Annotated in this window: 55 protein-coding genes, 1 tRNA gene and 1 pseudogene (2 of these 57 running past the window's edge); 39 read left to right on the forward strand and 18 right to left on the reverse strand. The window is 70.2% G+C overall.

Annotated features, from left to right (window positions below):
- Positions 1-207, forward strand: partial view of a GlxA family transcriptional regulator gene (locus tag ACZ592_RS26435; protein WP_471584124.1) — the 3' end only. It extends 801 nt beyond the left edge of the window; the window shows 207 of its 1,008 coding nt (coding positions 802-1,008); the start codon falls outside the window, past its left edge; its stop codon occupies positions 205-207.
- Between the two features lie 88 nt (positions 208-295).
- A complete protein-coding gene (locus ACZ592_RS26440; protein ID WP_471584125.1) occupies positions 296-721 on the forward strand; it encodes a hypothetical protein in 426 nt (141 codons plus the stop codon).
- Between the two features lie 54 nt (positions 722-775).
- On the opposite strand, the gene ACZ592_RS26445 is transcribed toward ACZ592_RS26440, so the two are convergent.
- From ACZ592_RS26445 to ACZ592_RS26455, 3 genes are all read right to left on the reverse strand, one after another.
- Positions 776-1,078, reverse strand: a complete 303-nt coding sequence (locus ACZ592_RS26445; RefSeq protein ID WP_471584126.1) for a hypothetical protein — start codon at positions 1,076-1,078, stop codon at positions 776-778.
- A 136-nt stretch (positions 1,079-1,214) separates the two neighbouring features.
- Complete coding sequence (locus tag ACZ592_RS26450) at positions 1,215-1,427, reverse strand: DUF397 domain-containing protein (protein WP_471584127.1); 213 nt, start codon at positions 1,425-1,427, stop codon at positions 1,215-1,217.
- Complete coding sequence (locus tag ACZ592_RS26455) at positions 1,427-2,272, reverse strand: helix-turn-helix domain-containing protein (protein ID WP_471584128.1); 846 nt, start codon at positions 2,270-2,272, stop codon at positions 1,427-1,429. Before ACZ592_RS26455 ends, ACZ592_RS26450 begins: the two co-directional genes overlap by 1 nt.
- Positions 2,273-2,485: 213 nt before the next feature.
- Between ACZ592_RS26455 and ACZ592_RS26460 the strand changes: the two genes are divergently transcribed.
- On the forward strand, positions 2,486-3,118 hold the full coding sequence (locus tag ACZ592_RS26460) for an ATP-binding protein (RefSeq protein WP_471584129.1): 633 nt from the start codon (positions 2,486-2,488) through the stop codon (positions 3,116-3,118).
- A gap of 28 nt (positions 3,119-3,146) precedes the next feature.
- Here the strand turns inward: ACZ592_RS26460 and ACZ592_RS26465 are convergent, their stop codons facing one another.
- Positions 3,147-3,845 carry a helix-turn-helix domain-containing protein gene (locus ACZ592_RS26465; protein ID WP_471584130.1) on the reverse strand — a complete coding sequence of 233 codons (699 nt, stop codon included), beginning with the start codon at positions 3,843-3,845 and terminating at the stop codon, positions 3,147-3,149.
- Between the two features lie 348 nt (positions 3,846-4,193).
- Here ACZ592_RS26465 and ACZ592_RS26470 point away from each other — a divergent pair, with 348 nt between their 5' ends.
- From ACZ592_RS26470 to ACZ592_RS26480, 3 genes are all read left to right on the forward strand, one after another.
- The gene (locus ACZ592_RS26470; protein WP_471584395.1) at positions 4,194-4,877 is read left to right on the forward strand and encodes a hypothetical protein; all 684 of its coding nucleotides are present in this window, start codon (positions 4,194-4,196) and stop codon (positions 4,875-4,877) included.
- 105 nt (positions 4,878-4,982) lie between these two features.
- The gene (locus tag ACZ592_RS26475) at positions 4,983-6,398 is read left to right on the forward strand and encodes a transcriptional regulator (protein WP_471584131.1); all 1,416 of its coding nucleotides are present in this window, start codon (positions 4,983-4,985) and stop codon (positions 6,396-6,398) included.
- Complete coding sequence (locus tag ACZ592_RS26480) at positions 6,395-8,221, forward strand: DEAD/DEAH box helicase (protein ID WP_471584132.1); 1,827 nt, start codon at positions 6,395-6,397, stop codon at positions 8,219-8,221. The genes ACZ592_RS26475 and ACZ592_RS26480 overlap by 4 nt, the downstream gene beginning before the upstream one ends.
- Before the next feature lie 11 nt (positions 8,222-8,232).
- Here ACZ592_RS26480 and ACZ592_RS26485 read toward each other — a convergent pair whose 3' ends face one another.
- Positions 8,233-9,255, reverse strand: a complete 1,023-nt coding sequence (locus tag ACZ592_RS26485) for a DNA cytosine methyltransferase (RefSeq protein ID WP_471584133.1) — start codon at positions 9,253-9,255, stop codon at positions 8,233-8,235.
- A gap of 139 nt (positions 9,256-9,394) precedes the next feature.
- On the opposite strand from ACZ592_RS26485, the gene ACZ592_RS26490 reads away from it, so the two are divergent.
- On the forward strand, positions 9,395-10,099 hold the full coding sequence (locus ACZ592_RS26490) for an HNH endonuclease (protein WP_471584134.1): 705 nt from the start codon (positions 9,395-9,397) through the stop codon (positions 10,097-10,099).
- A gap of 91 nt (positions 10,100-10,190) precedes the next feature.
- A complete protein-coding gene (locus tag ACZ592_RS26495; RefSeq protein ID WP_471584135.1) occupies positions 10,191-11,330 on the forward strand; it encodes a DNA cytosine methyltransferase in 1,140 nt (379 codons plus the stop codon).
- Here ACZ592_RS26495 and ACZ592_RS26500 read toward each other — a convergent pair.
- From ACZ592_RS26500 to ACZ592_RS26510, 3 genes are all read right to left on the reverse strand, one after another.
- A complete protein-coding gene (locus ACZ592_RS26500; RefSeq protein WP_471584396.1) occupies positions 11,307-11,753 on the reverse strand; it encodes a very short patch repair endonuclease in 447 nt (148 codons plus the stop codon). The two genes, ACZ592_RS26495 and ACZ592_RS26500, sit on opposite strands and share 24 nt — an antisense overlap.
- A 31-nt stretch (positions 11,754-11,784) precedes the next feature.
- Positions 11,785-12,537: an HNH endonuclease gene (locus tag ACZ592_RS26505; protein WP_471584136.1), complete on the reverse strand. Its 753-nt coding sequence runs from the start codon at positions 12,535-12,537 to the stop codon at positions 11,785-11,787.
- Between the two features lie 241 nt (positions 12,538-12,778).
- Positions 12,779-13,813: an SEC-C metal-binding domain-containing protein gene (locus tag ACZ592_RS26510; RefSeq protein WP_471584137.1), complete on the reverse strand. Its 1,035-nt coding sequence runs from the start codon at positions 13,811-13,813 to the stop codon at positions 12,779-12,781.
- Positions 13,814-13,958: 145 nt separating this feature from the next.
- Here ACZ592_RS26510 and ACZ592_RS26515 point away from each other — a divergent pair, with 145 nt between their 5' ends.
- The 3 genes from ACZ592_RS26515 to ACZ592_RS26525 all read left to right on the forward strand — a co-directional run bounded on the left by ACZ592_RS26515 (position 13,959) and on the right by ACZ592_RS26525 (position 16,693).
- A complete protein-coding gene (locus tag ACZ592_RS26515) occupies positions 13,959-14,777 on the forward strand; it encodes a class E sortase (RefSeq protein ID WP_471584397.1) in 819 nt (272 codons plus the stop codon).
- An 84-nt stretch (positions 14,778-14,861) separates the two neighbouring features.
- Positions 14,862-15,134: a DUF3311 domain-containing protein gene (locus ACZ592_RS26520; protein WP_471584138.1), complete on the forward strand. Its 273-nt coding sequence runs from the start codon at positions 14,862-14,864 to the stop codon at positions 15,132-15,134.
- A complete protein-coding gene (locus tag ACZ592_RS26525) occupies positions 15,131-16,693 on the forward strand; it encodes a sodium:solute symporter family protein (RefSeq protein ID WP_471584139.1) in 1,563 nt (520 codons plus the stop codon). The genes ACZ592_RS26520 and ACZ592_RS26525 overlap by 4 nt, the downstream gene beginning before the upstream one ends.
- Here the strand turns inward: ACZ592_RS26525 and ACZ592_RS26530 are convergent.
- A pseudogene (locus tag ACZ592_RS26530) lies at positions 16,656-17,360 on the reverse strand (MFS transporter); the annotation flags it as partial. The gene ACZ592_RS26525 and the pseudogene ACZ592_RS26530 sit on opposite strands and share 38 nt — an antisense overlap.
- 300 nt (positions 17,361-17,660) lie before the next feature.
- Here ACZ592_RS26530 and ACZ592_RS26535 point away from each other — a divergent pair.
- From ACZ592_RS26535 to ACZ592_RS26560, 6 genes are all read left to right on the forward strand, one after another.
- The gene (locus ACZ592_RS26535; protein ID WP_471584140.1) at positions 17,661-17,981 is read left to right on the forward strand and encodes a DUF6412 domain-containing protein; all 321 of its coding nucleotides are present in this window, start codon (positions 17,661-17,663) and stop codon (positions 17,979-17,981) included.
- Between the two features lie 163 nt (positions 17,982-18,144).
- Positions 18,145-18,906 carry a YidC/Oxa1 family membrane protein insertase gene (locus ACZ592_RS26540; protein ID WP_471584141.1) on the forward strand — a complete coding sequence of 254 codons (762 nt, stop codon included), beginning with the start codon at positions 18,145-18,147 and terminating at the stop codon, positions 18,904-18,906.
- 170 nt (positions 18,907-19,076) lie between these two features.
- Positions 19,077-19,934 (forward strand): fumarylacetoacetate hydrolase family protein, encoded by an 858-nt coding sequence (locus tag ACZ592_RS26545; protein WP_471584142.1) that lies wholly within the window; start codon positions 19,077-19,079, stop codon positions 19,932-19,934.
- Positions 19,935-20,002: 68 nt separating this feature from the next.
- Positions 20,003-20,587, forward strand: coding sequence for a hypothetical protein (locus ACZ592_RS26550; RefSeq protein ID WP_471584143.1), 585 nt, complete (start codon positions 20,003-20,005; stop codon positions 20,585-20,587).
- A gap of 178 nt (positions 20,588-20,765) precedes the next feature.
- Entirely contained in the window at positions 20,766-21,599 is an 834-nt protein-coding gene (locus tag ACZ592_RS26555) for a serine protease family protein (RefSeq protein WP_471584144.1), read from the forward strand.
- A 45-nt stretch (positions 21,600-21,644) separates the two neighbouring features.
- On the forward strand, positions 21,645-23,393 hold the full coding sequence (locus tag ACZ592_RS26560; RefSeq protein WP_471584145.1) for a hypothetical protein: 1,749 nt from the start codon (positions 21,645-21,647) through the stop codon (positions 23,391-23,393).
- On the opposite strand, the gene ACZ592_RS26565 is transcribed toward ACZ592_RS26560, so the two are convergent.
- From ACZ592_RS26565 to ACZ592_RS26580, 4 genes are all read right to left on the reverse strand, one after another.
- On the reverse strand, positions 23,365-23,775 hold the full coding sequence (locus ACZ592_RS26565) for a nucleotide triphosphate diphosphatase NUDT15 (protein ID WP_471584146.1): 411 nt from the start codon (positions 23,773-23,775) through the stop codon (positions 23,365-23,367). The genes ACZ592_RS26560 and ACZ592_RS26565 overlap by 29 nt on opposite strands.
- 10 nt (positions 23,776-23,785) lie before the next feature.
- A complete protein-coding gene (locus ACZ592_RS26570; protein WP_471584147.1) occupies positions 23,786-24,679 on the reverse strand; it encodes a radical SAM protein in 894 nt (297 codons plus the stop codon).
- 148 nt (positions 24,680-24,827) lie between these two features.
- Positions 24,828-25,295, reverse strand: a complete 468-nt coding sequence (locus ACZ592_RS26575; protein ID WP_471584148.1) for a heme-degrading domain-containing protein — start codon at positions 25,293-25,295, stop codon at positions 24,828-24,830.
- Complete coding sequence (locus tag ACZ592_RS26580) at positions 25,292-26,389, reverse strand: Gfo/Idh/MocA family protein (RefSeq protein ID WP_471584149.1); 1,098 nt, start codon at positions 26,387-26,389, stop codon at positions 25,292-25,294. Before ACZ592_RS26580 ends, ACZ592_RS26575 begins: the two co-directional genes overlap by 4 nt.
- 56 nt (positions 26,390-26,445) lie before the next feature.
- On the opposite strand from ACZ592_RS26580, the gene ACZ592_RS26585 reads away from it, so the two are divergent.
- From ACZ592_RS26585 to ACZ592_RS26645, 13 genes are all read left to right on the forward strand, one after another.
- Positions 26,446-27,579 carry an ROK family transcriptional regulator gene (locus ACZ592_RS26585; protein WP_471584150.1) on the forward strand — a complete coding sequence of 378 codons (1,134 nt, stop codon included), beginning with the start codon at positions 26,446-26,448 and terminating at the stop codon, positions 27,577-27,579.
- A gap of 138 nt (positions 27,580-27,717) precedes the next feature.
- Positions 27,718-28,626 (forward strand): hypothetical protein, encoded by a 909-nt coding sequence (locus tag ACZ592_RS26590; protein WP_471584151.1) that lies wholly within the window; start codon positions 27,718-27,720, stop codon positions 28,624-28,626.
- Positions 28,627-28,715: 89 nt separating this feature from the next.
- A complete protein-coding gene (locus tag ACZ592_RS26595; RefSeq protein WP_471584152.1) occupies positions 28,716-29,540 on the forward strand; it encodes a GntR family transcriptional regulator in 825 nt (274 codons plus the stop codon).
- 146 nt (positions 29,541-29,686) lie between these two features.
- Positions 29,687-30,811, forward strand: a complete 1,125-nt coding sequence (locus tag ACZ592_RS26600) for a TIGR03364 family FAD-dependent oxidoreductase (protein ID WP_471584153.1) — start codon at positions 29,687-29,689, stop codon at positions 30,809-30,811.
- The gene (locus ACZ592_RS26605; RefSeq protein ID WP_471584154.1) at positions 30,805-31,542 is read left to right on the forward strand and encodes an HAD family hydrolase; all 738 of its coding nucleotides are present in this window, start codon (positions 30,805-30,807) and stop codon (positions 31,540-31,542) included. Before ACZ592_RS26600 ends, ACZ592_RS26605 begins: the two co-directional genes overlap by 7 nt.
- The gene (locus ACZ592_RS26610; protein WP_471584155.1) at positions 31,542-32,594 is read left to right on the forward strand and encodes an ABC transporter ATP-binding protein; all 1,053 of its coding nucleotides are present in this window, start codon (positions 31,542-31,544) and stop codon (positions 32,592-32,594) included. Before ACZ592_RS26605 ends, ACZ592_RS26610 begins: the two co-directional genes overlap by 1 nt.
- Positions 32,587-33,483 carry a 2-aminoethylphosphonate ABC transporter permease subunit gene (locus ACZ592_RS26615; protein WP_471584156.1) on the forward strand — a complete coding sequence of 299 codons (897 nt, stop codon included), beginning with the start codon at positions 32,587-32,589 and terminating at the stop codon, positions 33,481-33,483. Before ACZ592_RS26610 ends, ACZ592_RS26615 begins: the two co-directional genes overlap by 8 nt.
- Entirely contained in the window at positions 33,470-34,267 is a 798-nt protein-coding gene (locus tag ACZ592_RS26620) for an ABC transporter permease (RefSeq protein WP_471584157.1), read from the forward strand. The genes ACZ592_RS26615 and ACZ592_RS26620 overlap by 14 nt, the downstream gene beginning before the upstream one ends.
- Positions 34,268-34,318: 51 nt before the next feature.
- Positions 34,319-35,404, forward strand: a complete 1,086-nt coding sequence (locus ACZ592_RS26625) for a 2-aminoethylphosphonate ABC transporter substrate-binding protein (protein ID WP_471584158.1) — start codon at positions 34,319-34,321, stop codon at positions 35,402-35,404.
- Between the two features lie 153 nt (positions 35,405-35,557).
- Entirely contained in the window at positions 35,558-37,051 is a 1,494-nt protein-coding gene (locus tag ACZ592_RS26630; protein WP_471584159.1) for an alkaline phosphatase family protein, read from the forward strand.
- A 108-nt stretch (positions 37,052-37,159) separates the two neighbouring features.
- Positions 37,160-37,939, forward strand: a complete 780-nt coding sequence (locus ACZ592_RS26635; RefSeq protein WP_471584160.1) for an HAD-IIA family hydrolase — start codon at positions 37,160-37,162, stop codon at positions 37,937-37,939.
- Positions 37,940-38,068: 129 nt separating this feature from the next.
- Positions 38,069-38,578 (forward strand): hypothetical protein, encoded by a 510-nt coding sequence (locus tag ACZ592_RS26640; protein ID WP_471584161.1) that lies wholly within the window; start codon positions 38,069-38,071, stop codon positions 38,576-38,578.
- 16 nt (positions 38,579-38,594) lie between these two features.
- On the forward strand, positions 38,595-39,260 hold the full coding sequence (locus ACZ592_RS26645) for a class F sortase (protein WP_471584398.1): 666 nt from the start codon (positions 38,595-38,597) through the stop codon (positions 39,258-39,260).
- Between the two features lie 310 nt (positions 39,261-39,570).
- On the opposite strand, the gene ACZ592_RS26650 is transcribed toward ACZ592_RS26645, so the two are convergent.
- A complete protein-coding gene (locus ACZ592_RS26650; RefSeq protein ID WP_471584162.1) occupies positions 39,571-40,338 on the reverse strand; it encodes an ANTAR domain-containing protein in 768 nt (255 codons plus the stop codon).
- 157 nt (positions 40,339-40,495) lie between these two features.
- On the opposite strand from ACZ592_RS26650, the gene ACZ592_RS26655 reads away from it, so the two are divergent.
- Positions 40,496-41,527 carry a glycoside hydrolase family 6 protein gene (locus ACZ592_RS26655; RefSeq protein ID WP_471584163.1) on the forward strand — a complete coding sequence of 344 codons (1,032 nt, stop codon included), beginning with the start codon at positions 40,496-40,498 and terminating at the stop codon, positions 41,525-41,527.
- Positions 41,528-41,655: 128 nt separating this feature from the next.
- Here the strand turns inward: ACZ592_RS26655 and glxA are convergent, their stop codons facing one another.
- The 4 genes from glxA to ACZ592_RS26675 form a co-directional block, all read right to left on the reverse strand.
- A complete protein-coding gene (gene glxA / locus ACZ592_RS26660) occupies positions 41,656-43,593 on the reverse strand; it encodes a radical copper oxidase GlxA (protein ID WP_471584164.1) in 1,938 nt (645 codons plus the stop codon).
- Entirely contained in the window at positions 43,590-45,599 is a 2,010-nt protein-coding gene (locus ACZ592_RS26665; protein ID WP_471584165.1) for a glycosyltransferase family 2 protein, read from the reverse strand. Before ACZ592_RS26665 ends, glxA begins: the two co-directional genes overlap by 4 nt.
- 302 nt (positions 45,600-45,901) lie before the next feature.
- The gene (locus tag ACZ592_RS26670; protein ID WP_471584166.1) at positions 45,902-46,615 is read right to left on the reverse strand and encodes a FadR/GntR family transcriptional regulator; all 714 of its coding nucleotides are present in this window, start codon (positions 46,613-46,615) and stop codon (positions 45,902-45,904) included.
- A 65-nt stretch (positions 46,616-46,680) separates the two neighbouring features.
- Positions 46,681-46,754: transfer RNA gene (locus tag ACZ592_RS26675), tRNA-Lys, on the reverse strand.
- Positions 46,755-46,962: 208 nt separating this feature from the next.
- Between ACZ592_RS26675 and ACZ592_RS26680 the strand changes: the two genes are divergently transcribed.
- From ACZ592_RS26680 to ACZ592_RS26715, 8 genes are all read left to right on the forward strand, one after another.
- The gene (locus ACZ592_RS26680; protein WP_471584167.1) at positions 46,963-48,300 is read left to right on the forward strand and encodes a peptidoglycan-binding protein; all 1,338 of its coding nucleotides are present in this window, start codon (positions 46,963-46,965) and stop codon (positions 48,298-48,300) included.
- 475 nt (positions 48,301-48,775) lie between these two features.
- Complete coding sequence (locus ACZ592_RS26685; protein WP_471584168.1) at positions 48,776-50,017, forward strand: SPFH domain-containing protein; 1,242 nt, start codon at positions 48,776-48,778, stop codon at positions 50,015-50,017.
- Positions 50,001-50,783, forward strand: a complete 783-nt coding sequence (locus ACZ592_RS26690) for an AAA family ATPase (protein WP_471584169.1) — start codon at positions 50,001-50,003, stop codon at positions 50,781-50,783. The genes ACZ592_RS26685 and ACZ592_RS26690 overlap by 17 nt, the downstream gene beginning before the upstream one ends.
- Before the next feature lie 78 nt (positions 50,784-50,861).
- Positions 50,862-51,464: a lytic polysaccharide monooxygenase auxiliary activity family 9 protein gene (locus ACZ592_RS26695; protein WP_471584170.1), complete on the forward strand. Its 603-nt coding sequence runs from the start codon at positions 50,862-50,864 to the stop codon at positions 51,462-51,464.
- A 123-nt stretch (positions 51,465-51,587) separates the two neighbouring features.
- The gene (locus tag ACZ592_RS26700; protein ID WP_471584171.1) at positions 51,588-52,055 is read left to right on the forward strand and encodes a DUF3592 domain-containing protein; all 468 of its coding nucleotides are present in this window, start codon (positions 51,588-51,590) and stop codon (positions 52,053-52,055) included.
- Between the two features lie 61 nt (positions 52,056-52,116).
- Positions 52,117-53,781 (forward strand): AMP-binding protein, encoded by a 1,665-nt coding sequence (locus ACZ592_RS26705; RefSeq protein ID WP_471584172.1) that lies wholly within the window; start codon positions 52,117-52,119, stop codon positions 53,779-53,781.
- A 659-nt stretch (positions 53,782-54,440) separates the two neighbouring features.
- Positions 54,441-55,898: a sensor histidine kinase gene (locus ACZ592_RS26710; RefSeq protein WP_471584173.1), complete on the forward strand. Its 1,458-nt coding sequence runs from the start codon at positions 54,441-54,443 to the stop codon at positions 55,896-55,898.
- Positions 55,895-56,075 carry the 5' portion of a response regulator gene (locus ACZ592_RS26715; protein ID WP_471584399.1) on the forward strand. It continues 461 nt past the right edge of the window, so only the first 181 of its 642 coding nucleotides appear in the window; its start codon is at positions 55,895-55,897; its stop codon lies beyond the right edge, outside the window. Before ACZ592_RS26710 ends, ACZ592_RS26715 begins: the two co-directional genes overlap by 4 nt.

A 56,075-nucleotide genomic window follows, 5' to 3' on the forward strand; every position in this document is an offset into this window, starting at 1 on the left:
GGCCTGACGCCGATCCAGTGGCTCACGCAGCGCAGGGTGGACCGCGCCCGCGAACTCCTCGAATCCACCGACCACACGGTGGACCGCATCGCGACGGAGGCGGGCTTCGGCACGGGCGCGTCGCTGCGGCAGCACTTCGTGGCGGGGGTGGGGGTGTCGCCGGGGGCGTACCGGTCGACGTTCAGGGGCGGCGTGCGGGCGCGCTGAGACCCGGGAACCCATCTGCCGGCAACTCATCCCGGCATGAGTACGCGTACTCTGTCGCGCCCCGGACAGGGACGCCATCGTCGTACACATGAACGCGTTGCTGATTCCCCTGAGGAAAACCGCCCCGCTGCCCCGCTGCGCGACCCGCCTGCTGGGCGCGGGGCTCGCCGCCACGGCGTACGCGGTGTGCCTTCCCTGGGACCTGCGCAACCGCGCCGAGACGGCGGGCGCGATCAACGAGACGTCACCGGTGACGGCGACGGGGGTGACGGTCCTGGCCCTCACCCTCGCGGCCCTGGCGGCCTACTTCGGCATCAGGGACCGCGCGGGCTGGGCCCTGCTGGTGACGGCAGCCCCACCCGCGACCCTGCTCTACCTCTCCTTCGACTCGCACCCCACGCAGGACGCGAACGTCTGGCCACTGGCGTGGGCGTTCTGCACGCTGGTGATGGGAGTCGGGGCACTCGTGTCGGGGGCGGTGGCGCGACGAGTGGCCCCCGGCCGCACGGACTGACCCCGCGTCTCCGCGGTGCACCCTCTCGCCCCGCCGTGCCCCCGCCTGCCCGCTTCAGCTCCGACGGTCGGCAAGCACCCAGGAGGCGAGCGCGACCCCACCGGCCACGCCGAACACGGCGGGCCAGGCGCCCACCTTCTTGGCGAGGGGATGCGACCCGGCGAACCCGCCGACGTAAGCGACGGTGAGCGCGCCCGCGGTCTTCGCGCCGGCCACCTCCCGCCACTGCCGAGCGGCCACGGCCCCGGCAGCGGCCAGCACGACCCCGCCGAGGGGGCGCTTCTTGGTGAGACGGGCGGTGGTGTACCCGCCGATCAGGCCCGCGGCGGCTATGGGAGCGGTGGGAATGCGGGGCACGTGGCCTCCCGGCGTAGACAGTGGGTGTCCTGCAAGGTCTCCGCCGAGGTTACGCCGTGCCTCTCAAGAGCGGTCAGAGTGGTACCGGAAGGGCATACCGGAAACAGGGCGCTCATCGTGCCGCACTCGCCCGGGATCAGCGGAACCGGCGTCCCGTTGCGCCGGAAGCGATGAATTGGGTCCAGGCGGCAGAGGAGACCCAGAGGCGTGGTCCGTCGGCTCGCTTGGAGTCGCGTATGAGGACGCCATGGGGAATGAACGCTGTCTCCACGCACTCAGTGGTGTTGCCCCCGCTGTAGGACGATTTGAACCATGAGAGTGCTGAGGGCGAGAGAGGCTTAACGGGCATTACAGCTCCTTGCGGACGCGTTGAATCATGGAGGAGGAAGCTTCCACGTCCAACGCTTGTGCGCGGAGGTAGTCGAACGCAAGCCGATAGCGCTGCAGTTCCTCTTCCTTCTCCAGGAAGAGCGAGCCGGTGTGAAGGTCGACGTACACGACGTCCAGCGCTGGTTCGGTGCCGCCAATGATCACAAAGCTCCCGAGGGCGGCGGAGTGAGCTCCCTTGGCGAACGGCAGGACTTGAAGCGTGATGTCCGGTGACTCGTTCGCTTCGAGGAGGCGGCTGAGCTGCTCCTTCATGATGGACGGGGAACCGACCACGCGACGGATGACGGACTCGTCGAGGATCGCCCACAGGTGAGGGGGATTCGCCCTGCCAAGGATCATCTGCCGCTTCATGCGGATGTCTACCAGGCGCTCGATCTCCACTGGGGCGAGCCGTACTTCATTGGCTTGCTGGACCGCGGTGCTGTAAGCGCGAGTCTGCAGGAGGCCAGGAACATAGACACATGCGAAGTGGTCTTCACGTACTGCCTCATCCTCCAGCGTGAGCAGGAGGTTCATGCTCTCGGGGATCGAGTCGGTGAAGGAACTCCACCACCCCTGTTGCCGGGCGTCCTTGGCGAGAGCGACGACAGCCCTGCGTTCGGCCTCGGTTGCTGAGTACTCGCGGCAAAGAGCGTCCACCACGAGCCACTTGACCGGACCCGCCTGGGTTTCGTAGCGGCTGACCGTCGCCTTGGATAAGCCGACGAGTGTGCCGGCCTCCTCCAGGGTCAGGCCCTTGCGGGCGCGCAACTTCCGCATCATGGCGCCTAGCTGGCGCCGACGTGTGGTGGTCCGTACCGACATGTAGCTCCTCCCTGAAGATCGGGCGCGCGGCACGCGGCCGCAGCCAAGCTAAGCGGACGGCGAGTTGGCGCTCCAGCGGATTCACTCGATGGATTCTCGTGAGAAGTTACACAGTGAGACTTCTCTGTGCCATGCTCGCGGCAGCTCGCTACACGGCGTAGCCGTACGGATACGGCAGGCGCGGCGCTGTGCGGCCGAGGAAGGAGCCTCTCCATGCCCATGTACGAAGAGGACGAACGGCGGCTGTGCTGCGTCCTGCCGTTTGACGCGACGCCGGCGGAACTTCACCTGCTCCGCAAGGAGGTGAAACGCAATTTGGAGCGATGGGGAGCGCAAAGCATCGCCGGGGAGGCCAGGCTGGTCGCGACTGAACTGGCGACGAACGTCATCAAGCATGTGGGGGAGGGGGTGGCCGCGACGCTGGTCCTCGAACCGAGGGGTGACCGTCTCCGCGTGGAGGTGCACGACGGCAGTCGCACTGTGCCGACTCTGCGCGCGGTGTGCACGGAGGCGGAGTGTGGGCGTGGCCTCCACCTGCTGGCCTCGATGTGTGAGGAATGGGGAACCCGTCTTACGGCGAGCGGCAAGGCCGTGTGGTGCGAGCTCTCCCTTGAGCCGGCGCGCCACTGCATGCGGGTACGGCGCGCCGAATTGGTCCTTGAGGAGTATCGACGCGTTGCCGGCGTGAGTTCTGCCGCCGTGCCGTCTTCCGCAGCCCTTGAGGAGTCAGTTACGGACGTGATCGCCGACCTGCTCCACTGGCTGGCGGCGCAAGGGGGCGATCCGGACGAGACGCTCGGCCGGGCACAGATGCACTTCGAGGCGGAAGACGAGGCAGCGGCGTAGACGGCTCGCCGGCGAGGGCGAGTACGGGCTACTCATCCGTGCGGATGGCCGCCAATATGACGCGCGCATCCGCCACTTGGCCCTCATCGATCAGGGCTGCCGTGATGTTGACGGAAGCCTGGATGTCGTCACGGTTCGCGGCGGCGTTCAGCATGGCTTCCGCCCCGTCTTCCGCTCCGGCGTCTCGGTAGGAGGCTACGGCGCGAGGGAACTCTCGTGAGGCGAGGCTGTTTCCCTTCGCCCAGACATTGAATTGCGCATCCTGATACCGGCCTGCCGCCAGGTGGCCGAGGTAGTCCGCGATGTCGGCTGCATGCGTGTTGTCGGCACGGTGCCGGTCCCCCTCTTGAAGGGGGACCGGCACCTCTGTCTGTGCCGACGTGGCCACGAGTTTGCGGCGAGCGAGCCGAATCCGCTTCATGCGGCGCTGCTCGCGGAACGTCGAGTAGGCCGGCTGCCGCGGGGGCTGCGTGGTGGTGGCCGCCATAGCGGCGTTCGCCGCCGAGGGGGCGATGCGCTGAGCGCGGGCGGCGTCGCGGAGCTGGAGCAGGTAGGTGAGCGTGTGCGGCAATGGCCTCGCCCGAGTCCACTGCGCCTCGTCTTCCAGGACCTTGTAGATCCTCTCCAACTGCCCGGCCTCCGGAACCCGCCTGCCGGTCTTGTAGCAGGACAAGCTGGACTGGCTGATGCCTGCCCGCTTGGCAATCGTGTTCTGGATGAGGTCCACGGCGGTCAGTACATCGTGCAGAGCCGCCCGGAACACCTCTCTGGGTAAGGGCAGAACATCATCACCATCCTGCTGGGGAGGGATCCCCGCAGATCTCGTCGCCATGTATGGGCCAACCTCTCCGTATGGTGCGGGCGCCTGAGTGGACCTTCCATACTGCTGGAGCAACTGGCTTCTTGAGTAGGCACTTCGGCCATTGCGGACGTGCAATTTATGGCGTCAGTGCAATTCCCTGTTGGCACTGGATTTCTCACCCCTGCCTGAGCAAGGCTTCTGGTGTCGCAGACCGGCGGATCTGTTTGCCGATCGCGGCCCAAGCAGACCCAGCACAAGGAGGAGGGGTACGAGGTGGACATGCCGTCATGGACTGACCCGAAGCTCGGCACCATGAAGCGCGCTGCCCTGTGGTTGGTGGACGTGGTGGGCGAGGGGAACATCTTCACCAAGGAAGCAGTGAAGGAGGCCTTCCCGGGAGTCAGCCAGGCTGATCGCCGAGTACGTGACCTGAGGGACCACGGCTGGCAGATCAACACCAACCGTGAGGACGCCTCCCTCGGCCAGCACGAGCAGCGCTTCGTGAAGCAGGGTGAGCCGGTGTGGCAGCCGGGCAAGGGCACGCGCCCCGGCACTTCGGTCACTCAGACCCAGCGGCGCGAAGTGCTCAGGCGGGACGGGCACTTCTGTCGGTCGTGCGGTATCACGCCGGGCGAGATCTATGCCGGCACTTACGAGTCCGCCCAGATCGACATCGCTCGCCGAGTGGTGCGACAGCCGAATGGCGCCGAGAAGACGGAGCTCGTATCCGAGTGCAATCGCTGCAGGGTGGGAGGGCGCGGAGCTGTGGCGGATCTGGGTGAGATGCTGAGGCGCGCCGAGGGCCTGAGCGGTTTGGAACGCAGGGTGCTCTCGGGCTGGATGGACCGGGACCAGCGTGAGTTCAGCGCGGCGGAGGCGTTCTGGGCCGACTACCGGACGCTTCCCGAGGAGTCGAGGGTGAAGATCCGCGATGCCCTGAAGCCGGCGGGTGAGTAGGCGCCACACACTCTTGATGGCCCGGTGGTCATGCCTCCTTCCTCCGGGTGGGAGGCGGCCCCGCCGGTAGCAGTACTAAATCTGATGCTCTTGAGGGGATTACTAGTGGACAAGGAATTCGGTCGACCGCCGCTAGCGGAAGAAAACAGGGCGCTGGTCGAAGAGCGGCTGAAGGACATCACGGGTGGAGATGCCGTCAGGGAGACGCTCACCGTGGAATGGCGTACGAAACCGCTCACCGTCGAGGTCATCGACATGCCGGTGGAGGCGCTCTACTACAACCCGGGAACACACCGTATCCGCGCCCAGCGGGATCACAAGCCTGAGCGCGACGAACTGCTCAAGCGGGAGCCCTGGGCGCCGGACAGCCAGGACTACCTGCACTATCTGCTGCAGATGCTGCCGGCGGACCCTTCGAAGAAGGACCCCGACTTCGACGAGCTGATGGAGAGTCTCCACTCCTTCCGTCAGAACGAGCCCGGCCTCATCACGCGGGACGGCATTCTGGTCAACGGCAACACCCGTCGTGCGGCCCTCAAGGAACTGGGCGTCACGAACATCCGGGTGGGTGTGCTGCCGGAGTCGTGCACTTGGGATGACATCAACGCGGTAGAGCTGTCGCTCCAGCTCAGGCCGGACCAGCGCCGTGACTACTCCTATATCAACCGACTGCTGGCCATGGAGGAGCAACAGCTTCTGGGGCGGCCACTGGCCGATGTGGCCAGGGAGTTCCGTATCCGTGCCAGCACGTGCGAGCAAGACCTGTGGATTCTCTCCTGCCTTCGTGACCTGATCGAGCGGTCAGGAGACGGAGGTGCTCAGCTTCGGCTGCTGGACTTCGAGCAGCACCAGGAGAAGCTCCGCGAGCTGTACCGCCGGTACGCCAAGGAGTCGACGGCAAGCAAGGACAACGCGGAGGTCCTGAAGGAGACGCGGCTCACGGCCATTGTCCTGGGGTTCTCCAAGACGGACGTGCGACTGATCGAGCCTGACTTCAGGGACCGGTACCTGGACAAGCAGTTGCCGGACGTGCTGAAGACGGAGCCCGATGCTCCGGCCGCGGTGGCCATTCCAGGGCTCAACCGGACCATGAAGCCCTCCGCGCCGAAGGTCGCTCAGTCCAGGGCTCTGACGGACACCATTCTGAAAGCGAAGGCAGTGGTGACCGCGGAGGACGGTCTCCTCACCGAGCGCAGTAAGTCCGCAACAGCAACGTTCGCCGCTGCGCACAAGGCAGTTGGGGACGCTTTGGAACCGGCAGGCAAGGATGCCCGGGTGCGCAAGCGCAAGCAGGCAGCACAGGACCGCATCACCGATGCCTGCCAGGACATCGAGCAGTGCATTACCGACCTCACGCTGGCCAAGGCTTCCGGAAGTCTCGACGAGGAGGCATTCGACGAGGCGGTGATGACTCTCCGCGAGACCTTGACGAAGCTTGCTGTGGCGACCCAGCGCAGCATCAAGGCGCCCGGTGACGGCGTCTCTTGGCTCCGTGAATCGGTCAGGCAGGAGGGCATGTGACCGCCCCCGTCGAACCGTCTCTGCGTATTTCTTCCGATGTCACCCGGACGCGTGCCGTCCTGCGAGCGGCCCCGGGTCGTGAAGGAGACTTCGCCAAGCTGGCGGCGCGATTTCCCGCTGCCGGGCAGCGCACGCTGCTGTCCATAGAGGTCGACCTCGATGACTTCCTCACGGGGCTTGAGGCGCTGGCCACTTGGCCGTCCCCGGACGTCGAATGGGAAGGGGAGCTGGCAACGCTCGTCGGCGGCGTACTCGATGACGCCGAGCGTGCCGAGCAGTGGCTAGAGGACTCCGCGGCGGCCACCGCCGTATCGCCGGACGCGGTCCTGGACCAGCTCGGTCCGGAATGGCGCGCGGACCTGACTGACTTCCAGCGGCGGGACATCGCTCGTCTTCTCTCTCTGCAGCACGGGGCGAATTTCTCCGTGCCGGGAGCGGGCAAGACGCGTGTCGGCTTGGCGGTGTTCGCCGCGATGAGGGAGCAGGGGAGCGTGCGCAGGCTGCTCGTCGTGAGCCCTAAGTCCGCGTACGAGTCATGGAGTTACGAGAGTGAGGTGTGCTTCAAGGAGCCGCTCACCGCCCGGGTCATGGAACGTACCCCCGACCCGGGAACGGACGTCTTGGTCGTGAACTACGAGCGACTCGACCGGTCTCTCGCCACACTCGCGGCCTGGCTGCGCGGCGCACCTTCGATGCTCATCCTCGATGAGGCCCACCGCATGAAGCTCGGGGCGCGCGGCATCTACGGGAGTGCCTGCATGGCGCTGGGGCCACTGGCTCGTCGGCGCCTCATCCTCACCGGAACGCCGGCCCCCAACGGTGCCCGCGACCTGGAGAACCTGCTGTCCTTCGTCTGGCCCGGCCACGGCCGCCGCGTCGTGACCAACGCCGTAGCCGGTGGCGACCTCGCGTACGCGAGTACCGTGCTGCGGCCGCTCTTCACCCGCACCACCAAGAACGAACTCGGGCTGCCCCCGTTCGAGACACGTATTCGCTACGTCGAGCTGCCGTCGCTGCACCGGGAGGTGTATGACGCGCTCGTTGGCCAGTACACCGCTAGGGCGGAAGCGGGGCGGGAAGATTTCGATGCGCTGGGCAAGGCCATGCTTCGACTGCTCATGGCGGCTACAAGTCCCGCCCTGCTCCTTGAGGGAGAGAGCCGGTACGCCCCACTCGACTATCGGGTGCCACCCCTGGAGGTGCCGAAGACGGACTCCCTCTACGCGCTCCTCAAGCAGTTGCCGGACTATGAGTTCTCTCCGAAGTACAAGGAGGCACTGAGCATCGTCGCGGAGAACGCTGCTCAGGGGCGGAAGACGCTGGTGTGGACGACGTTCGTGCGGAGCCTCACCACGATGGAGCGGCTCTTCTCCGCCTATCAGCCGGCCGTGGTGCACGGCGGGACTCCTGACCGTGAGGAGCAGATCAAGCGGTTCAGGGAAGACCCTGACTGCAACGTGCTGCTTTCCAATCCCGCGACCCTCGGTGAGGGCATCAGCCTTCACCAGGTCTGTCATGACGCCGTGTATGTCGACCGTGACTTCATGGCAGGCAGGTTCCTGCAGAGCCTTGACCGCATTCACCGGCTCGGGCTTGAACCTGGCACTGATACGCGGGTCACGGTCCTCGCCGCGGAGGGGACCATCGACGAAGTCGTAGCTCTGCGGCTGGAGGACAAGCTCGAATTCATGGGACGGATCCTCGATGATCCGTCCGTACAGCAGCTCGCGGATTTGCAGGAGGAGCCTTCGATCGCTGCGGGCATGGACATGGCCGACGTTCGTGCCCTGCTTCGACACCTTGATACGCATGCCGTTGGGTGAGTGGGGCGCGTTCACAGCGTGCCGCTGTGGGCCATGACGCCGCTCTCGGCCGCACGGTCCGCGTGATCCAGGGCGTTCATGATTCCGTGGCCGACTGCCTGAGCCACTGGTGGCGGAAAGGCATTGCCCACCTGCCGGTACATCGATGTCTTACCGCCCTCAAATTTCCATGTCGGGGGGAAGCCCTGCAAAAGGGCCATCTGCCCAATGGTTAGCTTCACCGGAAGCACGTCACCCGGGGAGGGCGGAGCGTCAGCGACGCCGGATCCATTGACCCCGATCTCCGCCCACGCCTGCCGCGCGCGTGTGGGACCGAGATCTGGGCCGCCATGCTTCTTTGAGCCACCGCACAGGGTAGGGGCGATCCGCTGGGCCTGCTGAGCCCAGAGATCGGCCAGTTCCCACCCCTGAGACGCCATTGATTCGCGCAAAACGCTCCCCACGAGCGCGGTGCCGGCCGGATGAGAGGCAGCCTCCGGCCACTGGAAGCGACCGAACGTGTGGGGTGCCAGGGCTACGAGGACGGCGCGTGGCCGGAGCTGGGGAACTCCGAAATCCCGGGCGTACAACAGTCGCCACTCCGCGGCGTACCCAAGGTCCGAGAGGGCCTGGATGATCCTGAGCCGGTATGCGGAGAACTTCCTCTGAAGGAGTCCCTTTACGTTCTCGACGAGGACGGCTCGCGGTCTGATCGTCGAGACCAGTGACAGCACGGACGGGAAGAGGTCGCGCTCGTCGTCGGCGCCAAGCTGGCGCCCGGCAAGGGAGAAGGGCGGGCAGGGTACTCCCGCCGCGAGAAGGGCGGGGCGCTGTAAGCCGGTGAAGGAAGCCGTGTCCAACGTCCGGATGTCTGCCTCCACGACGTTCCAGCCTGGCCGGTTGGCGCGCAAGGTGCGGCATGCGTCCGTGTCCAGCTCCACCAGGGCTTCGTGCTGGAATCCTGCCTGCTCCAGGCCGAGAGCCTGGCCTCCTGCGCCGGCGCAGAGTTCGAGGCAGGAATAGCGGTTGCTGACCTTGTTCGGCTGGTGCGCCACGGAAGAAGCCCTTTCGGCGGGAATGATCAGGGAGTGACCAGATCACCTTGCCGCCACTTGCCGCGGCAAGTGGCGGCAAGCTAATGTTTCGCCGCGAACGAAGGATGACGTGGACAGAGGTTCGACTAGGGGAGTTCTCGTGCACACCGGACCTGACTGGCGTGATGAGGAGCTCGGCACCCGTGTGAGGGTGGCTTTGTGGCTTCGGGATGAAGTCGGTGAAGGGCAGACCTTCAAGAAGCAGGCTCTGCGGGCCGCTGTTCCTGGATCCGAACAGGTGGACCGCCGTATGAGAGATCTGCGGCCGGCGGGCTGGGACATCAAGACCTACCGTGACAAGCCCAGCCTGCAGGCCGATGAGCTCTATCTGGAGAGGATCGGGCTCCCTGTCTGGGAGAAGGAGCACCGTGCGGCGGGGCTGAGGCAGATCAGTGCGAGGACTCGACGGTTCGTCTTCGAGCGAGACGGTCATATGTGCCGTCGTTGTGGCGTGGCCGCGGCTGAGGAGTACCCCGGCGAGCCCGGATCCCATGCGCGCTTGACGTTGGGGCACGTGAACCCGCACAAGTCAGGTGCCGGGGCAAGCTCCGAGGAATTGATCACCGAGTGCGCTCGCTGCAACGAGACAGTGAGGCACTTGACCGGTACCCAGATGACGCGTGAGCAGGTGTGGGACAGGGTCACGGAGCTGCCGGTGCGGTTCAAGAAGGACTTGCTGGTGTGGATGGCGGCTGATGCGCGACCGCTGAGCGGAGCTGAACGCGCTTGGGGTATGTACCGGCAGCTGCCAGCGGAGTTGCGGGATGAAGTCAGGCGGGACCTGGAGGCCCTGCTCAAGAGCTGACGCATCCCGTGAAGGCTGCGACGCGGGCCAGTTCTGGTGTCTGTGGATGCGACACTTGCGTGTCTGTAGCTACACCACCGGGAGGCGTTCGATGAGTTCCAGCGACCAGCCGCTGACCTCGATTGAGATCTGCGCGGGAGCTGGAGGCCAGGCAGTTGGCCTCCATGGGGCGGGGTTCCGTCACCGTGCACTCGTCGAGATCGACAAGTACGCGGCCGAGACGCTAAAGCTCAATGTGGTGGAGCGGAAGGTCTGGGGGGAGGAGGAGGCGGCTGATTGCCAAATCTTCACCATGGACGTTAAGGATTTCAAACCGGCGGTAGAGAAGATTGACCTTCTGGCCGGTGGAGTTCCGTGCCCTCCTTTCTCTGTCGCGGGGAAGCAGCTCGGGCAGGATGACGAGCGTGATCTCTTTCCTGAGATGCTGAGGCTGGTGGATGAACTGAATCCCCGAGCGGTGATGATTGAAAATGTCGCCGGCCTTGTGAAGCCTTTTGATAAATTCGTGAGTTATCGAGAGGATATCAAGCGCAGACTCCGGAGTATGGGGTACGTGGTGTGCGGATGGCGTCTCCTGGAAGCGGCTGACTTCGGTGTCCCTCAGCTCCGCCCCCGTGCGATTTTGGTGGCGATCCGGAAAGACTGCTATCGAGGATTTGACTGGCCTCAGCCGAAGGCTGAGATGACGACGGTGGCGCAGGCGCTGAAGGAGACGATGAAGCGTCGTTTCGCTAAGGCGGGCAGGCCTGACGGGTATGAGAAGTGGCTGAAGAAGGCCACTGAAGCCGGAACGGTAGCCCCCACCCTCGTGGGGGGCTCCAAGAAGCACGGCGGGGCTGACCTGGGGCCGACCCGAGCGAAGAAGGCCTGGGGGAATCTCGGGGTAAACGGGATGGGTGTCGCTAACGACGAGCATGAACCCAACCTCGAAAGGGACCTGGGGAACATGGACTTGGCGATCAGTGGTCCGGATGTCAAGCTCGTTGGCCCCATGCTCACCGTCGAGCAGGCGGCGATCATTCAGGGATTCCCTGTGGACTGGCGCTTTTCAGGTCGCAAAACAGCACGTTACCGGCAGGTGGGCAATGCGTTCCCTCCGCCTGTTGCCGAGGCTGTTGGACTGGCTATCAAGGACGCGCTTGAGCGGACTGGAGATCTTCAGGAAGCACCCACAGGGGATCTCGAACTCGACGGAACTACCTACGATTCAAGTAGCGACACCCTCATCTGACGCTGAGTTCCGCCGGTCTGAGACCAGCTGAATGATCTCAGCCGCTGACTCTTCGGCAGGGGTGTGTTCCCAGAAGCGCAGGACAAGCCAGCCAGCTTCCTTTAGCCGCAGGTCGGTGTCCCGGTCCCGTTCCATATTCCGTCTGACCTTGTCGGACCAGTAGCCCGGATTGGTCTTTGGTGACACGTAGTGTTCGGGGCATCCGTGCCAGTAGCATCCGTCGATGAACACGGCGACCTTCGTCGGCCGGAAGACCATATCTGCGGTCCGGCGAAGGTCGGGCAGTGGGCGCGTCGAGACTCGATAACGTAGGCCGTTGGCATGGACGAGCTGCCTGATCAGTCGTTCGGGTTTGGTGTCCCGACTCCGGATCGCCTGCATGTTGCGTCGCCTCGCGGCAGACGATGCCCATGAGCCTTCCAGCGGAGACCATGGCTGCGGATCACTCACTGTCCTACTCCTGCGAGCTGTTCCCGGCTGAATTTGCTTCCGAACGCTTCGCTCTCTGACGTGTCCGCTCAAGCTTGGCAACCGCGGCTTGCGGACCTCCCGGGGGCCAGGGCTCCCAGTGTTCCAGTCGGTAGAACGAGAGGACGCGACGCCCCTTCCTGCGCTGGGTGTTCTCGATGATCCAGCCGAGAGACCTGAGCTCACGCATCCGCTTGGTCGGATCGCCGTGATTCTCCTCCCGGGCAACGAGAACAATGAGCTCCTTTGGGACATTCTCGCCTGCCATGGCCTTCAGCAGCTCGCCGATCCGCAAATGGACCTCGGGGAGCGTCAGCGACTTCCGCAGGGCGGCGGCGTTCTCTTGATGGTCGGCGAAGAGGGACTGCTTGTCGTGGTTGTCGTCCTCGCAGAGCAGCTGGAGGTTTTCCTGATCGTTGGTTCCGCCCAGGTCAAGCGGGACCATGTGATCGATGACCAGCTTCACCTGGTCATCTTTTGGTGTGCGGCCACAAGCGGCGCAGCGGTTGCCGTATGTGTGGTGGACCATGGCGCGTACTGATCCACGGATGTTCTTCCGTGCCGTGCGCTTGCCGAAGTGGGGATTCCAGCCGAGCAGCGGGTAGACGAAAAGGTTCTTCTCTCCCGGTATGCGCTGTGCGGGCACGTCGAAGTGCGTGCGCAGTGAGCGCAGCCGGCGGTCCATCTGCAAGTTGGCCTTGCCAGTGACGAGGCTGACACGCTCCCTGATGGCAGGCATGGCCAGTGGCTCTTCCTGTGACTGGTAGAGCACTTGGTACACGGCCCGCGTCTCAGAGTCAGGGACCAGTTCCTGCAACTCCTTGCTATTCGGAGCAGGGAGAGGGCGTGGCTCGTTCGTCTCTGGCATGTGGTCCTGGAGTCTCGCTTGTTTCCGGTCATCGGACGGTGGTTCGGAAGCGGCCGGTTATCGGGCCGGGCTTCGGAGGCTCAGGGAGAGGGACCAGTCGAGAGCCCAGCTGTCAATCGCTGCCGTGGCACGTCCCATAACCCCGACCTGACCCACACCAACACTCCCCACCCCGCTCCGGCGGCCACCCCGTCGCCCGCCCCCGGGCCGCCAGCGTCGTGGCGTACTGGGGGAGGAGGGACGGGTCCTCCGGGGAGGAACCCTCTGAGGCGGCGAAGGCCTCGTAGGACGGGACCGTGCCCGTGACGATGCCGAGGTTCGGCGTGCCGGACGCCGCGAGTTCGCGGAGCGAGGACTCTATGGTCGACAGGTGCGCCTCGTGCGAGGGGTATTCCGAGGTCAGTGCCGGGTACGCCGTCAGGAGTTCCGTCAGTTCCGTCGACGGCCAGTGCAGGATCGCCACCGGGAACGGGCGCGACAGCGCCTCGCGGTACGAGCCCAACTCGGCCTGGATGCGAGCGATTTCCGCGCGCAGTTCCGCGGGGTTCTCCGAGCCGAGGGACCACACCCGCTTCGGGTCGTGCAGCTCGTCCAGCGCGACCGGCGCCGTCGACACCTGGTCCGCCAGGGCGTCCCACTCGTCGTGGTCCGAGCCCAGCAGGCGGCGCACGCGGTGGCGGCCGAAGAGGAGAGGGTGCGTCGCGTACGGGACGTCCGTCGTACCCGGCGGAAGCAGCAGCGTCGCCGCCTCCGTGAACGTGTCGTGCGCCTGTTCCAGCTCGTCGTGCGACTCCAGCGACTCCGCCACGATCACCCACGGCGCCGGGTCCCTGGGGGCCGCCGCGCGGACTCCGTCGATGATCGCGCGGGCCTCCGCCTCGTGGCCGTACTCCCACAGGTTCGAGGCCTTCAGCGCGCGGATGAGCAGCGGGGCCGCCGCCGGGTGCGCGGCGTCCGCCGAGATCAGGCGGTCGTAGACCGTCGTCGCCCGGTCGCGGGCGCCGGCCAGTTCCAGGTGGGCCGCGGCCTGGAGGAGGAGCTGTTCGGAGTCCTCGGGGTACAGGCCGGCCGTGCGTTCCAGGCGCGCGGCTTCGGCGATGTGGTCGACGTCGACGTGGTCGGCGGCAGCAGGCTTGTCGGGGCGCATACGGGACACCGTACTGCCGAGCGGGCCTCCAGCAGGAGGGGCGGTTCGACTGCCGGTACGGCCCGGCCATGGATTGTTGCGGGAGCAGCGCCTATCCTCCGGGCGGCCGTCGGCCGAAGGAGGCGTCGTGCGGGTACGGGTACGGATGCGGGTACCGGTCGTGCAGCAGGGGCGCGGGGGCTCGCGGCGAGGGCCCGGCGTGCGCGCTCTGTGGGGCGTCGCCGAGGTCGCCGTCACCCTCGGACTCGTCCTCCTCCTGCTCGTCGCCCACCAGCTGTGGTGGACCAACCGGCAGGCCCGCGCCGCCGCCGAGCGGAAGGTCGAGGCTCTGGAGGAGGAGTGGGGGAGGGGGAGCGGCGACGGAAGCGATGGCGGATCGGACGGTGGGGGCGGGGAAGCGGGCCCGGCGTCGTCCTCCCGTTCGGGCGGCGACCCTGCGAAGGAAGCGCGGCCCGGCAGCCGCGCCCCCGCCACGTCCGGCCGCGCCAACTCCCCGACCCCCAGCCCCCATGGGGACCAGGCCTACGCCGTCCTCCGCATTCCCCGCATCGGGATCCGCGTGCCCGTCGCCGAGGGCGTGAGCAAAGGGGCCGTGCTCAATCAGGGATACGCCGGGCATTACCCCCGTACCGCCCAACCCGGGCAGGCCGGGAACTTCGCGCTCGCCGGGCACCGCAACACCCACGGCGAGCCCTTCCGGTACATCAACCGGCTGCGGCGCGGGGACGAGATCGAGGTCGAGACCGCACGCGCCGGCTACACGTACGTCGTCGACAAGACACTGGCCCGGACCGCCGCCCGCGACGGAGGCGTCATCCGGGAGGTGCCGCGCAGCGAGGTCCGCAAGGGGTACGGGTACCGGCAGCCCGGGTACTACCTCACGCTCACCACCTGCACCCCCGAGTACACCTCGAAGTACCGGCTCGTCGTGTGGGCGAAGTTGCGGGCCATGCGGCCCCGCTAGCGCGGAGCCCCGAGCCGGGGCCGGAGCCCCGAGCCGGGGCCGGAGCCCCGAGCCGGGGCCGGCTCCCCGATAGGCTCACCCCTCGTGATCGCTAGACGCCCCCACCTCCTCTGGCTGCTCGTTCCCTTCGTGCTGTACCTCGGGGCCCTGCCCCTGGCCAATCGCGTGCGGCCCGTCGTCCTCGGGCTGCCCTTCCTCTTCTTCTGGCTCCTCTGCGCGACCCTCCTCACGCCCCTCTGCGTATGGCTCACCCACCGGGGCGACCGCAAGCAGCAGAAGCAGAAGCAGACGCAGAAGCAGAAGCAGACGCAGAAGCGGTCGGGGACGTCCACGACGTCCACGGAGGGCCGGACATGAGCAACGGAGCCGTCGCCACCACCGTCTTCGGCGTCTTCATGGTGGGGACCGTCGCCCTCGGTCTCGCCGCCGTCCGAGGGCGCGGGAAGCAGGGCGGGATCGCCGAGTGGTCCGTGGGCGGGCGCAGTCTGGGGGCCGTCTTCATCTGGGTGCTGATGGCGGGGGAGGGCTACACCAGCTTCAGCTACCTGGGAGCCGCGGGCTGGGGGTACAACTACGGGGCGCCCGTGCTGTACGTCGTCGCCTACATGTCCTGCGGGTACGCCGTCGGGTACGTCGTCGGGCCCATGCTCTGGGCCTACGCGCGCCGGCACGGACTCGTCAGCATCTCCGACATGGTCGCCCACCGGTTCGGGCGGCCGTGGCTGGGCGCGGGCGTCGCGCTGCTCGTCACCGTCTTCCTGCTGCCGTACATCCAGCTGCAGATCACCGGCATGGGCGTGGTCGTCTCCACCATCTCCTACGGCGCGATCAGCCTGAACTGGGCCTACTTCATCGGCTTCGCCGTCACGACCGGGTTCGTGGTGGTGAGCGGGCTGCGCGGCAGCGCCTGGGTCTCCGTGCTCAAGGACGTGCTCGTCGTCGGCACGCTCGCCTTTCTCGCGATCTACGTGCCGCAGCACTACTTCGACGGGTACGGGCCCTTCCTCGACCGGATCGTGAGCGAGAAGAGCGACTGGCTCACGCTGCCGGGGAGTGGGGGAAGCCCTTACGGGGAGGCCTGGTTCGCGACCACCTCGCTCCTCAACGCGCTGACCGTCGTCATCTTCCCGACCACCGTCGCCGGCTACCTGGGCGCCCGCAGCGCGGACGGGCTGCGGCGCAACGCCGTCTGGCTGCCCGCCTACAACGTGCTGCTCTTCGTGCCCATGCTGCTCGGCATGGCCGCGCTCTTCGTCGTGCCGGGGCTCGTCGGCGCCGAGTCCAACCTCGCGCTCTTCAAGCTGGTCGTGGACTCCCTGCCCGCGGGGGCCGTCGGCGTCATCGGTGTCGCCGCCGCGCTCTCCTCCATCGTGCCGATGGCCGTATTCATGCTGGTCATCGGGACCATGTGGGGCAGCAGCGTGCTGTCGCTGCTGCCCAGGTGGCGCTCCCCGCAGCGGCAGAAGCTCGCCTCGCAGGGCGTGGTCGTCGTCGCGGGCGCGCTCGCCCTCGCCCTGACCTACGGGGCGCCGAACACCCTCGTACGGCTCTCCCTCATCTCGTACGAAGGGATGGCCCAGCTCGTACCGATCCTGCTGCTCGGCCTGGTGTGGCGGAAGTTGACGCTGGCCGGGGCGCTGAGCGGGCTCGTGGTGGGGGTCGCGACCGTGTGCGCGCTCGTCTTCGGCGAGCACGATCCGGTCCTCGGGGTGAACGCGGGCATCGTCGCGCTCGCCGTCAACCTGTGCGTGGCGCTCGTCGTGACGTACGCGGGGCCCGCCGACCGGGCGGACGACCGGCCCGACGAGGACGTCCTCGCGCGCGATCCCTTCGACGAGGAGGCCGACGGGGCGGCCGAGGGGGAGGCCGACGAGGAGGTCAGCCCCGCCGACGCTCGCGCGGCAGGAGCACGCTGAGGGCCGCGAGCAGGGCGAGGCCCGCCGACACGGTCATCGCCAGGTCCGCGCCGCGCGCGAGGTCCCCCGCCGATGTCGACACCGCGATCCTCAGGGCGACGCCGGCCGCCGAACCGATGTAGCGCGCCGTGTTGTTGGCTCCCGAGCCCATCGCCGCCCGGTCGGCGGGCACGGACTCGACCGCGAGGAGCGGGAGCGCGGCGTTCAGCAGGCCGCTGCCCACGCCGGAGACGAGCAGGCCGGGCAGCAGGCGCGGCCAGGAACCGCTCGCCGCCGCACCCAGCATCGTCAGGACGGCGACGGCGTGCAGGGCGAAGCCGACGGTCAGTTGGTGGCGGGCCGGGACGCGCCCCGCGAGCCGCCTGGCCTGCAGCGCCGCCACGAACGACGTGCCCGACCAGATCGCGAGCAGCCAGGCCGAGCCCATCGCCGAGAGGCCCAGCGTGTGCTGGAGCAGGGTCGGCAGGTAGCTGAAGCGGGCGATCACGGAGAAGCCCGTGAACAGGGCGCCCGCCGTCGAGGCCAGGAACAGCGGGCGGCGCAGCAGGCCCAGGTCGAGCATCGGGGTCCCGCCGCGGCGCTCCACCACCGCGAACGCGGCGAGCAGCGCCGCCGCCACGACGAGCAGCGCGGCCACCGGCGCGCGCAGCCAGCCGTCCCTGCCGAACCGCTGCGGTACTTCCGCCACGCGGAATGCGGCACGGAACTGGGCATCGCCGGGGACTGCCCGGCCTGCGGCCGGCCCGTCCCCGTCCGGGACGTCGAGATGGTGCCGGGCCCGGGACTCGACCCGGAACCCTCGAATCCGGTCGGTCGCGCGCTCTCGCGGCCCCGCAGGCTCCTTCAGCCCGTCGAGGTGGATCCTGTATAACGGCAGTACGACCGATTGTGATGGTCGTACGAGTGCATGTACGTGGACGAGTGTGCGAACGTGCAGGCGTACGGGAGCGTGGAGAGGAGGGCAGACATGCGCGACGTGATCCGTGACGGACGAGCGGCCGCACGCCCGGCCCTGCTGCTCCTGTTCCTCCTCGTCGAGGTCGTCCTCGTCGACACCGGCAGCCTCACCGCCGCCGTCGCGCTCGCCGCGACCGCCGCCGCGAGCTCCGCCCTCGCCGTCTGCTCCGTGATCGCCGCGCGCTGCGCGCCCGTCGTGCCCCGCACCCGCGTGCGCACGGCCATCCGCGACCGAGAGCGGCGCACCGCCTTCCTGCCCCAGCGCGACCCCGATGCCCGGGGCCGCACGCGCCCCCGAGCACCCGGCCGTCCCCTCCTGACGGCCGCGTAGGGAAGCAGCAGGGGAGCGGTAAGGGAGCAGCGGGGAAGTCGGAGGCAGTGCCTCCGCCGCGTCACCCCCGCCCCACCACCTGACCTTCGCGGGTCGTCACGCCGACGCGACGTGTTCCGTCGCTTCCTCTTCCGGCACGACGAGACCCTCGGAGGGCTTCTCCATGTCCGCTTTCATGTCCCTGTTCGCCGAGCTGGTCGAGCACCTCGCCACCTTGCTCGACCCGTTCTTCCACGCCTCGGCGACCGCCGCCGCGATCGTGCTGTTCACCGCCTGCGTACGGCTCCTCGTCCACCCCCTCTCGCGCGCGTCGGCCCGCGGCCAGCGGGCCCGCGCCAAGCTCTCCCCGCAGATCGCGGAGCTGCGCAAGAAGCACGCGAAGAACCCGGAGAAGCTGCAGAAGGCCGTCCTGGAGCTGCACCGCGAGGAGAAGGTCTCGCCGCTCTCCGGCTGCCTGCCGAGCCTCTTCCAGCTGCCGGCGTTCTTCCTGCTCTACCACCTGTTCTCCAGCACCAGCATCGGCGGCGAGGCGAACGCCCTGCTCGGGCACACCCTCTTCGCCGCGCCGCTCGGCGGCCGGTGGACGGACGCGCTGGCCGACGGCGGGGTCTTCGGGGCGCAGGGCCTGGTCTACGTGGCGCTGTTCGTGATCGTCGCCGCGGTCGCGACCTTCAACTTCCGGCGCACCAAGCGGCAGATGGCGGCCACCCCGCTGCCGCAGGCCGGCGACCAGCAGGTGCCGGGCATGGGCGCGATCACGAAGGTGATGCCGCTGATGTCGTTCATGACTCTGTTCACCGTGGCCGTGGTGCCGCTGGCCGCAGCGCTGTACGTGGTGACCAGTACGACGTGGAGCGCGGTCGAGCGCGCGGTCCTGTACCGGGACATGCCGGGCAGTGCGGGGGCGCTCGCCGCCGCCGTCTGAGGGCGCGCGGGCCGCGGTGGAGACCGCCGTACGAGGACGTGGGCTACCGCCCGGTAAAGGTCCAGTACGTGAACGGGGTATTGCGGAGCGGACGGCGACCTTGGACGATCGACCAAACCTCCGATGGCCGCAACCCATCGGCCGGGCTACCGAAGGAATGGAGTCTGACCATGAAGCTGCTGCGAGTCGGTACGGCCGGGTCCGAGCGCCCCGCGCTCCTCGACGCCGATGGGACCCTGCGCGACCTGTCGGGGATCGTCGCCGACATCGACGGCGCGGTCCTCGCCGACCCCGCCGCGATATCCCGGATCAGGGCTGCCGCCGACGCCGGTGACCTGCCCGTACTCGCGGCCGACGGGCTGCGCGTGGGTCCGCCGGTCGGCCGGGTGGGCAAGGTCGTCTGCATCGGGCTCAACTACCACGACCACGCCCGCGAGACGGGCGCCGAGCCGCCCGCCGAGCCCGTCGTCTTCTTCAAGGCGGCGGACACGGTGGTCGGCCCGGACGACACCGTCCTGGTGCCCCGCCGCTCGGAGAAGACGGACTGGGAGGTCGAGCTCGCCGTGGTCATCGGACGTACGGCGCGCTACCTGGAGTCGCACGAGGAGGCGCTGGCGCACGTCGCGGGGTACGCGGTGGCGCACGACGTGTCCGAGCGGGAGTTCCAGATCGAGCGGGGCGGCACCTGGGACAAGGGCAAGAACTGCGAGACGTTCAACCCGCTGGGACCGTGGCTGGTCACCGCCGACGAGGTCGCGGACCCGCAGGCCCTGTCCCTGAAGCTGTGGGTCAACGGCGAGCTGAAGCAGGACGGCACGACCGCCGACCAGATCTTCCCGGTCGCCGAAGTGGTGCGCTACGTCAGCCAGTTCATGACGCTCCACCCCGGTGACGTCATCAACACGGGCACCCCGGCGGGCGTCGCGATGGGCCGGCCGGAGCCGAAGCCGTACCTGCGGGCGGGCGACGTGGTGGAGCTGGAGATCGAGGGGCTCGGACGGCAGCGGCAGGAGCTGAAGGACGCGTAAGGCACTACCGCGATGCGGTGCGCGGCGTTCCCGGTCCGCCGGGGGCGCCGGCGCGGCATGATGGCGAGGTGGGACTGACCGCGGTCGAAGCCGCGCTCACCGGCACGACGTTGGGGGCGCTCGCCACCTTCTCCAGCGCCTGGCTCATCCAGCGGGCCACCACCAGACGCGAACGCGAGAACCGCGTCTGGGACAGACGGATGGCCGTCTACGACGAGGTGATGATCGTCGTCAGACGGATGGCCGACCTCAGGGAGGCCGTCCGCAGGACCGGCACCTTCCCCGAGCGGAGCGCCGGTGAGGCGGGCCCGGCCGACGACATGTCCCCGCTCCTGGCCCGCCTGGAGATCTACGGCAGCGACGCGCTGCTCGCCGCCTGCAAGCGTGCCTTCACCGCGCGGCGGCGCTGGAACCTCGCCTGGGGGAAATGGCACACCCAGTGGGAGAACAACGCCCGGATCAGCGACAACGACGAATTCTGGGTCGAGTTCAAGAACGCCGTGAAAAGATCGAGGAAGGCTGATCGGCGTGTTCTCGCCCTGCTCAGGGCGGAGGTGCATCCCGAACGGGTCTCCGTGTGGCGCAGGATGCTGACGCGCGTGAGGAGAATCCGCCCGTCGAATCCGCTGGGCAGGAATTCGATCACTCCTTGAGGGGCGGGAGTTGCCCTTGGGGGAAGTGGGAATGCTGCGACAGTAAAATCCGGACTTACTCCCGGCATATTCCCGATAATGGTGCGCGGGCCCGTTCTGCCGCAACCATTCCTGGCTACCATGGCGTCCTCCGGGCGAAAGCGGGGGTTCGCTCAGGGTCCGGACGGGGGGCTGGCCCGTGGTGTACGACGAGCACTTCATCGAGATCTTCCGGAACGGCTGCCGCCAGGGCGGCGAGTGCCGACGGGGGGACGACTGCCGGCGGGACGAGAGTCTCGGTCCCGGTGACCGCTGTCGGCGGGGCGCGGGCGTGCGGCTCAGCAGGCACTTCGCCCTCACCGCCGCGCACTGTCTGCCGGCCCGTGAACGCAAGGGCCTTGATCCGGTCATGCTCCTCCTCTCCGACGGCAAGCAGGCCATGGGCAAGGTCCTGGACCACGACATGCGGTCCGACCTCGCGCTGCTGTTCCTCACCTTCCCCGAGGGCGAGGACGTCCAGCTGCCGGGGGTGTGCTTCGACGACGCCCGGCAGGACGAGGTGTGGAAGGCGACGCACCAGCCGCCGGACTCCGACGACGTGCTGACCGGCATCGTCGCCGACGTCTCGTACAAGTACGGGAAGCCGCAGAAGGACTCGAAGATCTGCGCCCTCCGGCTCAACTGCCACGCGAGCCTCGACGACTACGCGATGTACGCGGGCAGCCCGGTCGAGCGCGGCGACCCGTACCGGCCGACGTCGGTCCTCGGGCTCATCGTCGAGCGCCGGGCGGAGAACGGCACACCGGGCGACACGCTCTTCGCCGGCACGATCCGCGAGGCGGTCAAGCAGTTCGACCAGTTCCGGTTCCGCATCGAGGACCTGGCCAGGGACCAGTGGCCCCTGGCCGTACGGCCCTTCTCGGTGGAGGCGACGGAGACGGAACAGCGCCTGAGGGTCAGCGCCGCGGTGGGCGAGGCCCTCAAGAAGGCGGGATACGACTCCCTGGTGCCCGTGCACTGGATACGCCGCTGACCCCGAAGCACCGGCACGTGGGCCGGCGACATCCCGGGAGGGACCATGACGACGATGCAGTACCTGGACGACGCCATAGCCGTCGCCGAAGAGATGCTCCTTGCGCCCGACGGCCCGCGCCGGAAGGACAGGGACCTTCTGGCGACCTATGTGAAACACGTCCGCAGGCCCGATCCGGCCGACCGTTTCCAGCAGTTACGCGCGGGACAGCTCACCCATCTGGCCAAGCTCCTCGGCGCCCTCGGCATGAAGACGCTCTCCCTGTCGGTGGCCGACATGACGCTGCGGCACATGGAGATGGTGGAGGCGGACCGTGCGGTCTACCCGGCCGCCGTCTGGAACGAACTGGGTTCCCTCTTCGCCGAGCACGGCGAACTGGAGCGCTCGCGGCTCGTCCTGTGCCGCGCGCTGAGCAGGGCCGAGCGGGGCGCTCACGTCCCCGAGCGGGGCCGGATCCTCGCCAATCTGAGCTCCGTCAGCCTGCGCGGCGGGGAGGTCGGCGACGCCGGGTTCTGGGCCGACAAGGCGCTGGAGGAGATGGACACCCGGCCGGGCGACGACCCGGACGCCCGCCTGACCGCGGACTGGGTGCGCCTTGAGGTCGCGCGGGCGGGCCGGGACGTCGACCGGATCGGCGACACCCTGCAGAAGTTCGACCGGTCGGCGGAGCACTCCATCGCGCTCAAAGGCGGCGATCACCCCGCGGCCATCGCGGCGCGGCGCGCCCTGGCCACCGCCAAGTTCGACGCGGCGGCGGCGAGCCACGACGTGGAGTCGACCGAGAGGCAGTTGAGCGAGTTGGAGATCGTCAGGCTGAACGCGTCGGCGTTCCTCGGGGCGAGCCACCGCGAGACCATAGTGTCCCAAGCGGCCCTTGCCGTGGCGGAGTTCGAGGCGGCGAGCGGGTCGGGCAGCTTCCTGCGCAGGCGGCGGGCCGTGCAACTCCTGGAGACGGCCGAGGAGATGGCCGTGGAGGCGCTGGGCCGCGAGCACGCGCAGACGCTCGCGATCCGGCAGGCGCTGGCGCATCTGCGGGCGGCGACCGTGCAGACCGACGACCTGCCGTACCGGATCGACCGCACCTTCACGCCGCAGGAGAACCACGTACGCAACGCCGAGAAGAAGAAGGCCATCGAGGCGGAGCGGAACATGATCCGGCTCACCGCGCACGCGGGCGCCTCCTACTTCCTCGCGGACCTGGACGTCTTCTACTGGCCCGTCCACCGTGCCCTGGAGCGCGGCACCTACTTCCGCGTGATCCTGAGCAGTCCCTGGAACAATCTCGCGATCTTCATGCAGCACAGCGCGGACTCCGAGCCGGTGAGCCACCGCAACATCGTGGACCGGGTGCGGGCGAGCACGTACTACCAGCAGACGTTCCTGCCGGTCATCGAATCGTTCCTGGCCCTGCGGGAGCGGTTCCCCGGCCACATCGAGCTGAAGCTGACGCCCACCGACATCTCCGGGTCGACGCTGCTCACCTCGGAGGCGGGGTTCTTCGAGCCGTACATCACGATGAATCCGCTGCAGCGCACCCGCAGGGGCCTGAGCGTCTTCGAGCACCAGTTCCTCAAGGACAGCAAGTACTACGAGGACAGCCTGGCCGCGTTCGCCACGCAGTGGGAACTCACCAGCACCTGGGAGCAGTTCGGCAGGCACGAGGAGAAGCACAAGGCGAGGCTGCGCGCGCTGATGACGACCCAGGCCGACGACCGGTGGAGCAAGGGCGCGGACGAGCTGCCGTCCGAGACCGGCGGGGAGGGCTTCACGGGCGGTGCAGAGCGCCGTCCCTGACGTTCCTCAACACGTCCGCCGAGCCGACGAAGAGGGCGTCGGGCAGCGCGTCCAGGGGCCAGAACTGCCAGCGCAGACAGCGGTCCGGTTCGCGCAGGCGGATGTCTCCGGTGTAGTCGACGACCTCGACGCCGACCTGCATGTGGTGGTTGGCCGCCGGGTCCGGGTCGGTCACGCAGGCGACCCGCATGCGCAGGGCGCGGATACCGGTCTCCTCGGCGAGCTCCCTGCCGGCGGCCTCCACCAGCGTCTCGCCGACCTCCAGATGGCCGCCGGGCAGGCCCCAGGTGCCCGCGCCGAAGCAGTTGGCCCGCAGGCCGAGCAGGATGTCGCCGCCGAGGCGGACGACGGCCTGGACGCCTACGCGTACGTGCGCCGTCATGGGGAGCTCCTCACAGGTCCGTTCGGCCGTCCGGGTCCGGGTAGGTGCCGGCGAAGTTCTCGACGTTCCTGGCAGGGGTGATCAGCTCGGCGGGGCGCAGCGCGCGGTCCGCCAGCTTTTCGAAGAGATTCCCGATTCTCCGTTCCTCACCCTCGTCGACGACGACGATCTCGCAGTCCGGGTCGATGAAGAAGTAGCTGCCCGTGCGGGTGGAGTTCCGGTACACCCGCAGGGTCACGCCGTACTCCCGGGCCGCGTCCTCGCACTCGCCCACCACCTGCTCGAACTCCTCGTCGCCGAGCGAGAGCCAGTCCCGGTTGTCCGCGCCGTAGTTGGTCTCCGACATCTGGTAGATCTTCCACACGTGGGGGAGGCAGGCCTCGTCCCCGATCAGGTCGAGGACGCGCGGGGCGCCCTTGACGTTCAGGCGGGTGACGACCGTGCCCAGTTTCACCTGGACCTGCTGGTGGTTCTTGCGCACCTCCGTGAGCAGGTCGAGGACCTTGCCGCGGTGCGGTGCCGCGCTGCCGGTGCGCAGCAGCGCGTGCTCCTTCTCGTCCTTGGACTCCAGCGGCAGGGCGATCCAGGAGAGACGGGGAAGGATGCGCTGCATGGTCTTGAGGGGCGCGAGGCCGTTGGTGCTGAGGACCACGCGGGGCGGCGATGTGCCGTCGTCCGTGTCCTCGCTCAACTCCCTTACCAGATCCGGCAGGTAGGGCAGGAGCGTGGGCTCGCCGCCGGAGAGGACGACGCCCCGCACCTGCCCGCCGCGCAGTACGCCGGCCACGTCCCGTGCCGTTTCCCAGGTCATCGAGGGGACCTCGTGCCGCGGCCCGAAACAGAAGGGACAGCTGAGGTTGCAACGGCCGAGGGGGCGCAAGTCTACGAAGGGGGGCAGTTGCATGGGTGGACCTTAACGGGGACCTTATGGCGCCCATGCAACGGCAGGCCCCGGCAGTACACGTTCGGTTCAACAACCGCCGTTCGGCTGCGTGGACGCGGGGCGCGCCTGGTTGGATTTGTCGGTTACGGCGTGACGAACCGTTCCGGCGCTACGGAGCGACGAACCGTTCCAGCGCCGCCACCACCAACGCGTGGTCCTCCACCTGCGGAAGCCCCGACACCACCACCGTGCCGACCACCCCCGCGCCCTCGACCGCGATCGGGAACGCGCCGCCGTGGGCCGCGTACACGTCGGGGTCCAGGCGCGAGGAGTCCTCGAAGGTCGTGCCCTTGGCGCGAAAGCGCGTGCCGACCAGCAGGGACGAGCACTGGTAGCGCTCCACGACGCGGCGCTTGCGGTCGATCCAGGCGTCGTTGTCGGGCGTCGAGCCGGGCAGCGCCGCGTGGAAGAGCTGCTGGCCGCCGCGCCGGATGTCGACCGCCACCGGGGCGTCGCGCTCGCGGGCCAGCTCCACCAGGAGCGTGCCGAGTGCCCACGCGTCGTCGTGCGTGAAGCGGGGGAGGACCAGACGGCGTTCCTGGGCCGTCAGTTCGTCGACGGTGGGTGCCTCGCTCACTGGGTCACCGCCACGGTCACGCCCTCGCGGGCCGAGCGGCGGGCCGCCTCCAGGACGTCGAGGGCCGCGGCGGCCTGGTGCGCGGTGACGGGGTTCTCGCCGGTGCCGCGCAGGGCGTCGGCCACCGCCGCGTAGTACGCGGGGTAGTCGCCCGGCAGCGTCGGCAGCGGGCGGCCGCCGCCGGTCAGCGGGGACTCGCCGGAGCCGACCCGGCCCCACATCGTCTCGGGTTCCACGCCCCACGGGTCCTGGGTGGCCGGGCGCTTGCCGTCGCGCAGGGCCGCCTCCTGCGGGTCGAGGCCGTACTTCACGTAGCCCGCCTGCGAGCCGAGGACCCGGAAGCGGGGGCCGAGCTGGGCGGTGGTGGCGCTCACGTAGAGGTGCGAGCGGACGCCGTCGGCGTGGGTCAGCGCGAGGAACGTGTCGTCGTCCGCCTCCGCGCCGGGGCGCCGGACGTCCGACTCCGCGTACACGCTCACGACCGGGCCGAAGAGCACCAGGGCCTGGTCGACGACGTGGCTGCCCAGGTCGTAGAGGAGTCCGCCGATCTCCTGCGGGTCGCCGGACTCGCGCCAGCCGCCCTTGGGCTGCGGGCGCCACCGCTCGAAGCGGGACTCGAAGCGCCACACGTCGCCGAGCTCGCCGTCGGCGATCAGTTGGCGCAGCGTGCGGAAGTCGTTGTCCCAGCGGCGGTTCTGGAAGACGGACAGGAGCAGCCCGCGCTCGTCGGCGAGGGCCGCGAGCTCGCGCGCCTCGGCGGCGGTGCCCGCGATCGGCTTGTCCACGACGGCCGGCAGGCCCGCCTTGAGGGCGGCGGTCGCCAGCGAGACGTGCGTCTTGTTCGGGGAGGCGATGACGATCAGGTCGAGCTCGTCCGCGCGGTCCCAGAGCTCGTCGGCCGAGTCGGCGCAGCGCAGGCCGTCGCCGAACTCGGCGCGGGCCTGTGCCTGCCGCTCGGGGTTCGACGTCACGACCGTGTCGAGGACGAGACCCTCGGTGGCGGCGATCAGCGGGGCGTGGAAGACGGAGCCCGCGAGGCCGTACCCGACGAGCCCGACGCGGAGAGGGGAGCCTGAGGAGCCTGTGCCAGTCATGCCTTCCACTTAAGCAACGGTGTTGCCAAAGTGCAAGCGGACGGGACAATGGACCCGTGAAGCCGTACGTGAACAGGGCCAACCCCGGAGTGAACCTGCCGGCGCTGCGTGGCCACAACGCCGCGCTCGTGCTCGATCTGCTGCGCGCGGCGGGTGAGGAGGGCATCAGCCGCCTCGAGCTCGCCGAGCGCACCGGGCTCACCCCGCAGGCCGTCAGCAAGATCACCGCGCGGCTGCGGGCGGAGGGTCTCGCCGCGGAGGCGGGCCGCCGCGCCTCCACGGGCGGCAAGCCCCGCACGGTGCTGCGCCTCGTGCCCGCCGCGGGGCACGCGGTCGGCCTGCACCTGGACCGGGACGAGCTCACGGCGGTCCTCGTCGACCTGACGGGCACGGTGGTGGCCGAACGCCGCGCGCCGCTCGCCTTCGGCGCGGGCGCGGAGGCGGTGGTCGAGGTGGCGGCGGAGGAGGTACGGGCCCTGCTGGACGGCGCGGGCAGGGACCGGCCGGTCTCCGGGGTCGGGGTCGCGCTGCCCGGGCCGCTCGACCACGCCGAAGGGGTGCTGCACCGGGTCACCGGGTTCCCGGAGTGGGACGGGTTCGCGCTGCGGGACGCGCTCGGGCCGCGGCTCGGGCTGCCCGTCGCCGTCGACAAGGACACGAACGCCGCCGCGCTCGGCCTCGCCCTCGCGGGCGCTGCCGACTCCTTCGCCTACCTCCACCTGGGCACGGGGCTCGGCGCAGGCCTCGTGCTCGGCGGCGCGCTGTACCGGGGCGACCGCACCGGCGCGGGGGAGTTCGGCCACCAGGTGCTGCAGTTGGACGGGCCGCCCTGCGAGTGCGGGGACCGGGGCTGCGTCGAGGCACTCTGCCTCGCGGCCGTCGCCCGGGGCGACCTCGACGAGGCCGCGCGCGTCCTCGGCACGGCCGCGGGCAACCTCGTCGGTCTCCTCGACATCGACCGCGTCCTGCTCGGCGGCCGGACGGTCTTCGCCGCGGAGGACCTGTTCGTACGGGGAGTGGGCACGGTGGTCGCCGCGCGGGTCCGGCGCGGGGGCGGGAGTGGGGCGGCTCGGGTGCCGGTGGGTCTCGCGCCGGGGGGAGAGCGCGGGGTGGCGGAGGGCGCGGCACAGCTGATCCTCGCGCCGCTCTTCGGGCGCGCGGAGGTGGCGTTTCCCGGCCGTCGGCATTGATCCGTCCGTCGCTCCGAGGCGCGTCTCATGCCTGTGACCGGCCGGTCTCGCCTGATCGAGGGGACTCCGGCGGCCGATCGGGTCTATCGGGTGGTGGCGCCGCTGTCCCGTCGCGCGGGCGTGGCAGGGTCACGGGCCATGCGCTTCCGCCGTACTCTCGCCCTCGGCGTCACCACCGCGGTCGCCGCCCTCGTCCCCGCCGTGGCCGGGGCGGCCGAGGGGGGCCGGGCCCACACCGGTGCCGGCCACGTGGCAGGCGTCAGCGGGGACGCGGACGTCCGTGCGGCGCGGCTCTCCCGGAGTGGCGTCGGGGGCGTCCCCCGGCGGCCCACCTGCGCCTCCGACGACAGTGCCGACTTCCCCATCGACACCCGCATCCACCGGGGCCCCGACACCTACGAGCCCGGTGGCGGGTTCGAGAGCTGGACCGTCGACCTCACCAACACCACCGGCGAGGCCTGCCGTGCCGTCCACCCGATCGTCGTCCTCGTCGACCGGGAGCGGACGCTGCGGCCCGAGCAGGTGCAGCTGGAGTTCGACGACGGGAAGCGGCAGCGGCCCGTGCGCTTCGAGCGGACCGGGCAGGGCGAGAACATCGGTGTCTTCGGCGGCGGCTTCGCCGGGTTCGAGATCGGTCCCGGACGGACCGTCGAGGTCACCGTCCGGCTCGCCTTCACCTCCGACACCGAGGCCGGGCACGTCGTGGCGTCCGCCGCGCTCGTGCAGCGCAGGAACCAGGACGGGGACTGGGTCGGCGACTCCAACGACTACCCGTTCGACATCGTGGAGGAAGGCTCCGGGACCGGCACGGGGACCGAGCCCGGCCATTCGGACTCCGATGCCGACTCCGATGCCGCGTCCGATGCCGAGTCGGACCCCGGCACCGGCGCGGGGTCAGGGGCCGGTCCCGGCAGGCCCGCCCCCGAGCAGCTCGCCGAGACGGGGCCGGGCACCCCGCTGCGTCCCGGGCTCGTCGCCGGTGGCGTCCTCCTCGGCGGCGGGGTGCTGCTGATGGCGGCCCGGCACCTGCGGGCCGGGCGGCGCTGAGGCGTCCGGCGGCCCGCGTCGGCCCCGGGGAAGGGCCCCGCCACCCCGCGTTCACCCGGGTGTTCACGTACGTCTGCGAACATCCCGGGGTGGAGAACCCGAACCCCTCGTACCCGCCCGTGCACGGCCCCGCCCACCTGCTCGACCAGGCTCCCGGCGCCCCCATCCGCTCCGGCATCCCCGAGCACGGCCGCATCCCGAAGTACTACGCGGTGAAGGCCAGGATCGCCGTGCTCGTCGAGGAGTTGGGGGACGGTCAGCCGCTGCCCACCGAGCGGGACCTCGCCGAACGGTACGAGGTGGCGCGCGAGACCGTGCGCCAGGCGCTGCGCGAACTGCTCCTGGAGGGGCGGCTGCGCAGGCAGGGCAGGGGCACGGTCGTGGCCGGCCCCAAGCTGGAGCAGCCGCTGTCGCTGGCGAGTTACACGGAGGGCGTGCGGCGGCAGGGGCGCACCCCGGGCCGCAACCTCATCTCCCTGGACCGCTTCCCGTGCCCGGCCGCGCTCGCCGCCGAGATCGGTGCCGCGGCGGGCGAACCCGTCTGGCACATGGAGCGCGTGCTGCTCGCCGACGAGGAGCGGGTCGGCCTGGAGAGCACGTACGTCTCCGTGGCCAGGGCGCCGCGGCTCGACGAGGAGTTCGAGCCGGACTCGTCGTTCTACGCGTACCTGCGCGACAGCCTCGGCATCGCGTTCGGGGACGCCGACGAACGCATCGAGACGGTGCTCGCCACCCCGCGCGAGGCGCTGCTCATCGGCACCCCGCCCGCGCTGCCCATGCTGCTGATCCACCGGCTGTCCCGGGACGTGGCGGGCCGCCCGCTGGAGCGGGTGCGCACGCTCTACCGGGGCGACCGGTTCTCCTTCACCACACATCTCGGCGGCGGGGGGCGGGACGCTGCCGGTCAGGGCTGAACCCACACCTGCCGAGGCGCCCGCGCGGAAACGACCCACGCCGATAACGGGAACGTAACGGGTCTAGCCCAACCTTGGATGGCCGTTCACCGTCCCGTTGCCCGTCGGCCCCGCGCGGGTCACCCGTCCCCAGGAGCGTTGCCGCCGTGAGAGTCATCGTCGTAGGAGCCGGCGTGGTGGGAACCATGCACGCCTGGCACGCAGTGGAGCGCGGCCACGAGGTCGTACAGATCGAGCGCGAGAGCGAGGCCCGCGGGGCGTCGCTCCGCAACTTCGGGCAGATATGGGTGAGCGGCCGGGCGGGCGGCGAGGAGCTCGACACCGCCCTGCGTGCCCGCGAGCTCTGGGAGGGGATCGGCGAGCGCGTGCCGGGCCTGGGCTTCCGGGCCAACGGCTCCCTGACGCTCGTCCGCACCGCCCGCGAACACGCCGTCGCCGAGGCCGCGTTGGCCCGGCCGGACGCCGCGGCCCGCGGCTACAAGCTGCTGGACGCCGCGGAGGCGCGGGCGCTCAACCCGGCCCTGCGGGGCGAGTTCGGTGCCGGCCTGTGGTGCGAGCGGGACGCGGCCGTGGAACCACGCACCGCCCAACTGCGGCTCAGGGAAGCCCTGTCGAAGTCGCCGCGCTACACCTTCCTGCCGGGCCGCGAGATCCGCGAGGTCGTCGGCGAGAGCGCCGTGCGCGACGACCACGGTGACGTGCACGCGGGAGACGTCGTCGTCCTCGCGACCGGCGCCTGGCTCGGCGGCCTCGTGCGCGAGCTCGCGGGACCGGACCTTCCCGTGCGCCGCGTCCGCCTGCAGATGATGCAGACCGAGCCGCTCGGCGAGACGCTCACCACCTCCGTGGCGGACGCCGACAGTTTCCGCTACTACCCGGCCTACCGGTCCGACGCGCTCGACGCGCTCAACACCGGGCAGGCACAGCGGCCGACCGCCGCCGCGCACAAGATGCAACTGCTCATGGTGCAGCGCAAGGACGGCGGCCTGACCATCGGCGACACCCACGAGTACGAGCACCCCTTCGCCTTCGACACCGTCGAGGACCCCTACGACCACCTCACCGAGGTCGTCGAGGGCTTCCTCGGCCGCCCGCTGCCGAGGATCAGGCGGCGCTGGGCCGGGGTGTACGCGCAGTGCGTGGACACGAGCAGGGTCGTGCACCGCCAGCAGGTGCGCGAGGGCGTGTGGCTGGTCACCGGACCCGGCGGGCGCGGCATGACCTGTTCGCCGGCGATCGCCGAGCGGACCGCGGACGAACTGGGATGGTGAGGGAGTTGACGAAGACCACGGGCAGCACCGCACGGGCGGGTGGCGCGGGCCGCATCGGCCTCGTCGTGCTCGACATGGCGGGCACCACCGTCGCCGACGGGGGCCTCGTCGAGCAGGCCTTCGCCGCCGCCGCGCGGGAGCTCGGCGTCGAGCCGGACTCGGCGGACCACGCGGCGAAGCTGGAGTACGTGCGCGCCACCATGGGCGAGTCCAAGATCTCCGTGTTCCGGCACCTGTTCGGCGAGGAGACGCTCGCCCGGCAGGCCAACACCGCTTTCGAGAAGGCGTACGGGACGCTCGTGGACGGCGGCCGCATCGCACCGGTCCCGGGCGCGCGGGAGGCCATCGAGGAGCTGGCCGACGACGGCCGGACCGTCGTCCTGACCACCGGCTTCGCCCGCGTCACCCAGGACGCCATCCTCGACGCGCTGGGCTGGCGGGACCTCGTCCCGCTGACCCTGTGCCCCGCCGACGCGGGCGGCCGCGGGCGTCCCTACCCGGACATGGTGCTCGGCGCGTTCCTGCGGACCGGCGCCGTGGACGGCGTCCAGGACGTGGCGGTCGCGGGCGACACGGCGTACGACATGCGCAGCGGTGTCCGCGCGGGCGCCTCCGTCGTAGCCGGGGTGCTGACCGGTGCCCACGGCGACACGGCGCTGCGCGAGGCCGGCGCGACCCACGTGCTCGGCTCCGTCGCCGAACTGCCCGCGATCCTCAGGGGAGTCGGCTGATGGGCAGCGGGATCCGCTTCGACCGGGTCTGCGTCGCCTACGGCGGCAACACCGTCCTGGACTCCCTGGACCTGACCGTCGAACCCGGCGAGGTCATGGCCCTGCTCGGCCCCTCCGGGTCCGGCAAGACCACCGCGCTGCGGGCCGTCGCCGGATTCGTGCGGCCCGCGTCGGGGCGCGTGTTCATCGGGGACCGCGACGTCACCGCGCTGCCGCCGCACCGGCGGGGCATCGGCATGGTCGTCCAGCAGTACGCGCTCTTCCCGCACATGCGGGTCGCGGACAACGTCGCCTTCGGCATGAAGGCCCAGAAGGTGGCCAAGGGCGACATCCCCGGACGCGTAGCCGAGGCGCTGGAGATGACGGGCATGGCCGCGTACGCGAAGCGGTTCCCGCGCGAACTCTCCGGCGGGCAGCAGCAGCGCGTCGCCATCGCGCGGGCCCTCGCCATCCGTCCTGGCGTGCTGCTCCTGGACGAACCGCTCTCCGCGCTCGACGCCCAGCTGCGTTCCGGCATGCTCACCGAACTCGCCCGGCTGCACCGCGAGTTGCCCGACGTCTCCATCCTGTACGTCACCCACGACCAGGTCGAGGCGCTCACCCTGGCCGACCGGATCGCCGTCATGGACCGGGCCAGGCTCCAGGACTGCGGGACACCGCAGGAGCTGTACCGGGCGCCGCGCACCGAGTTCACCGCGTCCTTCGTGGGCAACGCCAACCTGCTGCCGGTGACCGTCGGCGACGGCGGCGTGTCCTTCGCCGGGTCGGTGCTGAAGGTCGACACGGGGGAGGCGGCCGCCGGGGCGACGGCCACCCTGTGCGTGCGGCCGCACCTGGTCGGGCTCGGCGACGGGCCCAACCCGCTGCGGGGCGAGGTGACCGAGGTCCGGTGGCGCGGCGCCACGCACCGGCTGTACGTGGACGTGGCGGGGGAGCGGGTCAAGGCGGACGTCCGCGAGCTCAGGACGCCGCCGGGCATCGGGGAGCGGGTCACGCTGCACTTCGCGGCCGACGACGCGGTGCTCCTCGCCGGAGGGGTGACCGGTGGGTAGTCCCGCGGAACGCCTCACGAGCCGCCCGGCACCGGGGGCCGTGCCCACCCTCCACCGGCCCGCCCGGCGGAGCGTGCCCGCCTTCGTCTGGGCCCTGCCGCCCGTCGCCGTGCTCGCGCTCGTCTTCCTCTATCCGCTCTTCCTCGTCGTCCAGCAGTCGCTGCGGCCCGACACCGGCGGGACCTCCCTCCAGCCGTACGCGGACGTCTTCGCCTCCGCGGCGTTCCGGGAGGCCCTGGGAACCACCGTGTGGCTCGCGGTCGGGTCGACCGTGGGGTGTCTGGTGCTCGGGTTCGCACTCGCGCTGGTCATCGCGTTCGTGCCGTTCCCCGGCGGGAAGGCCGTGTCGCGGTTCATCGACGTCTTCCTCTCCTTCCCGTCCTTCCTCATCACCCTCGCCCTGCTCTTCGTCTACGGCACCAAGGGCATGGCCAACGGGCTCTGGACGGACGCGACCGGGGCCGCCGAGGGGCCGTTCCAGTTCCTGACCACCCCGTGGGGCGTCCTGCTCGCCGAGATCACGTACTTCACGCCCTTCGTGATGCGGCCGCTGCTCGCCGCGTTCTCGCAGCTGGACACGGCACAGCTGGAGGTCGCCTCCAGCCTCGGGGCGAGGCCCGCCCGCATCGTGCGCCGCGTCATCCTGCCCGAGGCGCTGCCCGCGCTCGCCGCCGGCGGCAGCCTCGTCCTCGTCATGTGTCTCAACGAGTTCGGGATCGTGCTCTTCACCGGCGCGAAAGGCGTCACGACCCTCCCGATGCTCGTCTACAGCAAAGCCATTCTCGAGTCCGACTATCCGGCGGCGTGTGTCGTCGCCGTCGTCAACATCGCGATTTCCGTGGGCCTCTACGGCCTGTACCGGGTGGTGAGCCGTCGTGCTGGTGCATAGCCGCAAGGGGAAGTGGGCGACCTGGGTCCTCTTCTTCGTCTTCTTCCTGCCGCTCTTCGCGCTGCCGCTGCTCGTGATCCTGGCCGCGTCGTTCTCCGAGCACTGGTCGGGGGCCTTCCCGTCCGGCTTCACCGGTGAGCACTACGCGTCGGCCACCCGCGGCGAGTCGCTGCGGGCCCTCACCACGAGCCTGGTCACCGCGGCCGCCGCCAGCCTGCTCGCGCTGACCGTCGGCTCCTGGGCCGCGCTCGCCGCCGCCTCGCTGAGGAAGGGCGGCAGGAGGGCTCTCGACGCGCTGTTCATGCTGCCCGTCGCCGTGCCGTCCGTGGTGGTCGGCCTCGCCGTCCTCGTCGCGTTCTCCAAGCCGCCGATGATCCTGAACGGCACGCGGTGGATCGTGATCCTCGCGCACGCCCTGCTCGTCACGGCGTTCGCCCACCAGTCGGTCTCGGCCGCCCTCGTGCGTCTCGACCCGGCGTACGAACAGGCCGCCGCATCGCTCGGTGCCCGGCCCTCGTACGTCCTGATGAAGGTGAAGCTGCCGCTCCTGCTGCCGTCGCTCACCGCGGCGGCGGGGCTCTGCTTCGCGCTCTCCATGGGCGAGCTGAGCGCCACGATGATGCTCTACCCGCCGGACTGGATGCCGCTGCCCGTGCAGATCTACGCGGCCACCGACCGGGGCTCCACGTTCACGGGCGCCGCCGTCGCGGTGGTCCTGATGGCGGCCACGCTGGCCGTCCTGCTCGCCGTCTCCCGCATCCGCACCCGCGCCTCCTACCGCTGAACCACCTTTCCCCGCACGGCACTTCACGTCCCTCAAGGAGTACGAAACGTCATGTCCCGCCTTACCCGCGTCCGACACGTCCGCACGGTCGCCGCCGTCACCGGCAGCCTCGTCCTGGCCGGCTCCCTCACCGCGTGCGGCGGCGACTCCGCCGCGTCCGACGACAAGGTCGTCACCGTCTACAGCGCCGACGGCCTCAAGGGTGAGAACGGCGACGGCTGGTACGACCGGGTCTTCAAGGACTTCGAGAAGAAGACCGGCATCAAGGTGAACTACGTCGAGGGCGGCTCCGGCGAGATGGTGCAGCGCGCCGTCCGGGAGAAGTCCAACACGCAGGCCGACGTGCTCGTCACGCTGCCGCCGTTCATCCAGCAGGCCGACGGAAAGGGCCTGTTGCAGGCGTACAAGCCCAAGGGATCCGAGGAGGTCGGCGGCGCCGACAAGGACGCCGACGGCAAGTGGACGTCCGTGGTGAACAACTACTTCGGCTTCATCTACAACAAGAAGGAACTGGCGGGCGGGAAAGCCCCGAAGACTTGGCAGGACCTCACCGAAGGCACGTACAAGAACAAGGTGCAGTACTCGACTCCCGGTGTCGCGGGTGACGGTACGGCCGTGCTCATCAAGGCGATGCACGACTTCGGCGGCAAGAAGCCCGCCATGGACTACCTCGAGAAGCTGCAGACCAACAACGTCGGCCCGTCCGCCTCCACCGGCAAGCTCGCGCCCAAGGTCGACAAGGGCGAACTGCTCGCCGCCAACGGCGACGTCCAGATGAACTACGCGCAGTCCAAGGACATGCCGAACCTCGGCATCTGGTTCCCCGCGACCACGGAGAACCCGGACAGGCCCACCACGTTCGCGCTGCCCTACGCGGCCGGCCTGGTGACGAAGGCCCCGCACGGCGCCAACGCGAAGAAGTTCCTCGACTACCTGCTCGACCGGACGGCGCAGCGGCAGGTCAGCGAGATCGGCGGCGGCTTCCCCGCCCGCAGGGACGTCAAGCCCACCGACGCCAACGCCATCGCCCTCGACAAGGTCATCGACGGCGTGGAGATCTTCGAGCCGGACTGGGCGGACATCTCCGAGAACCTCCCGTCCTACGTGGAGGACTGGAAGTCGGCCACCGGCAGCTGACCTCACGTTCACCCGGAAACACGAGAGTTCACCGGTACACCCCTGGCCCCGGGGTGCCGGGTAGCGAAAAGATAACGGGTATGGACCCAACGCCCCTGCACCGGCAGGGGCGTTGGCGTGCGCCGCCCCCCACCTCGAATCCCGGAGGACCACGTGTCGTCAGGCATCACCCGCCGCTCGCTGCTCGTCTCCACCGCGGCCGCGGCCCTTGCCGCAAGTCCCCTCACCGCCGTCGCCAGGGCCGCGGCCAAGACCCCGAAGGTCCTGGTCATAGGCCTGGACGGCGCCCTGCTCAACAGAATCAAGGACGCCGAGACCCCCACCCTCAAGCGCCTGATGAGCACCGGTCTCACGGCACCCAGCGCCCTGTACGCCAACCCCGTCGCGCCCACGTCGTCGGGCCCCGGCTGGTCGACGCTCATCACCGGCGTCTGGCCCGACAAGCACAAGGTCGTGAACAACGAGTTCACCGGCCACCAGCTCGCCGCCTACCCGGACTTCATGACCCGGATCGAAGCCGCGAAGCCGCAGCTGCGGACCTACGCCGTCGCGTCCTGGGGCCCCATCACCGACATCATCTTCTCCGCGAAGGTCGACACGCGGGTCTCCACGCCGTCCGCCGAGTACGACGCGGGCACCACGTCCCGTGCCGTCGCCGAGATCAGGAACGGCAACCCCGACGCGGTCTTCGTCCAGCTCGACAACGTCGACCACGCGGGCCACGACAGCGGCGCCGCCAGCCAGGCCTACCTGGACGCCCTGCACGGCGTCGACACCCAGGCGGGGCAGATCCTGGACGCCGTCACCTCCCGCGCCACGTACGGCGACGAGAGCTGGCTCGTCATGGTCACCGCCGACCACGGGCACACCGACGTGGGCGGCCACGGCGGCTCCAGCTGGGCCGAACGCCAGACCTTCATGATCGCCACCGGGCCCACGATCACCCCGGGCTCGGTCCGCCACGACATCCGCATGCCCGACATCGCCGCCAGCGCCCTGGCGCACCTCGGCGTCGCCCTCGACCCGGCCTGGGGCCTGGACGGCCGGCCCCTCCAGCAGCCGCGCCCCGACGACTTCGACGCCCTGCGCGAGCGGCTGACCGGACCCGTCGACGAGGGCGGCATCGGCGCCGGCGTCATCGGCTTCACGCACACCCCGCCGAGCGGCTGGAGCGTCGACAACACGAAGATGGGCACCGGCGGTGTCACCGAGTGGCGCGGCTGGTCCTTCACGACGGACGAGTTCTGGACGAAGGCCGAGCGCGACCAGCGGCGCGAGAACAACATCCGCGCCCGCGGCGTCTTCGCGGTCGCCGACGGCGACGAGTGGACCGACAAGTCCTTCTCGGGCACCTTCGACTCGACGCTGGTCAGCCCCGCGTACGACGTGCGGGGCGGCTCCGGCGCCACCCTCACGTACACGACGTACTACCGCCAGGAGGCCCCGCAGAAGGGCGAGGTGCTCGTCTCCTACGACGGCGGCACCCCGGTCGCGGTGAAGACGTACACGTCCGACACCCCCTCCGTCGTCGAGAACATCGCCCTGAAGGTCCCGGCGGGTGCCCGCACGGCCCAGGTCCGCTTCCGTTACACGGGAGGGAACAACTGGTACTGGGTGATCGACGGGGTGCGGATCACGAAGAATTGACCGGGGTCAAGATCGTGGCTTCCTGATTAGGCTGAGGGGCGTCGGCACAGCGCTGTCCCGGCGCCCCTCAGTTACCCCGCATCGACGCAGAACGCAGGAGTGCACCCCATGGCAGAGCGCAAGCCCATCGAATCGTGGCTCACCGACATGGACGGCGTACTCATCCACGAGGGAGTGCCGATCCCCGGCGCCGACGCCTTCATCAAGAAGCTCCGCGAGTCGGGCAAGCCCTTCCTCGTCCTGACGAACAACTCCATCTACACCGCCCGCGACCTCCAGGCCCGCCTGACCCGCATGGGCCTGGAAGTGCCCGTCGAGAACATCTGGACCTCCGCGCTCGCCACCGCCAAGTTCCTCGACGACCAGCGCCCCGGCGGCACCGCGTACGTCATCGGCGAGGCGGGCCTGACCACCGCCCTGCACGACATCGGGTACGTCCTGACCGACCACGACCCCGACTACGTGGTGCTCGGCGAGACCCGCACGTACTCCTTCGAGGCCATGACGAAGGCCGTGCGCCTCATCAACGGCGGGGCCCGGTTCATCTGCACCAACCCGGACGAGACCGGCCCCTCCACCGAGGGCCCGCTGCCCGCCACCGGGGCCGTGGCCGCCCTGATCACCAAGGCGACCGGCCGCACCCCGTACTTCGCGGGCAAGCCGAACCCCCTGATGATGCGGACGGGCCTGAACGCCATCGGGGCGCACTCGGAGACGAGTGCCATGATCGGCGACCGCATGGACACGGACGTCCTCGCGGGCCTGGAGGCGGGCATGGAGACGTTCCTCGTGCTCACCGGGCTGACCACGAAGGCCGACATCGACCACCACCCCTTCCGGCCCTCGAACGTCGTGGACTCCATCGCGGACCTCGTCGACCGGATCTGAGCGGCCGCTCAGGCGCGGCGGCCTCCCCCGTTTGCCCCGCCGGGCGGGCGGGGGCGCCCCGGGCGCGTGACCCTCGTACACAGGAGGTTCACGATGCGCATATGTTCCCTCGCTCTGCGTGGTGCAGGGGTGGCCGTCACCCTGGCCCTCGCCCTGCCCGCCACCGCGGCGCGGGCCCACGACCACGAATCCGTCCGGGCCACCGTCACCCCGTCGAGCACCGCCCCCGGCGCGTCCGTGGAGGTGAGCGTCTCGGGCTGCGACGGCACGACCGGATCGGCCGGGTCGGGCGCCTTCCAGGGGGACGCCAACCTCACGGGCCGTGACGGCGACAAGTACTCCCTCAACGGCAGCGCCCGCATCCGCGACGGCGTCTCCGGCACCTACGACGTCACCGTCACCTGCGACGGCCACCCCCACCAGGGCGTCGGCACGGTCCGGGTCGTCCGGCACAACCCGGCCCCCGTCTCCCCGGTGCACGCGGGCGGCGGCGGCACCGCACAGCTGACCTCCGCCGCTTCCTCGCAGGCCACCGAGGCGGGCCCCGGCACCCGGCACGCCGTGATCGGCCTGATCCTCGCCGGCGTCGCCGCCGTCGCCGTCGCGTTCCGCAGCGTCCGCCGGCGCCGCTCCGAGTGACGGGCGGGGCATGACGATGTCCGGCGGCGGGCGTGCGTCCGGATCGGGGCGGCTGCTGACCGGCGTCGCCTGGGCGGTCCTCCTGATCGGTCTGTGGTTCTGGGGCAGCGACGTCACCGACCTGCGCGGCGGCATGTCCGGGCCCACCACGGGCGACGTGGCCCAGGTCGGCCGCCCCCTCGGAGTCGAACTCCCGCCCGCGCACGAGCCGCTGGCGCCCGCCCGCCCGGAGCGCGTCGAGGTTCCCTCGCTGAAGGTGCGGGCCCCCGTGACGGCCCGCGGCCTGGACGCCGAGGGCGCGATCGACCCGCCGCCCTTCGACCAGCCGGGCACCGTCGGCTGGTACGGCGGCGGCACCCGCCCCGGCGCCCCGGGCGCGTCGCTCTTCGTGGGCCACGTCGACACCGAGACGAAGGCCGCCGTCTTCTACGACCTCAGCACGCTGCGCCCCGGCGAGGGCGTCGACGTGGCGCGCGAGGACGGCACGGTCGCCGAGTTCACGGTGTACGACGTCCAGGTCGTCACCCGCGAGCGGTTCGACGCGACGAAGGCGTACGGCCCGCACGAGGAGGGGCGCGCGGAGCTGCGCCTCATCACCTGCGGCGGCACCTTCGACAAGGCCACCCGCACCTACACGGCGAACGTGATCGTCTCGGCGTATCTCACGGGAGTGACGCGCTGACCGCGGGGCCGGAAAAGGGTCCGAGGGCCTCGGAAACGGTCCACCTGGCCCGATCGGCGGCCCGCTCCCCCCGGAGCCGCCGATCGGGCTGGTCCTCGACCGCACACGCACGAGCTGCGGGAGAAACCCGGCGTCGGCGGGAGGTTCGGGACCATTCCGAATTGCGGAATGGTGGCAAAGGCCGGGGGCTTGGGCCGTGCAACAGACTTTAGAACGAATATGCGCGCGGGCCTAGGGGGCGTCGGAGGCGGAATGACGCCAAGTCGCGGATCCTTCTCCCTGCGTGATCCCCGCAGGTCGGCCGCGATTCTCAGGGAGGTTCGGACCTGCCGCGCCGCACCGCCTCGCCGTCGATCGCCCCCTTGATCACTTGGATGGCGACCAGGTCGATGACCTGCTGCTCCCTGCGCGCATAACCCCGCAGCGCCTCGAATGCCTCGTCCACACCGGTGTTCCACCGCTCGGCGAGCATGCCTTTGGCCTGTTCGATGCGAATACGGCTGTCCAGCGCCGTCTGGAGCTGTTCGGTGAGCGTCCGGTACTCGGTATGGGTGCGGTGGTTGTGCAGGCCCATGGCCGCGGCATCGGCGAGGGTCTGGGCGATCCTCAACTCCCGCTCGGACAGCTCGGACCGGTGCACCGTCGGGGCGTGGGACGCGAACACGTTGAGTACGCCCAGCATGGTGTCGTTCCAGCGCATCGGCACCGCGTACGTTCCCGCGACGCCGTACTCGCCGGCCCGCGCGGCGAACGCCGGCCACCGGGCCCCCGCCGCGTCCGGCCCCGTCCCGACCGGCGGCACGGGACGGCGGGTGCCGAACGTCTCCAGGCACGGGCCACCGCGGTGCTGCACCACGAGGAGCTCCCGCACCAGCGTCTGTTGGCAGCTGCACGGAATGAGGCGCACCGAGCCGTCCCCGCCCGTGTACATGACGCCCGCGCCGCGCGCCCCGAGCAGTTCGACGGAGCGGTCGGCCATCCACTGCAGGTACTTCTCGGCGTCGAAGTCGTCGGTCAGGGTGTCCGCGGTCTCCACCAGGACGTGCGCGAGCCGCAGCTCGCTGTCGCGGTGCTGCACGGCCTTCCTCCTCAACTCCCCGCGGACTGTGCCTACCCAGGGCGGCGGTGCTGTAACAGCTCTCCTACAGCTCTCCGAGCGGCCCTTGGCGGACCTCGTGGGCAGGGGGTCCGTGTGTCAGGATTGGGATTCGGACAGTGCACCCGAGGGGGAGTGGATGTACCGCAAATACACCGGCCGCGGGCACGGTTTCGCGGCCAGAGGGGTGCGGACGGGAGCGGCGCTCGCGGGTGCCGCCCTGCTCCTTGCGGGGTGCTCCTCCTCCGGTGACGACTCGGACGACTCGTCGAGCGCTCCGGTGAAGCAGCAGCCCAAGGGAAAGGACCCGTACTGGGTCAACCCGGACGGCAACGCGGCCAAGCAGGTCTCCTCGTACGCGAAGGACGGCAAGAAGGACGACGCCGAGCAGCTCCGCAAGATCGCCGAACAGCCGGTCGCCGAGTGGATCGTCCCGGAGAACGCCGAGGACCAGGCGCGCGGCTTCACCGAGGCCGCCGAGCAGGCCGACCGCGACGCCCTGATGGTCGTCTACAACATCCCGCACCGCGACTGCGGCCAGTACTCGGGCGGCGGCGCGGCCGACGGCAACGCCTACCGCACGTTCATCGACCAGGTCGCCAAGGGCATCGGCGACCGCCACGCCACGGTGATCCTGGAGCCCGACGCGGTGCTCCACATGGTGGACAACTGCACGCCGGGGCAGTTCCACGAGGAGCGCTACGACCTGCTCAACGGCGCCGTCGGCAAGCTCAAGTCCCTGAAGAACACCAAGGTGTACCTGGACGCGGGCAACGCGGGGTGGAAGAACCCCGACTCGCTGTGGGAGCCCCTGAAGCGCTCCGGCGTCGAGCAGGCCGACGGCTTCTCGGTGAACGTCTCCAACTTCCAGACCACCGAGGTCAGCACGGAGTTCGGCAAGAAGCTCTCGGCGAAGATCGGCAACAAGCCGTTCGTCATCGACACGGCACGCAACGGCAACGGCCCCTACGACAAGGGCAAGGACCCCTGGTGCAACCCGCCGGGCCGCGCGCTCGGCGAGGCGCCGACGACCAGGACGTCCGACCCGCTGGTCGACGCGTACCTCTGGGTCAAGCGGCCCGGTGAGTCGGACGGCACGTGCCGGGGTGGGCCCAAGGCCGGCCAGTGGTGGCCCGAGTACGCGCTGGGCCTCGCGAAGGCGTCCTCGTAGGGGCGCGGAGAGCTGCGCGTTCGGCGCACGTACGAAGAGGCCGCGGCCGCGTCTGCCGAGTGACTCGCAGGACGCGGCCGCGGCTCTGTCGTGGCTGCCCGCGCGGTTGCCCGCGCCGCTGAACGCCCCTACGGCACGTGCACCCAGCGCGCCTTGCTGGGCGTGCCCTGGTCGTCCGTCACGAAGAGCATGTACCAGCCGGACTCGACCAGGGCGCGGTTCTTCGGGAGCGTCACCGTGACCTCGCCCCTGGACTTCTTCAGGTCGAGCGCGACCGACGTCTGGTCGATGTCCGTGACGTGCGTGGACGCGCTCGGCTTGATGAGGCGGGCCGTCTTGATGGAGGAGGCGTGCCGGGTCGGGAACGTCCCCGACTCGCCCCGTGCGATCGTCTTCGGCCCCGCGCCGAGCGACGGCTGCGAGCCGTGGTACAGGTACGGCGGGGTGTAGATCTCGATGCGCTGCTCGAAGACGCCCGGCTTGGTGTTGGCCTTGTCGGCGTAGAGCGAGTCGGAACCGAAGAACATCACGCGGCCGTCGGGCAGCAGGATCGAACCGGAGTGGTAGTTGCGGCCCACCTCGGGGTCGGCCACCCGCTTCATCTCACCGCTCTTCGCGTCGTAGATCCGCGCCTGGTGGATGTTGGAGTCGCCGCGTCCCCGATAGTCCTCGGAGCCGCCGGAGATCAGCACGGAGTCGTCCGGCAGCGTCGATATCTGCGGGTAGCGCGTGCCCTTCTCCAGCTCCGGGCCGTCCGTGAACTTCGGGGCGTCCGCCGTCAGGTCGACGACGCGGGTCTTCTTGCTGGACTCCTCGGACTCGCCGACGCCACCGCCGCCGACCACCATGTACTTCTGGTCCTGGGCGGGCGGCAGTTCGACGGTGCCGGACGTCTCCATGAGCTTGTTGTCGCTCAGGCCCGGGATGCCCTTCCACTGGTTGGTCTCCAGGTTCCAGACGCCGGGCTTGCGGCCGACGTCGGCCGGGCCGTAGCCGGCGTTCGAACCGGAGTAGAAGAGCTTGCCGTCGGCCATCTGGAAGATCGCCGGGTACGTCGGGAACTGCCGGATGCCCTTGGTGTACGTCCACTTCTTGGTCTTCGGGTCGTACACCTCGTTCTTGCCCGGCACCAGTTGGCCGATCTCGTCGAGGCCGGAGGTGGAGAGGATCTTGCCGTCGGTGAGCGTGGTCAGCGTGGGGTACCAGCGCGCCTCGTTCATCGGATCGACCTTGATGTACCGCTCGGCGACCGGGTCGAACTCGAAGGTGTCCTTGATCCCCTGGAAGTCCTTCTTGTCCAGGGCGAGCTTCTCCGCCATGCCGTAGACGTTGCGGGTGTCGGAGCCCTTCAGGCCCTGGATGCGGTAGTTGTCCTGGGTGCCGGTCTCGTACTTGGCTCCGCTCCTGGCCGCCTCGACGTAGACGCGGCCGAGACCGGGTTCGGTACGGACGAACGCGCCGGTCTGCGGGTCGAAGACCTTCTTCGCCTTCTCGACCAGGACGTTGTCCTGGGAGACGAACGTCTTGCCGGTCTTCTTGCCGGTGAACTTGGTGCCGGCGGGGATCGTCTTGGGCTCGTCCGGGTCCTCGTTGTGGACGACCATCAGGCCGCCGGCCTTGGTGATGTCGCCCTTCAGCTTCTCGTAGCGCTGCGTGCCGCCCGCGATCAGCAGATTGCCGTTGCCCAGCTGGGTGTGGCCCGTGCAGAACAGGTCGGTGGGCGTCGGGATCTTCTTGATGGTGTTCTTGACCGGGTCCCAGAGGCGGGTGTCGAACTTCTTCTTGTCGAAGTTCTTCTGGTTGTTGCCGGACCCGGCGACCATCAGGATCTTGCCCGTGTGCAGGAGAGCCGCGTGAATGGTGTTCTGGCGGTACTCCTCGGGGAAGTTCACGACCTCCCAGTGGCCGTTGTCCGCCTTGTACTCCGGCTTGTTGATCTTGTAGTCGTGGTACTTCTCGGAGCCCACGCGCCACAGCCACGGGCCGTTCATCCCCGCCAGCGCGAGGACGACCGCCGCGCCTATCGCGATGCGGCGGGCGCGGCGGCGGCTGGAACGGTCTTTCATTTCTTACGTCCCCCAAGGGAAATCTGCATGGTCTGCTCGGGCGAGGCGGCCCAGCTGGGCTTCTGCTGCGGCGCGTGCGGGGCGTGCTGCCCGTGCGGGGCGGCGTGCTGCCCGTGCGGTGCCGGCGGTCCGGACCGGGCCTGCGGCAGCGGCGCCGTGGCGTCGCGCTGCTGCGGGACCGCCGGGTCCGTGGAAGTCCCCGCGCCCGAGGGCGGCTTGGGCTTCTTCTTGTCCTGCCGCATGCCCCAGCGCCACGCGAAGATCGGCGCGGCCGTGATCAGCAGGGCGAAGGTGGCCCAGGTGATCATCGCGGGGTGGGAGTGCCCGTACATGAACGAGGCGGCCATCGATCCGCCGAAGACCAGGATGAAGAACAGGTGGATCCGGAAGGTGCCGAACAGCGTGTCCGGGCTCGCCGAGTCGCCCTTGGGGGTCACCACGAACTTGCTCTTGCGGCGCAGGGCCGCGTCGAGCAGGGAGCGGGCGTAGATCGGCGCGGAGAGCGCCGACATCACCATGCCCGCCACACCGCCCGAGCCCTCGGGCTCGTGCGGGGAGACGTTGTGCCTGCGGTTCCAGATGTAGAGGCCGATCTGCAGCGCCGAGGCGTTGCCGTACAGCATCAGCCAGATGGTCGGGTCGATGTTCACGCCGGACGCGCCGAGGCCCAGGAACAGCGCGCAGCTCAGCGCGGCCAGGATCCAGTTCATGGCGGACATCGGGTAGAAGATGACCATCATCGTGTAGTTGAAGAGACGGCCCGGGGGCAGCGAGAACGGTGCCTTCCAGAACTGCTTGAGGATCGTCTCGTACGTCCCGCGCGACCAGCGCAGCTGCTGCGTGAAGAAGTCCGTCCAGGCGTTGGGGCCCTCGCCGACCGCGAGCACGTCCGGGGTGTAGACCGACTTCCACTTCTTGCCGGTGCCCGGGTTGGTGGCGCGGTGGATCTCGAAACCCGTCGCCATGTCCTCGGTGATCGAGTCGTACAGGCCGCCGATCTGCTTGAGCGCCTTGATGCGCACCGCGTTGGACGTGCCGACGAACATCGGGGCGCCGTACGCGTTGCCCGCGCGCTGGATCAGCGCGTGGAAGAGGAACTGCTGCGACTCGGCGGCCTTGGTGACGAAGTTGTCGTAGTTTCCGTAGACCTGCGGGCCGATGACGAAGCCGACGTTCTCGTCGCGGAAGAAGCCGAGCATCCGCTCCAGGTAGTTCGGCATCGGGACGTGGTCGGTGTCGACCGAGGCGAAGTAGTCGTAGTCGTCGCCGTGCGCGTCCAGCCAGGCGTTGTAGTTGCCGTGCTTGGTCTTCGCGCGGTGCGGGCCCTTGGCCGTGTTCCACTTCGCCACGCCCTTGCGCGAGAAGTGGTGGACGCCGAGCCGCCGGCAGACCTCCTTGACCTCAGGGTCGTCACCCTCGTCGAGGAGCCAGACGTGCAGCAGACCGCGGTGGCGGATCCTGACCGCGGCCTCCAGCGTCTTCGTCACCATCTCGATCGGCTCCTTGCCGGGCACGAACGAGGTGAGGAAGGCGACTCTGGTGCCGGTCTCGGGGACCACGGGTATCGGGTCGCGGGCCACGAGCGTCGCGTGCGCGTTCGAGAGCACGTTCATGCAGCGGAAGAACTCGATCAGGCCGATCGAGACGAGCATGACGATGTCGAGCACCGGCAGCCAGTCGTTGGCCACGTAGTCCCGCTCGGTCCAGTGCTCGGGCTGCAGCAGCCAGGCGAGCAGGACGAGGGAGAGCAGCGGTGCCGCGCCCAGCATCAGGGCGGCGCGGATGCGGTGCGGCTCCTGCGAGAGCAGCGAGCGGTACCTCACCGTGTAGGGCTTGCTCGGGTCGGGCTGGGTCAGCGGCCCGGCGAGGCGGCTGTAGTGCTCGTAGTCGTACCGCGGCAGGGTCTTCTTGATTCTGCGGAAACCACCCGTCCTGTGCGACGGCACCCGGAGCTGGGTCGTCTCTGACGGGTCGTTCTGTCGGGCGCCCGTCGGCGTCGACGTCATGAGTCATCCCCCCGCACGCGGTCACGCCGCGCGTTCGTTGGTCCTTCCGTCCGTTCGGGCCCCCTCGACGCCCTCCACGGACGCATCAATGGAAGGCCACCGTTCCCTAAGACATGGAACAGCTACCTTCCGGTTGCATGATGCCCCCCTCGACATCGCTTCATGAACGGGACCCTCGTCCCTGCCCCGCCGCGGTCGTCTCGGGTCCCCAACTGCCCCGTATCGTCCGCCTCATGAGAGCCGATGGCTCCAGGCCAGGGTTCTACGCCCTCCAGCATGATCGCAAGGGCGAATCAAGGTGTTTACCGGTCATACGAGGGATGTGAGATGTCTGCTGGGGCCGATGAGCCCAACCGGGTGCGAATGTTGTCGAAGTGCTCGCGTATCGCCTGCTCAGCCCGGAGGACATCGCCCGAACGCACCGCTTCCAGGATCTCCCGGTGCTGGCGGCAGGTGATCTTCGGATCCTGCGGTACGTCCACCAGGTCCGTCCTGACCTTGTGAAAGGCGTCCCAGAACGCCTCCAGGACCTCGCCGAGCAGGAGGTTTCCCAGGCCGCGGTAGAGCGTGGCGTGAAACGCGCGGTCGGTCTCGGCGCGCACGGCGCCCTCCGAGGACGCCGCCTCGACCTCCATCCGCTCGACCAGCGCATCGAGTTCGGCCAGATCGCCGTCCGGGACACGGCCCGCGAGGCGTGCGATGAGCCCGGTCTCCACGGCCTCGCGCAGCTCCAGGAGCTGGAGCAGGCTGTCCTCGCCCCGGTAGTGGCCCGCGACCGTGCGGAAGGCCAGGCCCTCGATCATCGGCGCGACCGACATCGGCCCGACATACGTGCCGAAACCATGGCGGATCTCCACGATCCCCATCGCCTGGAGCGCCTTGAGGGCCTCCCGCACGGAGTTCCTGCTGACGCCGAGGCGCTCCATCAGTTCGGGCTCGGTCGGCAGCGAGGCCCCGGAGGGCAGCCTCGCGTCGATGATGAGCTTCTTGATCCGCTCCTGGATGTCGCGCGCCATGGCGCAACCGTAGCGGCCGGGCACGACGAAGGCCCCCCGCGTGAACGGAGGGCCTTCGCTGTCTGTGCGCCGCCAGGGACTCGAACCCCGGACCCGCTGATTAAGAGTCAGCTGCTCTAACCAACTGAGCTAGCGGCGCCTGCTGACCCGGAGAACTCTACCGGATGTCCGGGGGTGCTCAGGACCACCCGGAGGCGTCCGGCGAGGTCCCCGGCAGGCCGGGGGAGTGCCGTGAACGGGGCCGCTCCATCATTCGGACCGTCAACATGCGGTATCCCAGGACAGTTGAGAAACTGACGGACGTGCAGATGCGCGGACATTCTTTTCAGGGGTGTGAGGGGAATCGCATGGAGGTCGCTCCGGTATTCGAGGAATTCGACCCCGAGAGCGACTGCGACTGCCCCGGATGCATTCACTCGCGGCGCACGGCGGCCCGGGCCCTGCCCCCGGCGCTCGGCGGCCATCCCGCGGCGCACGGCGCCCGCCGCGCCCTGGTCCTCGCCGCGGCGGCCGGCACGGTGCTCGGCGGCCAGATGCTGCCCGCGGTGGCATCCGTCCAGGTCGGGACCGTACCGGCGAGCCCCGGCAGGCTCCCGGCGGACGACGGACCGGAGACCCCGCAGGGCGGCGCGAGCCCGCTGCACGGCGCCTCCGGCATCGCGGCGTCGGGGGCGCCGGGCGCCCCTGCGTACCGGGCGACCACCCGGACGGAGATCATCAACCGGGCCAAGAAGTGGGTCGCCGCGAAGGTGCCGTACAGCATGGACACGTTCTGGTCCGACGGCTACCGGCAGGACTGCTCGGGCTTCGTATCGATGGCGTGGAATCTCGCGGGAAACGAATGGACCGGCAGTCTCGGCACCTACGGCGACCGCATTACCAAGGACCAGCTGCAACCCGGCGACATTCTTCTCTTCCACAATCCGACGAACCCCACGCAGGGCTCGCACGTGACGGTTTTCGGGGGCTGGACCGACTACACGCACACGCATTACCTCGCCTACGAACAGGCCCGCCCGCACGCCAGGAAACAGGCCACTCCCTATGCCTACTGGACGTATGGGACCCGCTATCTGGCCTACCGCTACAAAGGCGTGCGGGGCGGCGCGCAGGGCGGCTCGGGGTCGTCGGGCACCTCCACGACGCGCTACCCGGGCGCGGGCTCCTTCGGCCCAGGGGCGAACAACAAGTACGTGACGCAGCTCGGCAAGGCGTTGGTCGCCCGGGGCGGCAAGCGGTTCTACCGGACCGGTCCGGGGCCGCGCTGGAGCGAGGCGGACCGCAAGGCGACGCAGGCGTTCCAGCGGGCCCAGGGCTGGACGGGCGGGGACGCCGACGGGCTGCCGGGCGCGACGACGTGGTCGTACCTGATGAAGGGCAAGGGCCGGGACATCCCGCCCGCGGGCGCGGGCGGCCCCGGCCCCGGCCCCGGCACGAAGGCGGCCGTCCCCGCCTACCCCGGCCTGGGCGTCTTCCGCCCGGGCCGGTCGCACCCGGCGATCGAGCGGCTCGGCGCCCACCTGGTGAAGAAGGGTTTCGGCAAGTACTACGCGCAGGGCCCGGGCCCCCGCTGGAGCGAGGGCGACCGGCGCGCCGTGGAGGCGTTCCAGCGCGCCCAGGGCTGGCGGGGCACGGCGGCCGACGGCTACCCGGGCCCCGAGACGTGGCGACGGCTGTTCCGGTGAGGGGGGCGGTGCGGGTGCGCATGAGGGCGGGGGAGGCCGGGGCGCGCGTCCCGGGGGTCGGCGGTGGGGTGTGCGCGGCGGCGACGGGGGAGGCCGGTGTGCGAGGTGCGGGGCCCCGCCGTGGGCCGCGCGCGGCGGTGACGGGGCAGGTCGGTGTACGAGGTGTGGGGCCCCGCCGTGGGCCGTGCGCGGCGGTGACGGGGGAGGCCGGTGTGCGAGGTGCGGGACCCCGCCGCGGGCCGTGCGCGGCGGTGACGGGGGAGGCCGGTGTGCGAGGTGCGGGACCCCGCCGCGGGGTGTGCGCGGCGGTCACGGGGGAGGCCGGGGCGCGTGTCCCGGGGGTTGGCCGTGGGGTGTGCGCGGCGGTGATGGGGGAGGTCGGGGCGCGTGTCCCGGGATCCGGCCGGCGGCGGGGTGCGGGCAGGAACGATCCAGGTACGAACGACGCGGAGGCACGAATGAACCGGAGGCACGGATGAGCGCGACGGCAGCTTCACAGCCCCAGTCCTCGCGGGCCGACGGGACGCCCGATCCTGGCGGGGCCCGCCCGCCCCGGGTGATCCAGAGCGAGGCCACCACCGAGATCCCCGTGCACCTCCTCTTCCGCGACGACCCGGACGACGCGACGGGCGTACCCCTCCCGCCCGCCGTGGTCCGGCGCGGGCGCGGGACCGGGGCAGGGGAGCGGCCCCGGGCGGCCCGGCGGCCCGCGCCCGCCGTCACCGTCCAGCCCGCTGCGCGGCCCGTGCCCGGCGTCGACCCCGCCCTCGACGAGCGGCGCGCCCGCGTGCTGCCCGGGATCGCCGGGGTGTTCGGCGGCTGCGCGGGTGTCGCCGGGTGCGTGCTCTCGCTGTGGTGGGCGGGCGTGCTGCCCGAGCCGGCGCTGCGGGCGACCGGTCTGGCCGGGCTCTCAGGCCTCTCGGGTCTCTCCGGTCTCTCCGGGGCCTCGGGTCCCTCGGGTCTCTCCGGGTACGGGGGTGCCGGGCTCGGCCCCGCGCAGTGGGCGTCGCTCGCCGGCTCCGGGACGCTGGGCCTCTTCGGCTTCGGCGGGCTGGCCCGCGGGCGGGTCGGCCGGGCCTGGGTGCTCAGCCTCTTCGGCCGCTACCGGGGCACGGTCCGGCGCACCGGCCTGATGTGGGTGAACCCGCTGCTGCTGCGCCGCCGTGTCGACGTACGGCTGCGGCACTGGCGGAGCGAGCCGATGCCGGCCGTGGACCGCGGCGGCGTCGCGCTGCGCGTCGTGGTCCTCGTCGTGTGGCGGGTGAAGGATCCCGCGCGGGCGACGCTCGCGGTGGAGGACCACCAGGAGTACTTGCGGGAGTGCGTGGAGGCGACGACGGCCCGGGTCCTCTCCCGGCTGCCCGCCGACGCCTTCCACGACGACGCCCCCACCCTGCGCGACACCGAGGCCGTCGGCGCCGCGCTGACCCGGGCGCTCGCCGCGGACGCGGAGGCGGTGGGCGTGGAGATCTTCTCGGCCCGCCCGACCCGCATCGAGTACGCCCCCGAGGTCGCCGCCGTGATGCAGCGCCGCCGGGTCGCCGCCCTCGACGCGCGCCACCGCGACACCGTGCTGACCTCGGTGGTCGACTCGGTCGAGGACACGGTGACGCGGCTGACCACGAGGGGCCTCGTGGAACTGGACGACTACGAGCGCAAGGCCTTGGTGAAGGACCTGACGGTGGCGTTCTATACGGGCCATGGAGAACACCGCTGATCACCGCCTCACCGGCCCGCACTCCACCGGCCCGCACTCCAAGCGCCCACACTCCACCGGCTCACGGCCCACCACCCCGACCGGGCCCTCCGAGCCCGTCACCCGGCACGCCGAGCCCGTCACCCGGCACGCCGAGCCCCTCGACCGCCTCGCCGCCGACGCCTGGAGGCTGACGGAGCGCGTGCCGCGGGCCGTGCTCGGGATCGCGGGCCCGCCCGGCACCGGAAAGTCGACGCTCGCGCGGGCCCTGGTCGGCAGGCTCGGCGCGGGCGCCGCGTATCTGCCGCTGGACGGGTTCCACCTCTCCAACGGCCAATTGGCGCGCCTCGGCCTCACCGCGCGCAAGGGCTCGGAGCCGAGCTTCGACGTGGCGGGATACGTCGCGCTGCTGCGCCGGGTACTCGACGATCCGGCGCACGACATCTACGTACCCGATTACGATCGCACGCTCCATGAGCCGATCGCGGCCCGCCATCTCGTCGCTCCCGAGGCCCGGCTCGTGGTCACGGAGGGCAACTACCTCGCCTGCGATCTGCCCGGCTGGCGGGCGGCGTTGGGGCTCATGGGGGAGTGCTGGTACCTCGATTCACCTGGAGAGGTACGCCAACAACGCCTGGTGGAGAGGCAGTTGGCGGGCGGCAGGTCGCCGGAGGAGGCGGCGGCCTGGGTCGCGACGAACGACGGGCCCAACGGTGAACTCGTGGAAACGTCGCGTGAGCGATGCGGACGGATCCTCTCCACGATTGGTATGGACATGTTCAACTAACGGCAATAATCTGAGCTTGGTCTAGACCGCAGTGCGCGCACGTCCCACGGAACTCCCCACGTTCGGCAGGAGCGGCACATGCGAAACAAGAAAATGTACGCGGCCATGGTCGGCCTCGGCACGGTCGGCGCGTTCGCGCTCTCCGCCGGTGGTGCCAGCAGCCACGGCTACACGGATCTGCCGGCCAGTCGGCAGATCAACTGCGCCAAGGGCGTGGTGAGCAACTGCGGGTCCATCCAGTACGAGCCGCAGAGCGTCGAGGGCCTCAAGGGCTTCCCGGCCGCGGGGCCGGCCGACGGCAAGATCTGTTCGGCGGGCATCGCCGGCTTCGACCAGCTCAACTCGCCCAAGGCGCCAGGGGGCGGAGCCTGGCCGACCACGAAGGTGAGCAGTGGTCAGAACTACACCTTCCGCTGGCAGTTCACCGCGCGCCACCGCACCACCGATTTCAAGTACTACATCACCAAGCAGGGTTGGGACGAGAGCAAGGCCGTGACCAGGTCCGCCCTGGACACCACGCCGTTCCTCAGCGTCCCGTACAACAGCCAGCAGCCGCCCGCGACCCTGTCGCACAGCGGCACCATCCCCGGCGGTCGCAGCGGGCACCACGTGATCGTCGCCGTCTGGACGGTCGCGGACACGTCGAACGCGTTCTACGCCTGCTCCGACGTCCAGTTCTGAGCAAGGCTTGAGGATCTTCCCCACACCCCACGGGTAGGTTCTGCGCACGCCGTGCCGACCTCACGGCGTGCGCAGAGTCGCCCGCGTTCCGTGCGGGCGGCCCGACCGGCATCGGGGGCCCTCATGGAGTTCATGTTCTACGCCGTACCCACCGTCATCGCCGTGGTGGTGATCCTCATGGCGGCCAAGGTGGTCAAGCGCTCCACCGAGGTGAGCAGCGCCTGGCGCAGCGGCCACACGGCCGAGGCGCGCTGCCTGCGGACGTACACGACGACGAGCGGTCACGGCGACCGCGGCCACATCTCCACGACGCTGCACCACGTGTACGAGTTCACCCCGTGCGAGGGCGCCCCCGTCCGCTTCGAGGAGGAGGACGGCCCCGCGACGACGGTCGAGGGCGACATCGTCACCGTGCACTACGCGCCTGGACGCCCCGAGGCGGCAACCGCCCACGCGCCGCGCCCCTTCGCGATGGCGGCGGGCACGGTGGGCCTGCTCTGCTTCTTCGCCCTGATGCTGGCGTTCTGCGTCTTCTTCATGACGACGGTGCACGACTTCGCCACCGGGGACGTCCTCGGCGACATGCCGTGACGCGACGCGAAAGCCGCGGCGCTCTCCACATCTGACGGTACGTCAATTATGGTGCGCGGCCATGGAGAGCACCGGAATCACGGTCGCGGAACTCGTCCGGGAGCGGTGGGGCGACCACCGCACCGGCCTCCGTCACACCGGCGGGGAGCTGAGCCACCACGAAGTCACGGCGGGCGCGGCGGCCAGAGCCGCGCTCCTCGCCGACCTCCTGCCACGCCGCGGCGAGCCCCACATCGGCGTCCTGCTCGACAACACCCCCGAATATCCCCTGTGGCTGGGGGCGGCGGCGCTCGCGGGCGCGGCGGTGGCGGGCATCAACCCCACCCGGCGCGGCGCCGAACTGGCCCGCGACATCCTGCACACCGAATGCCGGGTCCTCGTCACGGAACGGGCGCACCTGCCGCTGCTCGACGTCCTCGAACTCCCGGGCGTACGCCTGCTGGTGACCGACACGGAGGCCTACGCGGAGCTGCTCGCGCCCTACGCCGGCGCCACACCGGAGATCGCACGGACCGTACGACCCGGCAGCCGCATGCTCCTCTACTTCACCTCCGGTTCGACCGGCGCGCCCAAGGCGGCGATCTGCAGCCAGGGCCGGCTCGCGGCGGCGGGCAACTCCCTGGTCACGCACTTCGGCGTGCGGGCCGAGGACACCCACTACATCTGCATGCCGATGTTCCACGGCAACGCGGTGATCGCGGACTGGGCGCCGGCGCTGGCGGCGGGCGCGGCGGTGGCGCTGCGCCCCCGCTTCTCCGCCTCCCGATTCCTCGCCGACACACGGGAGTTCGGCGCGACCTACTTCACCTACGTGGGCCGGGCCGTGCAGTACATCCTGGCCACGCCCGAACGCGCCGACGACCGGGACAACCCGCTGCGGGTCGGCTTCGGCACCGAGGCCGGCGCGGTGGACGCGGCCCGCTTCGAGAAGCGGTTCGGGGTACGGCTCGTCGAGGGCTACGGATCCTCCGAGGGCGGCGCGGCGATCCAGCGGACCCCGGGCACACCGGCCGGTGCGATCGGACGCGCGGCGCCCGGGGACGACCTCGCCGTGGTCGACCCCGGCACGCGGCACGAGTGCGAGGCGGCACGCTTCACCTCCGACGGGCGGCTCCTCAACGGGAGCACCGCGATAGGGGAGTTGGTCAACCGCGGCCCGAACCCCTTCGAGGGCTACTGGCGCAACGAGGAGGCGCAGGCCGAACGGCAGCGGGACGGCTGGTACTGGACGGGCGACCTCTTCTACCGCGACACGGAGGGCTACCTCTACTTCGCGGGACGCACGGACGACCGCCTCCGGGTGGACAGCGAGAACCTGGCGGCCGCGGTGATCGAGAACATCCTCGCGCGGTACGAGGGGGCGGCGGCGGTCGCGGTCTACGCGGTGCCGGATCCCGTGGCGGGCGACCAGGTCATGGCGGCGCTGGCCCCGCCACCCGACGTCCCCTTCGACCCCCTGGACTTCGCCGAATTCCTCCTCTCCCAGCCGGACCTCGGCACGAAGATGGTGCCCCGGTTCGTGCGGGTGGTTCCCCGGATGCCGGTGACGGCGACGAACAAGGTGGCGCGTGGCGTGTTGCGGGGCGAGGGTTTCCTCCGTGGCGGAGACCCCATCTGGTGGCGCCCCCCGCACGCGTCCTCGTACTCCCGGATGTCTCCGCCGGACGTGACGGAGCTTGTTGCCCGGTATCGGGCGCAGGGGCGGGAACCTCTGCTGGACCCTTAGGGCGGGGCCCTGGGCGGGTGGGGTCGCCCTGCGCGGGCGGGTGCGGGCCCGCCGTGGCCGCTCACGCAGTTCCCCGCGTGGGCTGGCCCCTGGGCCTTGGACGGTCCTGGGTGGGTGGGTTCCTCCCTGCGCGGGCGGGTGCGGGTGCGTCGTGGCTTGTCGCGCAGTTCCCCGCGCCCCTAAAGGCCCACTCGCCGCGGGGGCCTCGACGGTTTGCGGGTGCGGGTTCGTTGTGGCTTGTCGCGCAGTTCCTCGCGCCCCTAAAAGCCCACCCGCCGCGGAGGGCCCGGACGGGTTGCGGGTGCGGGTTCGTTGTGGCTGGTCGCGCAGTTCCCCGCGCCCCTAAAGGCCACTCGCCCCTGCGGGGCTTGTCCGCCACAGATGACCGGCAGCCTCCCAACCGGCCGGAGGGGGCGCGGGGGTATGTGCGCACGGAGCACCGAGCCGGCCATAGCGTCTTTGTTCGTGCAGCGGGGCGCAGGGATAGCGAGTACGTACATACCCCCGCGACCCCGCCCCACAGACGAACCCCAGGGGCGCGGGGAACTGCGCGACCAGCCACACCACACCCGCAGACGAAGACGAAGACGAAGGCGAAGACGAAAACGCACCCAGGACCGTCCAAAGCCCAGGGGCCAGAACCCACCTACCGTAGGCCCATGACCAGCGAGAGCGTGTGGGGGGCGCTGCGGCGTCCGGCCCACCTGACGGGTGCCGCAGCATGGCGCAGCGTCACGTACCTGTTGACCGGCGCCCTCCTCGGCGCCGCCCTCCTCCTCGTGGGCCTCGCCCTCACCGCCGTAGGAGCCGTCCTCACCCTCGTCCTGATCGGCATCCCCCTCCTCGCCACCCTCACCCTCACCGGCATCCCCGTCGCCGCCCTCGAACGCCGCCGCCTCCGCATCATCGAGACCACCTCGACCCCGACCGCCCCCACACCCCACCGAACCCCCACCACCCCCGGCATCCCCGCCTGGTTCCGCCTCCGCCTCAGAGAGCAGGCGACCTGGCGCGAGCTCGCGTACACCACCCTCCTCGCCCTCGTCCTGTGGCCCCTCGACCTCCTCGTCCTCGCCTGCACCACCGCCCTCCCCACCCTTCTCCTCGTCACCCCGGCCCACCTCGCCCTGACCGGTGGCCCGGACAACGGCGTGCGTCCCGCCAAGCTGTGGCTCGTCGACAGCTATCCGGAGGCCGGCGCCACCGCCCTCCTCGGCGCCGCGCTGCTGCTCGCGCTCGCCCACCCGCTCGGCGCGTACGCCGCCGCCCGCGCCGCGTTCACCCGCCTGCTGCTCGCCCCGCGCGAAGCCGAACTCGCCGAAAGCCTGGCGGAGGTGACCCGCTCCCGGGCCCGCCTCGTCGACGCGTTCGAGGCGGAACGGCGCCGGATCGAGCGGGACTTGCACGACGGGGCCCAGCAACGGCTGGTCGCGCTCACCATGACGCTCGGCCTCGCCCGCCTCGACGCGCCGCCGGACAGTCCGCTCGCCGGGCAGCTCGCCACCGCGCACGACGAGGCGGGCCGCGTCCTGACGGAACTGCGCGAACTGATCCGCGGGATCCACCCCCAGGTCCTCGCCGACTACGGCCTCACCGCCGCGGTGGAGGACGCCGCGGACCGCTCCGCGATACCCGTGGAGGTGCAGACGGAGGTGGACACGGAACCGGAACCGGAACTGGAATCGGACACGGACACGGACACGGAAACAGGCGGCGGGGCCCCGCCCCGACCGAATCCCGTGCCCCGCCTGCCCCGCCTGCCCCGCCTGCCCCGCCTGCCCCGAGCCGTCGAGTCCGCCGCGTACTTCGCGATCCGCGAGGCCCTCGCCAACGTCGGCCGGCACAGCGGCGCGACCCGCGTCCGCATCACCACCGCCCACACCGACGGAGTCCTCCGCATCGACGTGCGCGACGACGGCCGAGGCGGCGCCGACCCGGCCCGGGGCACGGGCCTGACGGGTCTGGCGGACCGCCTCGCCGTCCTCGATGGCACACTGACGGTCACCAGCCCGCCGGGCGGCCCGACCGTCCTCTCCGTGGAGATCCCTTGCCAAGCGGTACAAGCGATACAGGCGGTACAAGCCATACGAGCGGAACAAGCGGCGGCCGAGGCCTGAGAGTCGTCCTCGCCGAGGACAGCGTGCTGCTGCGCGAGGGACTGACGGGCGTGCTCGCCCGCTTCGGGCACGAGACGGTCGCGGCGGTGGGCGACGCGGACGCACTGCGGGACGCCGTCTCCGCGTACGAGCCGGACATCGTGGTGACCGACGTACGGATGCCGCCGGGGTTCAAGG

Source organism: Streptomyces sp. NPDC040622, assembly GCF_055593965.1.

Bases quoted from the DNA above. Each gene is read 5' to 3' on its own strand.
- ACZ592_RS26540 (WP_471584141.1), top strand. From the start codon at position 18,145: ATGTCCGCTTTCATGTCCCTGTTCGCCGAGCTGGTCGAGCACCTCGCC.
- ACZ592_RS26580 (WP_471584149.1), bottom strand. From the start codon at position 26,389: ATGACTGGCACAGGCTCCTCAGGCTCCCCTCTCCGCGTCGGGCTCGTC.
- ACZ592_RS26565 (WP_471584146.1), bottom strand. From the start codon at position 23,775: ATGACGGCGCACGTACGCGTAGGCGTCCAGGCCGTCGTCCGCCTCGGC.
- ACZ592_RS26705 (WP_471584172.1), top strand. From the start codon at position 52,117: ATGGAGAGCACCGGAATCACGGTCGCGGAACTCGTCCGGGAGCGGTGG.
- ACZ592_RS26510 (WP_471584137.1), bottom strand. From the start codon at position 13,813: ATGCGCCCCGACAAGCCTGCTGCCGCCGACCACGTCGACGTCGACCAC.
- ACZ592_RS26670 (WP_471584166.1), bottom strand. From the start codon at position 46,615: ATGGCGCGCGACATCCAGGAGCGGATCAAGAAGCTCATCATCGACGCG.
- ACZ592_RS26560 (WP_471584145.1), top strand. From the start codon at position 21,645: ATGACGACGATGCAGTACCTGGACGACGCCATAGCCGTCGCCGAAGAG.
- glxA (WP_471584164.1), bottom strand. From the start codon at position 43,593: ATGAAAGACCGTTCCAGCCGCCGCCGCGCCCGCCGCATCGCGATAGGC.
- ACZ592_RS26525 (WP_471584139.1), top strand. From the start codon at position 15,131: ATGAGCAACGGAGCCGTCGCCACCACCGTCTTCGGCGTCTTCATGGTG.
- ACZ592_RS26545 (WP_471584142.1), top strand. From the start codon at position 19,077: ATGAAGCTGCTGCGAGTCGGTACGGCCGGGTCCGAGCGCCCCGCGCTC.
- ACZ592_RS26450 (WP_471584127.1), bottom strand. From the start codon at position 1,427: ATGCCCGTTAAGCCTCTCTCGCCCTCAGCACTCTCATGGTTCAAATCG.
- ACZ592_RS26495 (WP_471584135.1), top strand. From the start codon at position 10,191: ATGAGTTCCAGCGACCAGCCGCTGACCTCGATTGAGATCTGCGCGGGA.
- ACZ592_RS26570 (WP_471584147.1), bottom strand. From the start codon at position 24,679: ATGCAACTGCCCCCCTTCGTAGACTTGCGCCCCCTCGGCCGTTGCAAC.
- ACZ592_RS26590 (WP_471584151.1), top strand. From the start codon at position 27,718: ATGCGCTTCCGCCGTACTCTCGCCCTCGGCGTCACCACCGCGGTCGCC.
- ACZ592_RS26645 (WP_471584398.1), top strand. From the start codon at position 38,595: ATGTCCGGCGGCGGGCGTGCGTCCGGATCGGGGCGGCTGCTGACCGGC.
- ACZ592_RS26460 (WP_471584129.1), top strand. From the start codon at position 2,486: ATGCCCATGTACGAAGAGGACGAACGGCGGCTGTGCTGCGTCCTGCCG.
- ACZ592_RS26440 (WP_471584125.1), top strand. From the start codon at position 296: ATGAACGCGTTGCTGATTCCCCTGAGGAAAACCGCCCCGCTGCCCCGC.
- ACZ592_RS26685 (WP_471584168.1), top strand. From the start codon at position 48,776: ATGAGCGCGACGGCAGCTTCACAGCCCCAGTCCTCGCGGGCCGACGGG.
- ACZ592_RS26700 (WP_471584171.1), top strand. From the start codon at position 51,588: ATGGAGTTCATGTTCTACGCCGTACCCACCGTCATCGCCGTGGTGGTG.
- ACZ592_RS26635 (WP_471584160.1), top strand. From the start codon at position 37,160: ATGGCAGAGCGCAAGCCCATCGAATCGTGGCTCACCGACATGGACGGC.
- ACZ592_RS26515 (WP_471584397.1), top strand. From the start codon at position 13,959: ATGCGGGTACCGGTCGTGCAGCAGGGGCGCGGGGGCTCGCGGCGAGGG.
- ACZ592_RS26680 (WP_471584167.1), top strand. From the start codon at position 46,963: ATGGAGGTCGCTCCGGTATTCGAGGAATTCGACCCCGAGAGCGACTGC.
- ACZ592_RS26690 (WP_471584169.1), top strand. From the start codon at position 50,001: ATGGAGAACACCGCTGATCACCGCCTCACCGGCCCGCACTCCACCGGC.
- ACZ592_RS26655 (WP_471584163.1), top strand. From the start codon at position 40,496: ATGTACCGCAAATACACCGGCCGCGGGCACGGTTTCGCGGCCAGAGGG.
- ACZ592_RS26605 (WP_471584154.1), top strand. From the start codon at position 30,805: ATGGTGAGGGAGTTGACGAAGACCACGGGCAGCACCGCACGGGCGGGT.
- ACZ592_RS26625 (WP_471584158.1), top strand. From the start codon at position 34,319: ATGTCCCGCCTTACCCGCGTCCGACACGTCCGCACGGTCGCCGCCGTC.
- ACZ592_RS26665 (WP_471584165.1), bottom strand. From the start codon at position 45,599: ATGACGTCGACGCCGACGGGCGCCCGACAGAACGACCCGTCAGAGACG.
- ACZ592_RS26505 (WP_471584136.1), bottom strand. From the start codon at position 12,537: ATGCCTGCCATCAGGGAGCGTGTCAGCCTCGTCACTGGCAAGGCCAAC.
- ACZ592_RS26710 (WP_471584173.1), top strand. From the start codon at position 54,441: ATGACCAGCGAGAGCGTGTGGGGGGCGCTGCGGCGTCCGGCCCACCTG.
- ACZ592_RS26535 (WP_471584140.1), top strand. From the start codon at position 17,661: ATGCGCGACGTGATCCGTGACGGACGAGCGGCCGCACGCCCGGCCCTG.
- ACZ592_RS26695 (WP_471584170.1), top strand. From the start codon at position 50,862: ATGCGAAACAAGAAAATGTACGCGGCCATGGTCGGCCTCGGCACGGTC.
- ACZ592_RS26455 (WP_471584128.1), bottom strand. From the start codon at position 2,272: ATGTCGGTACGGACCACCACACGTCGGCGCCAGCTAGGCGCCATGATG.
- ACZ592_RS26610 (WP_471584155.1), top strand. From the start codon at position 31,542: ATGGGCAGCGGGATCCGCTTCGACCGGGTCTGCGTCGCCTACGGCGGC.